Annotated in this window: 47 protein-coding genes, 1 pseudogene and 1 riboswitch (2 of these 49 only partly in view); of the genes and pseudogenes, 11 read left to right on the top strand and 37 right to left on the bottom strand. The window is 41.5% G+C overall.

Annotation, left to right across the window (positions count from 1 at the left end; translation table 11 throughout):
• The 3 genes from H8796_RS21480 to H8796_RS21490 all read left to right on the top strand — a co-directional run.
• Positions 1-47, top strand: the 3' portion of a protein-coding gene (locus tag H8796_RS21480; protein ID WP_117934948.1) for a phosphohydrolase. Its footprint begins 496 nt before the window's first position; only the last 47 of its 543 coding nucleotides appear in the window; its start codon lies off the left edge, out of view; its stop codon occupies positions 45-47.
• Positions 48-672: 625 nt separating this feature from the next.
• Positions 673-4,884, top strand: coding sequence for an acyl-CoA dehydratase activase (locus H8796_RS21485; protein ID WP_117934950.1), 4,212 nt, complete (start codon positions 673-675; stop codon positions 4,882-4,884).
• A 3-nt stretch (positions 4,885-4,887) separates the two neighbouring features.
• A complete protein-coding gene (locus H8796_RS21490) occupies positions 4,888-5,508 on the top strand; it encodes a TetR/AcrR family transcriptional regulator (protein WP_004304037.1) in 621 nt (206 codons plus the stop codon).
• 82 nt (positions 5,509-5,590) lie between these two features.
• Here the strand turns inward: H8796_RS21490 and H8796_RS21495 are convergent, their stop codons facing one another.
• From H8796_RS21495 to H8796_RS21540, 10 genes are all read right to left on the bottom strand, one after another.
• Positions 5,591-6,013, bottom strand: a complete 423-nt coding sequence (locus H8796_RS21495) for a pyridoxamine 5'-phosphate oxidase family protein (protein ID WP_187343871.1) — start codon at positions 6,011-6,013, stop codon at positions 5,591-5,593.
• Between the two features lie 93 nt (positions 6,014-6,106).
• Positions 6,107-6,985, bottom strand: a complete 879-nt coding sequence (locus H8796_RS21500) for an AraC family transcriptional regulator (RefSeq protein WP_117934954.1) — start codon at positions 6,983-6,985, stop codon at positions 6,107-6,109.
• A gap of 124 nt (positions 6,986-7,109) precedes the next feature.
• The gene (locus H8796_RS21505) at positions 7,110-7,658 is read right to left on the bottom strand and encodes a Crp/Fnr family transcriptional regulator (RefSeq protein WP_117934956.1); all 549 of its coding nucleotides are present in this window, start codon (positions 7,656-7,658) and stop codon (positions 7,110-7,112) included.
• Between the two features lie 40 nt (positions 7,659-7,698).
• Positions 7,699-9,063: an MATE family efflux transporter gene (locus H8796_RS21510; protein ID WP_008648610.1), complete on the bottom strand. Its 1,365-nt coding sequence runs from the start codon at positions 9,061-9,063 to the stop codon at positions 7,699-7,701.
• Positions 9,064-9,300: 237 nt separating this feature from the next.
• The gene (locus H8796_RS21515; protein WP_117935033.1) at positions 9,301-10,866 is read right to left on the bottom strand and encodes an STM4011 family radical SAM protein; all 1,566 of its coding nucleotides are present in this window, start codon (positions 10,864-10,866) and stop codon (positions 9,301-9,303) included.
• An 11-nt stretch (positions 10,867-10,877) separates the two neighbouring features.
• Positions 10,878-12,155 (bottom strand): STM4012 family radical SAM protein, encoded by a 1,278-nt coding sequence (locus tag H8796_RS21520; RefSeq protein ID WP_117934958.1) that lies wholly within the window; start codon positions 12,153-12,155, stop codon positions 10,878-10,880.
• The gene (locus H8796_RS21525; RefSeq protein ID WP_004297058.1) at positions 12,152-13,006 is read right to left on the bottom strand and encodes an STM4013/SEN3800 family hydrolase; all 855 of its coding nucleotides are present in this window, start codon (positions 13,004-13,006) and stop codon (positions 12,152-12,154) included. Before H8796_RS21525 ends, H8796_RS21520 begins: the two co-directional genes overlap by 4 nt.
• Complete coding sequence (locus H8796_RS21530) at positions 12,993-14,003, bottom strand: STM4014 family protein (protein ID WP_117934960.1); 1,011 nt, start codon at positions 14,001-14,003, stop codon at positions 12,993-12,995. Before H8796_RS21530 ends, H8796_RS21525 begins: the two co-directional genes overlap by 14 nt.
• Positions 14,004-14,006: 3 nt before the next feature.
• The gene (locus tag H8796_RS21535; protein ID WP_117935035.1) at positions 14,007-15,080 is read right to left on the bottom strand and encodes an STM4015 family protein; all 1,074 of its coding nucleotides are present in this window, start codon (positions 15,078-15,080) and stop codon (positions 14,007-14,009) included.
• Positions 15,081-15,281: 201 nt separating this feature from the next.
• The gene (locus H8796_RS21540; RefSeq protein WP_008774604.1) at positions 15,282-16,418 is read right to left on the bottom strand and encodes an OmpA family protein; all 1,137 of its coding nucleotides are present in this window, start codon (positions 16,416-16,418) and stop codon (positions 15,282-15,284) included.
• Between the two features lie 430 nt (positions 16,419-16,848).
• Positions 16,849-17,070: riboswitch (cobalamin riboswitch) on the top strand.
• A gap of 129 nt (positions 17,071-17,199) precedes the next feature.
• On the opposite strand from H8796_RS21540, the gene nrdD reads away from it, so the two are divergent.
• Together nrdD and nrdG are read left to right on the top strand one after the other, a co-directional pair.
• Complete coding sequence (gene nrdD / locus H8796_RS21545; protein WP_009000010.1) at positions 17,200-19,293, top strand: anaerobic ribonucleoside-triphosphate reductase; 2,094 nt, start codon at positions 17,200-17,202, stop codon at positions 19,291-19,293.
• A complete protein-coding gene (gene nrdG, locus H8796_RS21550) occupies positions 19,277-19,762 on the top strand; it encodes an anaerobic ribonucleoside-triphosphate reductase activating protein (protein WP_117934962.1) in 486 nt (161 codons plus the stop codon). Before nrdD ends, nrdG begins: the two co-directional genes overlap by 17 nt.
• 79 nt (positions 19,763-19,841) lie before the next feature.
• Here nrdG and H8796_RS21555 read toward each other — a convergent pair whose 3' ends face one another.
• From H8796_RS21555 to H8796_RS21600, 10 genes are all read right to left on the bottom strand, one after another.
• On the bottom strand, positions 19,842-21,002 hold the full coding sequence (locus H8796_RS21555) for a MalY/PatB family protein (RefSeq protein ID WP_117934964.1): 1,161 nt from the start codon (positions 21,000-21,002) through the stop codon (positions 19,842-19,844).
• A gap of 3 nt (positions 21,003-21,005) precedes the next feature.
• Positions 21,006-21,869, bottom strand: a complete 864-nt coding sequence (locus H8796_RS21560; RefSeq protein ID WP_117935037.1) for a DUF3737 family protein — start codon at positions 21,867-21,869, stop codon at positions 21,006-21,008.
• Between the two features lie 66 nt (positions 21,870-21,935).
• Entirely contained in the window at positions 21,936-22,967 is a 1,032-nt protein-coding gene (locus H8796_RS21565) for an alpha/beta hydrolase (protein ID WP_117934966.1), read from the bottom strand.
• Between the two features lie 215 nt (positions 22,968-23,182).
• Positions 23,183-23,878: a flavodoxin family protein gene (locus tag H8796_RS21570; RefSeq protein WP_074559825.1), complete on the bottom strand. Its 696-nt coding sequence runs from the start codon at positions 23,876-23,878 to the stop codon at positions 23,183-23,185.
• 207 nt (positions 23,879-24,085) lie between these two features.
• Positions 24,086-24,493: a hypothetical protein gene (locus H8796_RS21575; protein ID WP_117934968.1), complete on the bottom strand. Its 408-nt coding sequence runs from the start codon at positions 24,491-24,493 to the stop codon at positions 24,086-24,088.
• A 31-nt stretch (positions 24,494-24,524) separates the two neighbouring features.
• Positions 24,525-24,896 carry a hypothetical protein gene (locus H8796_RS21580; protein ID WP_117934970.1) on the bottom strand — a complete coding sequence of 124 codons (372 nt, stop codon included), beginning with the start codon at positions 24,894-24,896 and terminating at the stop codon, positions 24,525-24,527.
• 136 nt (positions 24,897-25,032) lie between these two features.
• Positions 25,033-26,430, bottom strand: coding sequence for a fimbrillin family protein (locus H8796_RS21585; RefSeq protein ID WP_117934971.1), 1,398 nt, complete (start codon positions 26,428-26,430; stop codon positions 25,033-25,035).
• A 26-nt stretch (positions 26,431-26,456) separates the two neighbouring features.
• Entirely contained in the window at positions 26,457-27,398 is a 942-nt protein-coding gene (locus H8796_RS21590) for a fimbrillin family protein (RefSeq protein WP_117934973.1), read from the bottom strand.
• A 38-nt stretch (positions 27,399-27,436) separates the two neighbouring features.
• Positions 27,437-28,312, bottom strand: a complete 876-nt coding sequence (locus tag H8796_RS21595; RefSeq protein WP_117934975.1) for a FimB/Mfa2 family fimbrial subunit — start codon at positions 28,310-28,312, stop codon at positions 27,437-27,439.
• Positions 28,313-28,318: 6 nt separating this feature from the next.
• Positions 28,319-29,578: an OmpA family protein gene (locus tag H8796_RS21600; RefSeq protein ID WP_117934977.1), complete on the bottom strand. Its 1,260-nt coding sequence runs from the start codon at positions 29,576-29,578 to the stop codon at positions 28,319-28,321.
• Positions 29,579-29,978: 400 nt separating this feature from the next.
• On the opposite strand from H8796_RS21600, the gene H8796_RS21605 reads away from it, so the two are divergent.
• Together H8796_RS21605 and H8796_RS21610 are read left to right on the top strand one after the other, a co-directional pair.
• The gene (locus H8796_RS21605; RefSeq protein WP_117934979.1) at positions 29,979-30,590 is read left to right on the top strand and encodes a recombinase family protein; all 612 of its coding nucleotides are present in this window, start codon (positions 29,979-29,981) and stop codon (positions 30,588-30,590) included.
• Positions 30,591-31,025: 435 nt separating this feature from the next.
• The gene (locus tag H8796_RS21610; protein ID WP_074560498.1) at positions 31,026-31,517 is read left to right on the top strand and encodes a hypothetical protein; all 492 of its coding nucleotides are present in this window, start codon (positions 31,026-31,028) and stop codon (positions 31,515-31,517) included.
• A gap of 160 nt (positions 31,518-31,677) precedes the next feature.
• On the opposite strand, the gene H8796_RS21615 is transcribed toward H8796_RS21610, so the two are convergent.
• The 3 genes from H8796_RS21615 to H8796_RS21625 form a co-directional block, all read right to left on the bottom strand.
• Positions 31,678-32,022, bottom strand: a complete 345-nt coding sequence (locus H8796_RS21615) for a HigA family addiction module antitoxin (RefSeq protein ID WP_074560500.1) — start codon at positions 32,020-32,022, stop codon at positions 31,678-31,680.
• 159 nt (positions 32,023-32,181) lie between these two features.
• Positions 32,182-32,715, bottom strand: coding sequence for a cyclophilin-like fold protein (locus H8796_RS21620; RefSeq protein WP_117934981.1), 534 nt, complete (start codon positions 32,713-32,715; stop codon positions 32,182-32,184).
• A 43-nt stretch (positions 32,716-32,758) separates the two neighbouring features.
• Positions 32,759-33,610 (bottom strand): aldo/keto reductase, encoded by an 852-nt coding sequence (locus H8796_RS21625; RefSeq protein WP_117935039.1) that lies wholly within the window; start codon positions 33,608-33,610, stop codon positions 32,759-32,761.
• Between the two features lie 312 nt (positions 33,611-33,922).
• On the opposite strand from H8796_RS21625, the gene H8796_RS21630 reads away from it, so the two are divergent.
• A complete protein-coding gene (locus tag H8796_RS21630) occupies positions 33,923-35,680 on the top strand; it encodes a 1-deoxy-D-xylulose-5-phosphate synthase (protein WP_117934983.1) in 1,758 nt (585 codons plus the stop codon).
• A gap of 67 nt (positions 35,681-35,747) precedes the next feature.
• Here the strand turns inward: H8796_RS21630 and H8796_RS21635 are convergent, their stop codons facing one another.
• Entirely contained in the window at positions 35,748-36,653 is a 906-nt protein-coding gene (locus H8796_RS21635) for an AraC family transcriptional regulator (protein WP_009000001.1), read from the bottom strand.
• 154 nt (positions 36,654-36,807) lie between these two features.
• Between H8796_RS21635 and H8796_RS21640 the strand changes: the two genes are divergently transcribed.
• Positions 36,808-37,479 (top strand): YitT family protein, encoded by a 672-nt coding sequence (locus H8796_RS21640; protein WP_009000000.1) that lies wholly within the window; start codon positions 36,808-36,810, stop codon positions 37,477-37,479.
• Between the two features lie 110 nt (positions 37,480-37,589).
• Here H8796_RS21640 and H8796_RS21645 read toward each other — a convergent pair whose 3' ends face one another.
• The 3 genes from H8796_RS21645 to H8796_RS21655 form a co-directional block, all read right to left on the bottom strand.
• A complete protein-coding gene (locus H8796_RS21645) occupies positions 37,590-40,841 on the bottom strand; it encodes a S41 family peptidase (RefSeq protein WP_117934985.1) in 3,252 nt (1,083 codons plus the stop codon).
• A 17-nt stretch (positions 40,842-40,858) separates the two neighbouring features.
• Positions 40,859-41,680, bottom strand: a complete 822-nt coding sequence (locus H8796_RS21650) for an MBL fold metallo-hydrolase (RefSeq protein WP_117934987.1) — start codon at positions 41,678-41,680, stop codon at positions 40,859-40,861.
• A gap of 148 nt (positions 41,681-41,828) precedes the next feature.
• The gene (locus H8796_RS21655) at positions 41,829-42,368 is read right to left on the bottom strand and encodes a flavodoxin family protein (protein WP_117934989.1); all 540 of its coding nucleotides are present in this window, start codon (positions 42,366-42,368) and stop codon (positions 41,829-41,831) included.
• 248 nt (positions 42,369-42,616) lie between these two features.
• Between H8796_RS21655 and H8796_RS21660 the strand changes: the two genes are divergently transcribed.
• The gene (locus H8796_RS21660; protein ID WP_074557955.1) at positions 42,617-43,306 is read left to right on the top strand and encodes a Crp/Fnr family transcriptional regulator; all 690 of its coding nucleotides are present in this window, start codon (positions 42,617-42,619) and stop codon (positions 43,304-43,306) included.
• Between the two features lie 234 nt (positions 43,307-43,540).
• On the opposite strand, the gene H8796_RS21665 is transcribed toward H8796_RS21660, so the two are convergent.
• The 8 genes and pseudogenes from H8796_RS21665 to H8796_RS21700 form a co-directional block, all read right to left on the bottom strand.
• Entirely contained in the window at positions 43,541-44,821 is a 1,281-nt protein-coding gene (locus H8796_RS21665) for an alginate export family protein (protein WP_008999995.1), read from the bottom strand.
• A gap of 29 nt (positions 44,822-44,850) precedes the next feature.
• Positions 44,851-45,642 carry a cytochrome c biogenesis protein gene (locus H8796_RS21670; protein WP_074557958.1) on the bottom strand — a complete coding sequence of 264 codons (792 nt, stop codon included), beginning with the start codon at positions 45,640-45,642 and terminating at the stop codon, positions 44,851-44,853.
• Positions 45,639-46,874 carry a cytochrome c biogenesis protein ResB gene (locus H8796_RS21675; protein ID WP_117934991.1) on the bottom strand — a complete coding sequence of 412 codons (1,236 nt, stop codon included), beginning with the start codon at positions 46,872-46,874 and terminating at the stop codon, positions 45,639-45,641. Before H8796_RS21675 ends, H8796_RS21670 begins: the two co-directional genes overlap by 4 nt.
• Positions 46,875-46,886: 12 nt before the next feature.
• Positions 46,887-48,368, bottom strand: coding sequence for an ammonia-forming cytochrome c nitrite reductase (gene nrfA / locus H8796_RS21680; RefSeq protein WP_117934993.1), 1,482 nt, complete (start codon positions 48,366-48,368; stop codon positions 46,887-46,889).
• 39 nt (positions 48,369-48,407) lie between these two features.
• Positions 48,408-49,007, bottom strand: a complete 600-nt coding sequence (gene nrfH / locus H8796_RS21685; RefSeq protein ID WP_004297093.1) for a cytochrome c nitrite reductase small subunit — start codon at positions 49,005-49,007, stop codon at positions 48,408-48,410.
• Between the two features lie 107 nt (positions 49,008-49,114).
• Positions 49,115-50,404, bottom strand: coding sequence for a TolC family protein (locus tag H8796_RS21690; protein WP_117934995.1), 1,290 nt, complete (start codon positions 50,402-50,404; stop codon positions 49,115-49,117).
• A 21-nt stretch (positions 50,405-50,425) separates the two neighbouring features.
• A pseudogene (locus tag H8796_RS21695) lies at positions 50,426-53,535 on the bottom strand (efflux RND transporter permease subunit).
• Positions 53,536-53,543: 8 nt separating this feature from the next.
• Positions 53,544-54,572, bottom strand: coding sequence for an efflux RND transporter periplasmic adaptor subunit (locus tag H8796_RS21700; RefSeq protein ID WP_117935041.1), 1,029 nt, complete (start codon positions 54,570-54,572; stop codon positions 53,544-53,546).
• 179 nt (positions 54,573-54,751) lie between these two features.
• Between H8796_RS21700 and H8796_RS21705 the strand changes: the two genes are divergently transcribed.
• Positions 54,752-55,699, top strand: a complete 948-nt coding sequence (locus tag H8796_RS21705) for an AraC family transcriptional regulator (RefSeq protein ID WP_117934997.1) — start codon at positions 54,752-54,754, stop codon at positions 55,697-55,699.
• A 102-nt stretch (positions 55,700-55,801) separates the two neighbouring features.
• Here H8796_RS21705 and H8796_RS21710 read toward each other — a convergent pair whose 3' ends face one another.
• The gene (locus H8796_RS21710) at positions 55,802-56,293 is read right to left on the bottom strand and encodes a DUF4625 domain-containing protein (protein WP_004309723.1); all 492 of its coding nucleotides are present in this window, start codon (positions 56,291-56,293) and stop codon (positions 55,802-55,804) included.
• Positions 56,290-57,671 carry the 3' portion of a TonB-dependent receptor gene (locus H8796_RS21715; protein ID WP_117934999.1) on the bottom strand. The gene runs 778 nt beyond the window's last position, so the window shows 1,382 of its 2,160 coding nt (coding positions 779-2,160); its start codon lies beyond the right edge, outside the window; its stop codon occupies positions 56,290-56,292. Before H8796_RS21715 ends, H8796_RS21710 begins: the two co-directional genes overlap by 4 nt.

The following is a 57,671-nucleotide window of genomic DNA, read 5'->3' on the forward strand; positions in this document are numbered from 1 at the left end:
ATGAATTTATAAGTTTATCTGCAGAGATTGGTACCCCCACAAGCTAAATGGCATGCGAACTCTGTTTTTAAAACCGATAAGATACTTTTATCTTCAGACTCTTGACAAAGGACTTTTTATGTTGTATCTTTGAGAGAAGAAAAAGTATAAACAGCATGAAAATAGTAAGAAATAATCATACATAAATCATAAATAACCTGGTATTTTACAATACCACTCCTATACGATATGGGGCAATAGTCGAATGATTATTGCCCCATTTTGTTTATAATTCAGCTTAAAATCTCTCATCTGATTCTAAAACTGTTCTACAATAGTTTATAATAAACTCGAATACCGTTTTACTAAAACTATCAAGAAGTTTATTATAAACAGCATCCGGGTTTATTAAAAACCACGTTTCCTTTTGTCAAAAATAGAGTAAACAAGATTTCTAGGATTCACCATAAAAAGATCTGCTACAACCTTACAAGTAATATAAACATACAATTTTTCATTTACTTCTTTATTTACACAATCGTTTTCCTCCCTCACATTTCATCTCTCTATTTTTCCAATTCGTTAATTAAATCAAAAACTTCAATTACAATTTGCTATATCTACCATATTTTTACATACATTTACGTCTGACACATGTGTCAAACACGAGATCTAATTTAAGATATTTGGTATATGAATGCATATAAAGTGGGGTTAGATATAGGCTCTACTACCGCTAAAATGGTAGTATTGGACAAAGATGGAACTACAGTCTTGTTTTCCGGATACAAAAGGCATCAGGCAAAAATACAAGAATGTTTACTCGGATTTCTTTATCAAATAAAGGAACAGTTGGGTGATATTCCTTTATCTTTCCATATTACGGGCTCTGTTGGAATGGGAATTTCAGAGAAATGCTCTCTGCCGTTTGTGCAAGAGGTTGTAGCTGCAACAAACTATGTGCGCCGGGAGCATCCGCACACAGCCACTATGATCGATATTGGAGGAGAAGATGCGAAAGTTGTTTTCTTTCAGGACGGACAAGCTACAGACCTGCGCATGAATGGAAATTGCGCTGGCGGAACCGGGGCTTTCATTGACCAGATGGCTATTCTGCTTGGAGTCTCCATCGACGAATTGAATGAACTGGCACTTCGTTCCAATCAGGTATACTCTATCGCTTCACGCTGCGGAGTATTCTGCAAAACGGACATACAGAATCTGATAGCCAAAAATATATCCAAAGAAAATATAGCAGCTTCCATTTTCCATGCAGTAGCCGTACAGACCACTGTCACACTTGCACGCGGTTGCAATATCGTAGCTCCGGTATTACTCTGCGGTGGCCCATTGACTTTTATTCCGGCCCTTCGGAAAGCATTTGCCAACTATCTGAATCTGTCACAAGATACAGATTTCATATTACCGGAAAAAGGAAATCTGATCCCTACCTGGGGAGCAGCATTGGCAGAGAGCAATGAAGAAAGTATCCATCTCTCCAACCTGATACAGGTAATAGAAAACAAACTAAGTGTTACCTCGCCTTTCCAGAGTGAGCTTTCTCCTATATTCGACAGTGAGGAAGAATATAGGTCATGGAAAAAGGAAAAAGACCAGTATAAAATTCAATATGCCAGTCTGCGTCCCGGATTGCAGGAAGCAACCATCGGCATAGACTCCGGCTCTACTACCACCAAAATCGTAGTACTCGACAACGATCATCGTATCCTTTACTCCTATTATCACGACAACAACGGAAACCCTATAAAAACAGTAGAGAACGGCCTGCAGAAACTACATGAAGAATGCCGGAGACGGGGAACCACCCTGCGCATAAAAGGAGGATGTTCTACCGGTTATGGAGAAGATCTGATAAAAGCGGCTTTCCACATGGATGCGGGAATCATTGAAACCATCGCTCATTATGCTGCTGCCAAACATATCAGCAAAGAAGTTTCTTTTATCCTGGATATTGGAGGGCAGGATATGAAAGCTATCTTTGTGAACGACGGAGTAATCAACAGAATCGAAATCAATGAAGCCTGTTCCTCCGGTTGCGGTTCTTTTATCAGCACATTTGCGCAATCGCTGGATTACAGTGTGGAGGACTTCGCCAAAGCAGCTTGTTTTTCGCAAGCACCATGTGATCTGGGTACACGTTGCACAGTCTTCATGAACTCCAAAGTAAAACAGGTACTTCGGGAAGGAGCGTCCGTAGCGGATATAGCTGCCGGATTATCTTATTCCGTTGTTAAAAACTGCCTGTATAAGGTTCTGCAATTAAAAGACACGGAGATACTTGGCGACCATATTGTCGTGCAGGGAGGAACCATGCGTAATGATTCCATCGTACGAAGTCTGGAAAAGCTGACCGGGAAACAAACCTTCCGCAGTAACTGTCCTGAATTGATGGGTGCTCTTGGCTGTGCCCTATATGCCAAGCAAATCGAAAATGCCCGGGTGACGGAGCTGAACGAGATGCTCCAATGGGCACAATATACTTCCAAGCAACTTCAATGCCGGGGGTGCGAGAACCAGTGTGCCATCATGCGATATACGTTCAACAGTGAAAACCATTACTTTTCCGGCAACCGATGTGAGAAGGTGTTTTCCAATAAAGGAAGCCATGCGGACAAAGGCATCAATACGTATGATAAAAAGCTGGAATTATTATTCGACCGGAGCGCAGACATTCCACAACCCTTATTCACCATAGGCATTCCACGTATTCTGAATATGTATGAGGAATACCCTTTCTGGCATACCTTATTTACTGCTTGCGGCATTCAGGTACAGTTGTCGGAACCCTCTACATTCAGCAAATACGAGACTGCTGCCGGCATGGTGATGTCTGATAACATCTGCTTCCCTGCCAAACTTGTGCACAGTCATATCCGTAACCTGACGCAACAAAACGTCAACCGGATATTTATGCCGTTCGTCGTTTTCGAGAAAAAGGATAAGCAACAGCAAAACAGCTATAATTGCCCCATCGTTTCCGGTTATTCGGAAGTCATCAAAAGTGTACAGGAAGAGAATATACCGATAGATGCTCCGACTATCACCTTCAAAGATGAAGCGTTGCTGTATAAACAATGCAATGAATATCTGAAATCTTTGGGTATCAGGGATGAGGTATGCAAAAATGCCTTCTCACGCGCATTACAGGAACAATATGCCTTCGAAGAAAAAATTGCAGCCTATAATCAGGAAGTTCTGAACGAGGGACGGGAAAAACACAAACTGATTATCTTACTCGCCGGACGCCCTTACCATAGCGATCCACTGATACAGCACAAAGTTTCGGACATGATTGCTGCGATGGGAGTTTATGTGATAACTGATGATATTGTCCGTCAGCAGGAGATTTCATTGGAAAAAACTCATTACCTCTCTCAATGGGCATTTACCAACCGTATTCTGAAAGCAACCAAGTGGGCGGCAATGCAAGAGGGTGACATACAATATATGCAGATGACTTCTTTTGGCTGCGGTCCGGATGCTTTTCTTATAGATGAGGTGCGTAACTTGCTGAAACGATACGGCAAGAATCTTACTTTGCTCAAGATAGACGATGTTAATAATATCGGCTCCATCAAATTACGAGTCCGCTCGTTGGTGGAAAGCTTGAATTTCAGTTTGAAACATTCTCAAGCGAAAGATCCCGAGCCATTTGTTTCAACTGCTCCTTTCACCAAGAAAGACAAAAAGAAGAAAATCCTCGCTCCATTCTTTACGCCTTTCATTTCACCACTCATTCCATCCATCATGAAAGTGGCCGGATATGAAATGGAGACTTTACCGTTGAGCGACACCGCATCTTGCGACTGGGGATTGAAATACTCCAATAATGAGGTATGTTATCCGGCAACATTGATTGTCGGAGACATAGTAAAAGCCTTTAAAAGCGGACGTTATGATCCTGCCAACACGTGCGTTGCCATCACACAAACCGGTGGACAATGTCGTGCCAGCAACTATATTTCACTGATAAAAAAGGCATTGATTGAGAATGGGTACACCAATACACCGGTGGTATCACTTGCTTTCGGCAGTGGTATCGAAAATGAGCAATCCGGTTTTAAAGTGAACTGGCTCAAGGTTTTGCCAATCATACTTGCGTCTGTGTTATACAGTGATTGTATCGCTAAATTCTATTATGCAGCCGTCGTTCGTGAGAAAGAACGGGGACAGGCCGCCCGTCTGCGCGATCTTTATCTGGATACAGCACAGCCCATCATCCAGAAAAATAAACCGGAGGACTTGTTGAGTTACTTATATCTCGCTGCCAGAGACTTCAACAAAATCTGTGAACAGAGATCCTGTCACAAAGTAGGTATTGTTGGAGAAATATTCCTGAAGTTCAATCCTTTTGCTCAAAAGGACGTCACCTCATGGCTCATCAACCAGAAGATCGAAGTGATTCCGCCACTGATAAGTGATTTCTTCATGCAGGGGTTTGTCAACCTGAAAGTGAGACAGAACCAACACTTGCAGCGAAAACTCACTCCCGACTTTGTTATCGACTGGTTATACAAGAAAGTCCAGAAGCAGATTAATAAAGTGAATGAAATCGGCAAAAGTTTCAATTACTTCACGCCGTTCGAATCAATCTTTGAAAAGGCAGAAAAAGCTAAACAAGTCATCTCCCTGGGCACCCAGTTTGGAGAAGGTTGGCTGATATCCGGTGAAATACTATCCTTTGCTTCCCAAGGAGTCAATCATGTCATTAGCTTGCAACCTTTCGGGTGCATTGCCAATCACATTGTAGAAAAAGGAATAGAAAAACGTATAAAATCGCTGTGCCCTCAAATGAATATACTATCTTTAGACTTTGACAGTAGCGTCAGCGATGTGAACATAACAAACAGATTATTACTTTTTATTGACAACATAAACAACTAAATTATGGCTACAACGGAACATAGCGATTTAGAGCAGCAAATAATAAAAACTGCCCAACAGCTTTTTATAGAAAAAGGATTTGTGGAGACCAGCATGAGTGATATTGCTGCAACGGTAGGAATCAACCGACCCACTTTACATTATTATTTCAGAACCAAAGATAAGATGTTCAAAGCCGTATTCGGCTCGATAGTCATGTCTTTAATGCCGAAAATACAGGATATAGTAAAACAGGATATCCCATTTATGGAGCGACTGAGCATGATTCTGGATGAGTATATTGAGCTTTTCACAAGTAATCCCTGTCTTCCCAGATTCATTTGTGGGGAAATACAGCGTGATGTAAACCACTTGCTTGCCACTGCAAAAGAACTTCAGTTCGGAGATGCTTTATCCCAAGTGAAAGACAGTATACTGACAGCAATGGAAGACGGTAAACTTAAAAAGGTTCCGATACATATTGTATTTCTGACTGTCTACAGCCTATTGAGCTATCCATTTCTTGCCAAGAACCTGATAGTATCTTTATTCTTGGAAGATGAAGCCGCTTTTGCTGATTTCCTGCAAGAATGGAAACAAAACATCATCAACCAATTGCAGAACTTATTGTGTTATGAGGAATAGTATAGACACTATAAAAACAAAAAGAGACTGAATATTCAGTCTCTTTTTGTTTATTACCATTCCAATCATCCCATCTTACACACTATCCGACCACAAAATCTTCCGATTTAAAATTACTATAGAAACGTCCTGAAACAGCAGTAAACTTCAATACACAGTAATCAGGGTCCGTCACTCCCTCCGGATAATACATGGTATCTCCCTCCTGCCAGATCATCTCTTTACTGGCACTATCCGTCAAGACCTCCATCATACCGCGTAACATGACCCCTCTAAAGAATCTCGTATCGCAGAAGTAGATACATGCATGGTTGTTCTCCCGGTATTGTGCCACACGCATGGACGAAGTATTTGTTGTCAGATAAATCGTTTTTATCCCCTCTCTTTTTCTGGGTTGCAGCATCGCTTTGATGGTAGGAAATCCTTCACCGTCTATCGAACCGATAAAAGCTGTTTTCAGCTTATCAATCATGTTGCCTACTGTTTTTTCCGCGTCTCTCATCATTTTACTTTTTTATTATTGGTTTATTATCTGATGCGAAAGTAGAGAAATGCCAGGAAAGCAATGCAATAAAAAGAAAGGTAGAAATAGCACTTTTTACGGTTTGTGCGCTTTACGATACAATAATGGAGTTTCTCCCGTATGCTGCCGGAAGCTACGGATAAAATAAGAAACCGTTGAAAAACAGAGTTCAAATGCAATATCAGCTATAGGAAAGTCCGTATAAACAAGCAGCCTCTTAGCCTCTTCCATCACCTTGCCCTGAATATATTGTTTGGCGCTGAACCCCATGGTCGAGGTTATCATCTCATTCAGATAATTAGGAGTAATGCAGAGCTTATCCGCATAATATTGAACCGAATGTTGCTCTTTTGCATGTGTCGCAACCAAATTCATGAATTTACTTACATGATTATTGAAAACTTCCCTACTTCTGCCCTCCTCCATCGAAGTCATTTTAAGATAAGCACGATCCAACAACATCAGGACTTCATAAAGCAATGCTCTCAAAACGTGTACATCGCCCTGTTGATACGAATCAATCTCCATCTTTATATCATGCAAGGTTTCAAGTATGCGTGTATAAAGCTCATCAGACAAATGCAGTCGCGATGAAAAACTTTCTATCTGAAAAAACGAAAGATGCCGTACAAACAAAGAATCTTTAAAGAGGGAAGACAAAAACTCTTCTTCGAAAATCAGAGCATACCCATTGATGATATGATGAGTATCCCAGTTCCGGATTTCCCCCGGTTTAGAGAAAAGGACGTCACATGGAATTGCTTCATAGGTTTGGTTATCGACTGCAAAAGCTCCCTTACCTTCTGTTATGAAAGTAATATCATAATAGTTGAGAGTGTGGACAGTACTTTTAGCCAGGAACTTCTTCACATACTCCAGTTCTACTACATCGACCAAAAGTTCACTCCCATACTTATGCTTATAAAAAGTATATCGAGGTATTGAGTTTTTCATTCAGAATACAAAAATAGTATTCCTTACCAAATAATCCAAAGACTTTTCAAAATCGATTCGATCGAATAAGCCATGAACCATCTGATAAGGAATACATAGAAAAAATATGTCTAGGTTATATTTCCTATTTAGAACTTCCGGCCAGATACCCCAAACTGGTTACATCTGCCCCCAAGTAATGATTAATGTGCTTCAATGGCACCCTGTACAGAATATCCGGGATTTCCGCCAATAAAGAGAGATACCTTTCCCTTACTGTCAGTTTGCGGGCACTCATATCCTCTTCCTCTTTAAAGTAAAACTGATACTCCATCAGTTGACGGACCAGATTCGCAAATGAAATTGAAGATGCACACAACTCTTCAATCTCCTCTTCACTGATGTAATAAGCAGCACATTTCGTCAGTGTCTTGATAGAATACTGACTTGAATTATAGCATAACACAGCATCACCCGCAGAGAAAAACCGGTTGGTTCTCTCCTCTCCTTCATGAGTGGTATATGTATGCAAAATACCGGAAACAATAATGTACAAGCTCTGCTCTGGCATTGTGGCAGAAGCAATCGTTTCTCCTTTATCCAGATACACCATTTCCATTCGAGCCAACAGCTCTTTCACTTCTCTTTCATCCACCTGATACTCAAAACAGAGTTTCTTCAAATAAGCTTCCATACAAAATAGATTTTAGTTAATATATGTCACTTAAAAACACCTAATTCGACATAGCAGGCATCATTGTGCCTCTCAAATATAATTTCCTTTGGGTATATCGTAAATACCAGATACAAATCAATAATGAAACGACCGTTGAAATGGGTGGAGCAAATCCCATGATAAACAGCGACGAGCTATCTATCTGGCTGAACCAGTATGACAACGGTATACGGAACAGGAAAGTGGCTATCAGACTGTGAATCATCGGGAATAACGAGTTTCCTTGTCCGCTGAAATAAGAATTAATGCAGAACACGAAACTAACCACGATGCAGTCGATGCTATACCCTCGCAAATAATCTGCCGCCATTGCCACCACAGCAGCATCTTTCGTAAAGAAAGCAGTAAGAGTCTCCGGCAGGAATTGCGAATACACGCAAACTGACACACCGAAAACAAGAGCAATCCCAATCCCCGAAGCAAGACATTTATTCATTCTCTTGATAAGTCCCGCTCCATAATTCTGTGCAGTCATGGTTGCCACAGCCGATGATATAGCCATTGGAGGCAGCATAGCAAACACGATGATTTTCTCAACAACACCCAGGGAAGCAGATGCAATGACTCCCATCTGATTGACAATGACAGTGATAATCAGAAAAGAAACATTGATTAAAGCATCCTGCAAAGCAATAGGTGCTCCCAACACCAAGATCTTTTTAGACAGGTTCCGGTTCAATCGAATATCTTTCCGTGAAAAGTCAAAATGGAATCCGTGCCGATATAAGAACCAGAGCGCTATTCCAAAGCTGACTCCTTGTGCAGTTACAGTAGCGATAGCCGCTCCCGTAGCCCCCCAATGGAAATAACCGACCAATATAAAATCGAGCACTATATTTATCACACATGCCAGCCCAACAAAATAAAGTGGTGTTTTAGAATCACCCAGTCCACGCAAAATACCACATACAACATTATATCCCACTATAAACAGAATACCCAGAGAGCATACCAAAATATAGCTTTTCGTATCTGCCATAGCTTCTACGGGAGTATGCATCAGTTCTGCTATCCGACCATGAAAAAGTACCATGACCAAAGTTAGCACTACGCCGGTTATTGAAAACAACCATACGGAAGACCCGATAGTAAAAGCTACTTTCCGATTGTCTTTGGCTCCGGTAGCAATAGCAATCAGCACTGTTGTCCCGGTAGTAATACCCAGAATAATACCTGTTATTGTCTGCATCACCTGACTACCAATAGCTACGGCTGCCACACTTGCCGAATCATCATATTGTCCGACAACGAAAAGGTCAGCCCCGCCATAAAGTGCCTGAAGTACATTAGCAATTAAAAAAGGTACTGCAAACTGCAACAATACCTTCGGTACGCTTCCTTGTGTCAAATCTAACTCTTTCATAGTTTCTTCGATACTTTTCCTCTTTATCTTATTTTGTTACAACATAAAAAAAGTGCCGGACAAGCGAATGATTTGCACCATTCATCTTATCCAGCACTATAATTATTATTATAGCACCCTCCGATGAGGATTTTTATGCCTGTCCCTATTTCAGGGCTGCAAATATGGGCTTTGTTTTCATAATTACCAAATTTTAACCGGTTTTTATTTTCTTATGGAGATGTAACTAGCTATATATCAACTATTATCAGACGAGGTTTGATCTATAGGATCTCCGTTAGAAAAACGAAAGAAAGCTGCCAACCGATCCGGATTCAGCGTATAACGTGCGCGTTCTTTTAATAAGGGTTCCGCATTCATTACGGCACAAGAATGAAAAACCACGGACATCATCGGCCAATCCTTTAACGAATTTCCTACAACTAAGGTGTGTTCAAAAGATAAAGTCAAAGCCTTACATAACTGAATCACCCCCTCTTTTTTACTTGCTTCAGGATGAATGACTGTTATCAGCGGAGCTTTATGAAAGACCTGGCAGGGATTCTCTTTCAACCGGGTAAGAACAGCTTCTCTCTGTTCTTTATCACGTACCAATATACTATACTTGTAAACCACTCCTTCATAACTATGAATAGTGACTTTTGCAGATTCTCCATATACCTCCGGATATACTTTCACCGGCAAACACCTGATCTGACCCGAATAAGATAATAAACCTCCATCTGCAAACACTCCTCCGCTGAATAAATCGAAAAGAGCCTTTCCCAGCTTTTTCTTCGCCTGCTCCACCGACAGAGAAGTGGCAAGATATAAGGAAACGGACTGTGCCATATATCGCAAAGCGTTAGCATAACTTTCAGGAACTTTTCCCTGTGAATCAGTCAGTGTTCCATCCACATCGAAGAAAACAGTCGTAATAAGTGGCTTGTCAGGTATTCGCCAGAACGCCCCTTCTCCCATGATTCGATGTAAAGGGTGATTGTTCAGGTTACTAAACGCAATATAACAATCACAAACCTTCCTCTCGCAAGATAGCGGCACAACAGCTCCATCACCTTGATAAAAATTACCAATCTTCACCCGGCTTCGGGGACAAGCATACATATCCCCTTTCCAATCGATAAAACAATTATTCCTTCCTCCTGCGCAAACTTCCCATTGTGCCGGAGCATTCTTCAAGTCATACTCAAAAAGATTATCCAGTTGACTGAAAAACTGAATATCTTCCTGACTTAATGGTGCCCTTAACCCCTGCATAGCATTAATGAATAAATAAATATCCGGCAAAAGAGTATTCCGTAAATCATTGAGTACGGCCTTTGCAGAGGGATTTCCTACCGCTCCGGCACATACCTGTATTCCCGCATGATGGAGTATATGAATCTGATGCGCAAATTTCTCTACCGAAGTCATCTCTGGATGAAAACTAGCCCAGAGTCTTATCTTACTTATCACAGTGGGAGTCACACGAATCTCATCAAGCCAGTGTTTAGCCGGAAAAGAAAGGTTAGTCTGACAGGAAATTCCAGCCACCTGTGGCAATGCTGCCAAATGCATCATTCCTTTTCGATAATAACGATGGATCAATGCTTCACCGTAAGGAATAATAAATAACTGCAACGGCTCCCCTTTCCATTGTTCAATAGCTGCTATAAAACGATTCCATGCCTGTTCATCCTGGGTCGTATCTGCCAGATGCGACTTCTTGCCGAAAGGGCAATAAGAACAGGTATAGTTGCAGCTATTCAATTTGCCGCGATAATATATACGCTTGAAGGAAAGTAAAGAGCTTTCGTTTTCCATTTCTATTTCGTTCAATAAGAATAAGTTTCCATCAGTTCTCTTATTTCAGGAGTAATGAACAACTGACCAATATAATCGGAGTATGCCATTCCTTCGGAAGTCAGACAAACACGACCGTTATCCGTATCTTCTATCCATTGCCGTTCAGCTAACTGTCGGAACAACGTCACATTATCCGGTGATTCTCCAAAGCGACGCTTATATTCGGTCTTGTCAAGCCCCATATAATACATCAGATTCTTAATGATAAAACGTTGCCGCCGTTCTTCCTGCGAAAGAATAAATCCATTACGAGCCACTGTAAAATCAGTAGTGCCCATATAATCATCTATCTCTCCGGCAATACAACGCTGGCAAACAGTATACCGGGTGGCATAATGCAAATTACCCAGGTAACTGCGTCCCCCGGAGCCACACGACAGCATCACTTCATCCCCACATGAGATTTCCGCATCAGTAGACGGATGATGAATAAAACGTCGCATCGAAGTTTGTAGAAAACCTCTGTCTTTCAACAAATCACAAGCAGCACAATACATCTGAAAACAGACATCGTCGGATTCCCGCTCCGTGATAGCCGTTCCCGGTCGTACATATAGCGGATAGATAAAGAGTTCGTTAGGCTGAAACAGAAGAGCCTGTTCCAATGAATAAAGAAAACTGGCTACAGTTTGTCCTTTGATTCCGTAAATCAAATCAATATTAAAAATTGGGAATTGCCTCTTCCGGATAGCCTCCAGCGCCTGATTAATCATGTCTTGCCGGGGACGTCTTTTCAAAGCTGTTAATTCTTCGTCAAGGAAACTCTGTACGCCAATACTCACACGAGCCACTCCTGCTTGCTTCAACAAGTCCAAACGGGCAGGATCGGCATATTCCGGCGATGTTTCTACGGAAGTAAAGGTATGTGAAGGATGCACTCCGAATAAGGCAGCCGTATCCAGTAAGTATTCCAGTTGAGGAACAGTGAGGAGCAACGGTGTGCCTCCTCCAATGGCGAAACTATCAAATGCCAGTCCGGCGGTGAGTGGAGATAACTGTTGCGCCTGCTTGTGAAGAGTTTCCAAATAAGTTGCGATATAATCCGCACGATTTGTTTGCAGAGAAAACAGGTTGCAATATCCACATTTATGACTACAAAAAGGAATATGGAAATAAAGCGATGCTTTCTGTCCTTCCACCTGTTTCAGGTAAGGAACCAGCGAAACCGGGGAGGGAAAAGAACGATAAGCAGTTTTATGTGGATAACTATACATATAGTCTACATATCGTGGTAGCGGTTGATTCATTTTTTCGTTAAAATAAAGTGTTTGTAAGGGACTGTATAAACCGTTTCGTGGGATATGCAATGATATTCATATCCATCCTCTCCATAGCAAGTGCCATGATCGGAAAGAGCAATCACCAGCGTATTTCCCCGCTTCTGAAAGGCCTGAAATAAACGGGGTAGCTGACTGTCGACATATTGCAGCGCGGCAGCGTGTGATTCCTTATCATCCTTCATTTTGCCTTCCACATAATGGCAGTTCGGATAATGAATAGCAGAAAAATTGATATACATAAAAATCCGTTTGTCCTCCGGATAGTTTTCGAGTTTCTTCAATGCAAAATCAATTTGTTTTTCAGTACTATCGGGTGCCGTGCATCCAAAGGTCGGCAGCCAATAACTTTTAGTAAAGTAACCGGGAAACACACGCCCCAGTTCATTACGCTTGCTGAAGAAGTTCACCCCTCCTATACAAATCGTTTCATAACCTACATTGGCAAGGCTTTGCACAAAAGTTGCTTCCGTAAACGGATAACTTCCCGCAGGCGGAATACGTCCCGTACCAGCTTGCACAGGGAAAAACAACCACTTACGGCTGCGTAGCGAATGAGGTTCCGCCGGAGAAGGCAGAAATCCTGCAAAGATGGCAAAATGAGACGGGTAAGTAAAATTTCCCGGCGCATGTCTTTTTTCCCATTCTCCTCCGTGACTGTTCAGTACCGGTGTTCTTCCTGCCGCTTCTTCCTCCTTGCTAACATCATAACGCAAGGTATCAAAGCAAAGCATCAATATATCATGAGTACCCACCACCTGATTCATATCCAGATCCGGATTTTGGGTCTGTTCGCCAGCCGGCAGTTCATCTATTTGCATGGTTATATCTCTTTTTTATGTTTTTTATCTGTTGAATATAAATAGAATTATGAGCAAACATATCCTGATACACATGATCTCCCTGTCCGTTGACTTCTATTATATAAGGAATATCTGTTCCTCTCTCCATCAGGACATCCACTCCGGCATACTGCAAATCCAAAGATTGGACCGCTTCCTGACACTGATAATAGATTTGTTGCCGCACTACTTCCGGCAAAGACAACTCGTTCCACCAATGTGCCTTATTGTTCAGATGCAGATTGGTTATGCTTCCTTTACTACATCTCACAACGATATAATCAATTTCAGATTCCCGGCACACTACCCGGAGATCATAATTCTCTCCCTGCAACTGCTCTTTAGGAATCCATTCTTCTAAAATAGCTTCTGTTTGCATCACCGCTTCCGCCAACGGGATCATCTCTTTTTCCGTACTCAAACGGTGGATACGTTTGGTGTTATGAATGACTCCGTCCACTTGTTGCAAGGTAGTATAGACTACCCATTTATTCCGGCTGGGTTGATAGCGAACAGCCATAATGCCTCCCGCCCCCGAACCGTAACGGGGTTTCAAAAAGCATCCTCTACCGCAACCGGCAAGAAGCTCTCTCAACTCATCAAAAGAATGGGGAGAAGGTAACATCGGAGTCACTCTCAAACCTCTATCCACCAGCACTTGTTTAGTATCCTTTTTATCAAGAGCACGTAACAAAGCATGGGGAGTATTCAAAAAGCACACGTCATCAGATAGCCTCATCTCGCCCAAACGTTGCAGTGTTTCCTTATATGCCTGATTCAACAGCGCATATTTCTGGAAATCCGTTTCATCGCTTACACAAGGTTCCAGTTTGATAACTGCCTGCCGTAATTGCGGCAAGCAGTTAAAAAGTTCCCCGTAAGTCATAAAACGAACTTCCGTCTGCAAGTGTTTGCCTGCTTCAATAAAGTATTCTATACGTTTGGACAGAGAGTTGCTGACAACGATTATCTGCATCTCCTATTCTGTAATCATCGGGTAATACCACAATTCACCATCATATTCATCCACCTCTTCAGTTTCAGCAATATCTATTTTCATAGGAAGATTCTGCAGCTGTTTCTTCATATCCTTGCTCAAATAATTGTAGCGCATATTGATAAACTTCAAATGAGCGATCTTATCCATATTATCCAGCAATAATTGGGCACCTTCATCTTTGAGAGTACCGGCCGAAACATCCATTGTTTCAAGTTGGGGAAGAATATCCGACTCCAGGAACATTTCTACAATCTTGTCCTGTTCTTCAGAATTGACGATCCCCAGATAAGTCAGCTTCGGGAAACGTTCTTTGGAGAACAACGGACGGAATATCTCAATATCAGCTTCAAATCCATAATCTTCCACACCAACATATAGAATCAGTTTTTCCAGATTGGGGAAATCAGAACCAAGAATATCTTCTACCACTTCAGTAGGCAGGCCACCACTGATAATTTCCAGTGACCGCAACTCCGGCCGTGAAGTCTTTCCCAAACGCAGATTATTGGTTCCTTTGATTTTCAGATCCTTCAATTTAGGCATGGCATCGAGCAGCGGACTAATATCAGCTTGTTCAATCCATGAAATCTCCTGTTCTTCCTGCTCAATATCTCCCCAGAACAAGCCTTCTATTTGTGCGAACTTCTCCTTATTTTCAATCATTCCCTGTAATAAGGCAGAACAGTCGCCACCCTCATAATCCCAACAACCGATTGTTATTTGTTTATATTCAGAGAGATGTTTATCTTTCAATATCTTATCCAGAAGATTCACATTATTTTCATACTCATCGTAACTCAAAGTATATTTCTTGGCTTCCACTTTCATTTCACGTGCAGTTTCTTCAGCAGTTTCCACATACCCTTTTTTGGTCTTTTCCGCAATCAGTTTGCCGGCTGCTTTTTCAGCCTCTTCAGTCGTTGCGTAGTTTTTCACTTGTGTTTGTCCATCGGTCCCCAACTTACCATAGTTTACAGTAACATCTGTTCCGACTACATCTATACTCCAGAATTTCTGCGATTTAAAATCTTGAAAAACGAATACTCTCTTCATAATACAGTTTTTAATGGTTGATATTTGCACACTCAACACAGAACGCGCATGAACAATACCTGCAAAAATAACCATTTTATGTAATGTACAAAGAAATCTGTTTACTAAACTTTCAGAGTATTCAAAAATACAACCCAAGATATGCAACAAAGGCTGCCTTTTGGGGCAGCCTTCATTATTCTATTTCTGTAATATATCAGTTTAATCTTCAATAGTACATATACTTACACGGTTCCAATCCGGTTCAGTAAACATATCGCCTACACCCTGACCTTCGGCAGTGATACGAGATGCACTGATTTTATACTTGTTGACCAGGATCGTTTTTACAGCTTCTGCACGTGCTGCGGCAATTCTGGCATTCACTTCAACACTACCTTCCGGAGAAGCGTATCCCTTAATAACCACTTTAGAATCAGCATATTTCTTCAGGTAAGAAGCTACACGTTCCACATTAGGAAGTTGTGAAGCATCAACTGACGATTTACCTTGTCTGAAAGTAATGATAGATTCGGGTACACGGGCGGTTTTCACTACAGTCTCCACCGGAACCACTTTTGTGCGGCATGCTTCAAGTTCTTCCTGCAATCCGTTGATACGTTGGTTTGCATTGCTGATCTCACCATCTTTGTTGTTTACATCTGCACGAAGTGCATTGATTGAAGAGTTCAGTCCGTCAATTTCAGCTTGATTATATACTCTCACTTTGGCAAAATGATGTGTTCCGTTACTTGTCTTAAAGTGGTATGTCAATCCGGCTGTCAACTCAAAACCTGCGTTATTAGCATTGAAACGGCTCTTTGTTTCAGGGTAAGTACCTTGCATATCATACACAATGGCAGGTTTGATTCCCAATGTCCATGCTTTACTTTCACCCAAGTTGAAATTAAAATTCAATCCCAAACGAGTAGACCAAGAGTTCTGATCGCCATCGCCATTCACATAATAATGTAACCAACCCATTCCGGCCACAGCTTCCACTTCAAACAAACGAGGTTCGCCCGTGTAACTTGCAAATAGATTCATCAAATTGACTTTACCCAATACACTGACATCCGAAGCATCGAAAGCCGTTTTACTGGAAGTGGTATTGATATATCCCATTCCTTGGAATCCCAAACCGAAGATAGGAGTTAATTGCTTTGAGACTCCCACTCCAAAAGTGGGACGCATACCTTTAAAGAAAGCACTGTGAGTAAGGGGAGTGACTCCACCGGCATTTACTCCGACAGACCAATTATCTGTAAGTTTGGTACCTTCTACAACTGATTGGGCATTTGCTACTGTAAAGCCACCCAATATAAAAGCTAATAAAATAATAGATTTTCTCATATTCATAAGTTTTAAATGTAATGTTTTATCTGCTAAATCATTAGAAATGTATTGTTTGTTCATGTCTAACTTTCTAGTTCATTTTTTAATTCGTTATTCACTTTAAACAACATATCGTATCAAATATTAGTTCGCAAGCCATAAGCCCTATTAACATCTATTATGCTTTCGAAAAATCTAAAATATGGAAACATCAATGCAAACGCCTCATTCCCTGAAGAGAAAGGGATCCCAACATCGCTAACCATTATGCATATTGTTTCATTATTCTACACTTTCATTCATCCATCAGGCAGGAAATACATAAACCGGACTCTACTAAAATACGAAGAATAGAACATAAACGGAAAACTATCAGGTTGTTAATGCCATATATCGTTCTGATAAAGAGCGAATATTTTTCTTCCTTTTCAATTGGAATCTTGATTTAATTTCTAACTTTGCCGCCAACATCGGTTTCCGAAATGGCATTATCACCAGACGGAATTAAAAGGGAATCCAGTGAAAATCCGGAACTATCCCCGTAGCTGTAAGTTTTATCTCTCTCATAAAAAAGAGAAATGTTATGGCATTCATTTGCCACTGATTCATGAAACGGATCGGGAAGGCGCCACAACAAAAACAAGTCAGAAGACCTGCCGATAAAATTTCCGTTATTCCAGGCTTTCGGGTGAAAGGCAATAGAACGAATCGTACAGGTCCATTTTATTACAAGTCTCCAGAAATTGTCGTGCATGAATAACTATGTAGGCACTAAATCTATTTTGTTAATTCTTAAAATATAGGTATGATTAGTTCGGAGATATTCATTATCAAAAGAGACGGGAAAAAAGAAGCTTTTTCCCTCGACAAAATCAAAAATGCCATATCCAAGGCATTTTTATCAGTAGGTAGTTTTGCTACGCAAGATGTGATAACCAATGTGTTAAGCCGTGTCAGTATCAGTGACGGAACAAACGTAGAGGAAATCCAAAACCAGGTGGAAGTCGCCTTGATGGCAGAACATTATTACAGCGTGGCCAAAGCGTATATGCTGTATCGTCAAAAGCATTTGGAAGACCGTGAAGTCAGAGACAAACTTAAATTCCTCATGGATTATTGCGATGCTTCCAACCCTGCCAGCGGTAGTAAGTACGATGCCAACGCCAATGTGGAAAATAAGAATATCGCCACACTGATAGGAGAACTGCCCAAATCCAATTTCATCCGCCTCAACCGCCGCCTGCTGACAGACCGTTTGAGAGATATGTATGGTAAAGAGGCTTCCGACCGTTATTTGGAACTCCTGAATCATCACTTCATCTACAAAAATGATGAAACCAATCTGGCGAACTACTGTGCCAGTATTACCATGTATCCTTGGCTGATAGCAGGAACAACAGCAGTAGGAGGCAATTCTACCGCCCCGACCAATCTGAAATCCTTCTGCGGAGGATTTATCAACATGGTATTTATCGTATCCAGTATGCTAAGCGGCGCATGTGCCACTCCTGAATTCCTGATGTACATGAACTATTTCATCGGTTTGGAATACGGGCAGGATTATTATAAACATCCGGATAAACTGGCAGACTTGTCTCTGAAACAAAGATCGATCGATAAAATCATCACAGACTGTTTCGAGCAAATCGTATATTCCATCAACCAGCCTACGGGTGCCCGCAATTTCCAAGCAGTTTTCTGGAATGTGGCTTATTATGACAAGTATTATTTCAATAGCCTTTTCGAGCACTTTGTTTTCCCCGACGGAAGCAAACCCGACTGGGATTCGCTTAGCTGGTTGCAGAAGCGTTTTATGAAATGGTTTAATAAGGAGCGTACACGCACCGTTCTGACATTCCCTGTAGAGACAATGGCACTCCTGACCAAAGACGGCGATGTACTGGATAAGGAATATGGCGACTTCACCGCTGAAATGTATGCCGAAGGACATTCATTCTTCACCTATATGAGTGACAATGCCGACTCTTTGAGTAGCTGCTGCCGTCTGCGTAATGAAATACAGGACAATGGCTTTAGCTATACATTGGGAGCCGGAGGAGTCTCTACCGGTTCGAAGAGCGTGTTGACCATCAATCTGAACCGTTGTATACAGCATGCTGTAAAATCAGGTATTCTCTACCCTTTCTTCTTAGAAGAAGTAGTAGACTTGGTTCACAAAGTACAGCTTGCCTATAATGAGAACCTGAAATTATTGCAGGCAAAGGGTATGTTGCCTTTGTTTGATGCAGGCTATATCAATATGAGCCGCCAATATCTGACTATCGGTGTGAACGGACTGGTGGAAGCAGCCCAATTTATGGGAATCGACATCAACGACAATCCGAAATACGAGGCTTTTGTGCAGGAGATTCTCGGCATGATTGAGAAATACAACAAAAAGTATCGTACCAAAGAAGTGCTTTTCAACTGCGAAATGATTCCTGCCGAAAACGTGGGTGTGAAACACGCGAAATGGGACAAGGAAGCCGGATTCCAGACTTACCGCGAATGTTACAACAGCTATTTCTATATTGTAGAAGACAAATCGCTGAACATTGTCGATAAATTCCGCCTGCACGGGCATCGTTATATCGAGCATCTGACGGGTGGTTCGGCTTTGCACATGAATCTGGAAGAGCATCTTAGCAAAGAGCAATACCGGCAGTTGCTTCGTGTTGCCGCTACCGAAGGTTGCAACTACTTCACATTCAATATTCCGAATACAGTATGTAACAAATGCCATCATATCGACAAACGTTATCTGCATGAATGTCCCGAATGTCACAGCGAGAATGTGGATTATCTGACCCGCGTCATCGGATATATGAAACGTATCAGCAATTTCTCCCAAGCACGGCAAAAGGAGGCCGATTTAAGATATTATGCTTCGGTACGCTGATTATGATATTGTTTTTCAGGAGATACCGGATGAGGTGACATTAGCCATCAACCTCTCCAACTGCCCCAACCATTGTAAAGGGTGCCACAGTGCATATCTGATGGAGGACGTAGGAGAACCATTGACGGAAGAAAGTCTCTCTACCCTGCTCGGTAAATATGGAAAAGCAATCACCTGTGTCTGTTTCATGGGTGGTGATGCTTCACCCGCAGAAGTGGAACAACTAGCCGCTTTCTTACACAAGCAGACCATCACTCCGGTAAAAGTCGGATGGTACTCCGGGAAGAGCAAACTGCCGGATCACTTTGATGTATCTCATTTCCAATATATAAAGTTGGGACCTTACATCGAATCTCTGGGAGGATTAAAATCTGAAACGACCAATCAGCGGTTGTACCACATAGAAAATGGAATAATGGAGGATATAACTTATCGTTTTCTCCCCCATCATTCCAAAAAGATTTCTTAATAAGAAAAACGCTCAAACGGAGTATGTTATATTTACCGTTTGAGCGTTCTTTTTTCTAACTACTTCTTTTCATTCGTATTTATGATTTCAGTACCCGCTTCAATCTGTTTAATCCTTCTATCAACCGCTGTCGCGGACACGCAATATTGATACGGATAAACCCTTCACCAGTCTCTCCATACAGACTGCCTTCGTTCACCCAAAGTTTTTCTTTCTTCAACAAGTCTTTTACTATTTCTGCTGACGTTTGATTCAAGACCGAGCAATCCACCCAAACCAGATATGTACCTTCCAACATCATTACGGGAAATTCCGGAAGATATTCATCAAAATAACCTTTTAAATAGATGTAATTCGCAAACAAATAGACTTTAAGCTCCTCCAGCCATTCTTCGCCCTCATTGTATGCAGCCATCAACGCCTCCACTCCAAAAGGATTCACATCACATACTTCATTTATATTAATCGCTTTATCTATCCTCACCCGTACATTTGCATCTGCAGAAATAATATTGGCTATCTGAAGCCCTGCCAGATTGAAAGCCTTGCTAGGTGAAACAAAGGTTACCGAATTCATGAGAAACTCTTCTGATATAGAAGCGAAAGGAGTATATTCATGTCCCAGAAAAACCAATTCACAATGAATTTCATCAGCAATCACAAACACATTATTCCGAATACAAATCTCACCTATCTGCCTTAATTCCTGCTTACTCCATACTCTTCCGACAGGATTATGCGGATTACATAACAACATGAGTTTTACCTTCGGATCGGAAGCTTTTCTCTCCAAATCATCAAAGTCAATCTGATACCCTCTGTTTCTATACACTAAAGGATTGGCAATCATCTCGCACCCGTTATTACGGATAGAGGAGAAAAAACAGTTATATACAGGCGTCTGTACCATGACTTTATCGCCGGGTACCGTCAGTGCTTTAATTGCAGCAGATATTGCCGGCACAACTCCGGTAGTATAAATAATCCATTCTTTTTCTATCCGCCAGGCATGTCGTCGTACAAACCAGTTGGTTATCGCCTCGTAGTATGCGTCAGGTACGCGTACATATCCGAAAATCCCATGTTCCACCCGCTTCTTCAGTGCCTCCACGACAGAGGGAGCCGTACGGAAATCCATATCAGCCACCCACATCGGCAGGACATCCGCATCTGCGGACGAATCCCATTTATAAGAATTCGTACCTCTGCGTGAAATAATTTCATCGAAATTATACTTCATATCTCAATCAAAACAGGTTAGGTTGTCCCAAAGCTTCAATTCACAATTTCCCGGTGCTTTCAGATTTTCATCCAAGATAATAGCTCCGAAACTTTCGGCTACAATACTCCCCGTACGAGGATTTTTCACACTATGAACCGAGCTTTTAATCGTTGCTTTTACGCTACTGTTCTCAAAAGCAAGGTCAGCATCCTCCGCCATCGTACAATTTTCCATCACCAGATCATGTGCGTAACAAAGAGGTTGAGTGCCCGAAATCTTACAATTTACCAAACGCAGGTTTTTAGAATGCCATCCCAGATATTCTCCGTTCAGTTCCGAATCATAGACAGTTACATTTTCCGTATTCCAAAAAGCATCTTTGGAGTTGATAACTGCATTACGGATTTCTACATTCTTGCAATATTGAAACGAATAGTTTCCATTTTGAGCGTAATTTTGTATATGAATATTCTCGCTGTGTATAAAAAGATAATCTGCTTTATCAGTCTGTACATTCTTCAGTTCTATATTACGACAATACCAAAACGTTTCCAAGGCATTGGACAACTGCACATTTTCGAGTTTTATCCCATCCATTTCACGGAACATCTTCGGTGCTTCCACTAAGGTATCTGCCATTTGCAGACTTTGAGAATACCATAGGGCAGCACGAGCTCCTTCTGTAAAAAGACAATTCTTCACAGTGAATCCATTGGTGTGCCAAAAAGGATATTTCCCTTCAAAACGGCAATTTATTGCTATGATATTACTACATTCTTTCAGTGCAGATTCACCGGTGTGAATCGTAACGTCTTCCAACTGAAGGTCATGGGTTGCAAATAGAGGGCGTTCGCCTCCATATTCTTTATTCCTTATTTGTTGCATCATTTTATTTTTCAATCTGTTATTTCAAAAATTACACATAGTATATCCTATTTATGGTATTGAAATTTATTTCTTCAGATACTCCTTAAAGAAAGCTTCCAGCTTATTAAACGGGATAAGGCTCACACGGTCGTAAAGATCTACGTGTCCGGTACCGGGTACTATATACAGCTCTTTAGGTTCAGCAGCCAATCGATAGGCATCTTCACTAAATTCACGTGAATGGGCATTCTCTCCGGTGATGAAAAGCATGGGGCGGGGTGAAATAGTTTCAATATCTTCGAAAGGATAGAAATTCATAAATTTCACATTGCTTGAGAGCGTAGGGTGTGTAGTGGTCATAGGAGTTGCTCCGTCTGGAGTAAATTCTCCTCTCTGCGTACGGTAGAATTCATAAAACTCCCGTTCGATCGGATTGGACGTTTCTGTCAACTGATGTACAGTACCACTGGTATATTTTGTTTCCCCACCCAAAAATTCTGTATAACGCTGTTCCGCTGCTTCAGCCATTATTTGCTTTCTCTGTTCTAACGTTAATGAGTGATTTAATCCATTACGGTTGGCTGCTCCCATATTATACATACTGATTGTTGCAATGGCCTTGAGACGAGGGTCTATTTTCGCTGCACTGATAGCAAAGCTTCCGCTCCCACAAATTCCAATTACCCCAATAAGATTCCGGTCGACGAACGGACGCGTACCTAAAAAATCAACCGCAGCGCTAAAGTCCTCCGAATAAACCTCCGGCAAAACAGCATTACGCGGCTCGCCTTCACTCTCACCCCAGAAAGATAAATCGATGGATAGTGTAACAAATCCTCTTTCTGCCATTTTCGTTGCATATAGATTCGCACTCTGCTCCTTAACAGCCCCCATCGGATGTCCTACAATGATTGCAGGATATTTTTCCCCTTCTTTCATACTCTTGGGCAGAAAAAGATTACCTACTACTTTCATCTTATATTGGTTAGAAAAAGAGACTTTTTCTACATTCACCCAATCACTTTTATAAAAATTATCAGCATCTGTCTGTGCAGAAGAAAAACTGGTTCCGAGCATTATCATAAATACAGTTGTTAATAATAAAATCCGTTTCATATCTCTTGTGTTTTAATAATTAATGAATTGATTATCTACTTTCTATGATGCAAAAATACGATGAAAGAAAGAGACCGTTTGTAGACGAATTACTGACATTATAACCCCAATTACAGATTATATTTTTTTATCACTCTGCTATAATATCAATGTTAACCTGTTTCCGGATAGGTGCCACACGAATCTACAGATAAACACTACTCCCATTTCGGTATTTATAATTCCAGTCCCATTTTATAAGCATTCTCCAGATGCTCACGATTAATCTGTCGCGCTAGTTTTTCGCATCCGGTACAGCCTCCAGCACAATAAACTCCCATCTCATTCCATCCCAGTGCTTGATTGAGAAGCCGGAAATATCGCTTAGGCTGTTCAAAAGTAACTTCATTATCATCACCAGCCGTCATTAATAATACCGAATCTTTCGGGGGATATTTGTCATCGGTAGAGATTGCGTAAAGCCTTTCAATAAAAGCTTTCAGACGCGATGTGATTGTCCAGAAATATAGAGGGGAAGCCATCACCACCGTATCACATTCTGCAAACAAAGGATATATATCCTGCATACCATCTTTAATAGCGCATTGGTGTGCAAAACGCTGACACACACCGCATCCTCTACACCCCTCTATCCGCATACTACCCAGATAGACTTTTGTTACAGAATGTCCCCGCTCCACCAACCCTTTGATATAGGCATCAGTGAGCCGATCCGTATTACCGAGCTTTGTCCCTGCGCTCATTATGACGAGTACTTTTTTCATATTTCCATGATGTATTTTATCTATAGCCAAAGGCAGTGGGTCGTCTGTCGTTTCTTTACTATTCAAGTACCGATAGATAGCTGCACCACCCATTAATAAACCTCCGGTTGTCAGTAATGCACTTTTCAGAAAATGTTTTCTATCCATATTCTTTATTTTATTAAATTCCTCTGCTACATTAAGTTTTATTTGACATGGCAAAGGTCGGAAGAATAAGAGGAAAGTATTGTAGATGGATTACGGATATGATAACCCCAATTACAGATTGCAGAATATTAAGAAATAATGTAATTGGATAAATATAAATCTAAAAGGTGGAAATATAATATTGAGATGCACGCTTGTATCCCGTCTTTACCCTCTGGTAATATTACGTATGCCGTCAATAATACTTTTCAAGGTTTCCCTCTCTTCAGGGATAGTTGTATTCTGATAAGTCGCAACAACCAGTCGGCACAGTATTCGGTATTGTGTTTCTGTTTGAGTACGATAACAATGATACATTTCTTCCCAATCGGCAAAAAACAATTCTGCTTGGTTATCTGATTGCATCTTTTGAAACATTTTACAGGATAGCTCCACAAAACCTTTGTACTTACAATAAAGATCCAGTGGCAGAAATGACATCCCCTCTTTAGCAGCACTAGAGACAAGTTCTAACACAGCACGGTGATATTGGCAGAACTTCTCATCATTCAAATCTTCACAGACGAGTGTTTCAATCATCTGTTTTACTTCTATCTGTTGTTTTTCATGGCTCATGTTTGGGCTGATTAAGTTTTACGAATGTTTGCTACTCTACATATTTTCGGGTTATGTGTCGCCGACATGCTTTTCTTGTTCTATCCACCAACTTATTCAATCGGGAAATAAAATCGGTTATCTCTTGCGATGGTTGAAGAATGCTGAACGCATCTACCGTAGCAGTGATGTCTTCATATTGGTCGTCCATTTTGGTACGGATGGCAATGCAGCCATTCTCGGACAGAGGGCTTGCTGCGCATGACATCTTGGCGATATTGGCTTTGTAACTGGTTACCACACTTTCAGCTACATGCAGGGCTTTGGCAGAGGAGATTAAGCTGGCTACTTGCTGTGCAAAGCAGAGGTATTCTGCATTGCCTAACTGATTGAGATCTAAATGGTGGATTTTAGTTTTTGCCATCGCTGTTTGAGTTTGGAATGTCTGCGGAATATAATTCCATGTAGCAGAACGACCTTGCCTGCGTTGCGAGGTCGTTCTGCTTTGGGTTGCCGGACAGGTTTCACCTCTTGCCCGACAAAGAGGGATTGAATTTCAATTAGAATGCCAAGATAGCACGAACTCTAAGAACTGCAGAAGCAGTCGTTTTTGCTTGATCCTGACCTTTCGCACCAGTCGGTCCTGCAACGAAAGCTTTGTTTGTAGCATCGGTGGCAGATTCTGTTGATGTCCACCAATAGCCTGCTATTGCATTCTTTCCAAGAGCTTTAATAACCTCATTTATGGCTGTGATGTTTGGAATAATAGCTTCCACTTCCTTCTGTGACGGGAGATACCAATTCTTGCCATCGACAGCAGAACGGTTTGCACACCACTCAAATGCCGGATATTTAGTTTCCCATTCTTCAATGGTTTGTATCTTAGCCATATTTTCAGCACCATCATCACTGGTACCAATTTCTCCTGTTGGCCCCCAAGCAAGATTGGTCGTTTCTTCAAACCCAACTACTTTACCCGATTTGCCATTTACTGCAAAGACTACACCTACAGGATTTGTATCATCCGGATAAAGGTCACCAATTTTATATCCTTCTTCTTTTTCGGTAGCTTCGCCGCTTCCTATGTCTTCGTTATCCCGTTCTACCACCGATACACTTCTGACACTTGCACCAACTTTACCTATTTTCAAGTTGAAAGCATAAGCCTTTCCGGCTTCAAGTCCCGTTGTAACTAAAGTCTCTGGAACTACTACTTTCAAATTTTGACCTGTAGAACTTCCGGCAGGAGTAACTTCCATATTAATAAAAGTTGCTCCACTGGTATAAGTACCCGGTAAAATAATACCTGTATAGGATGGTCTGCCATTCTGTGCACTTTCAAATGGATAAATAAATTTATATCCCGTTGGTAATGTAGCACCCGTAGAAGTCTGATTACTTGGCATCATGAAATAGACATTGGTGATTGTAGGAGCTTGGTCACCAAATTCAGAACCATATTCTGTTACATTGACAATCACTTTGGTTAGCTTGTGGCTAAATTGCAAATCGAGTTGTTTGTTTTCTGGTTTACTTATGCCAGTAGCAGAAGCAGTCATCCAGTCAGCACTGCTTATTCCAGTCTTTTGGTCAACCGGTAGATTGAAAACTGTGTAGGTTGCCGTTGACGGATACCATGCGGTAAAATCGTTTGTTCCTATACTATTCCAGGTCAGATAATCACTTCCTATTGTCCATGTATTACCGTCATAAGTGTAAGTAGCAGTTTTCTTTGTAGCTCCACCTTTTACACTGAAAGCATCTCCGTTGTCCCATTTATCAACTGATTCAGATTCAGTAGATACACGTGTTTGAGTTCTTACACCGATACTGGCATTGACAATAACTGCATTGGAATCATTGTCATAAGCAGAACCAAAGTCGTCATTATTTTGACAGGCAGCAGCGAACAATGTTAATACTGCCAGTGATACGCTTTTATATAAATTCTTTTTCATACTTGTAATTTATTATATTTCTATGGTTACTTATTTTCTGTTGTTTCCAGATTTCCACCCTCTACAGGTTTTCCCCACGGGTTGATGTCGAATGTTCCAGTCTGTACGCCATCACGTCCTACTGCCAAAGCCAGTGTATATTGGGTTTTAGTTGCAAATTCTTGCAAATCGGCTGTGTAGCTGAATGTCTTCTCTTCGGTGTCTACCGTTGCCGCAATTGTCACTGTAATAGCGACAGTTTGCGGCACGAGGATAGCTTCGGCTGTTTTTACTATTGGGGCTGTTCCGTCTTGCAGATACATCACAATATCTACGGCATCGCCACTCAATCCGCCAGTCACCAATGCACCTGTGGATAAGTTGAATTTGTGTGTAGTCTGCATACCGCTTACGGTCACATTTTTGATAACAACAGTTTTTCCGTTTAACTCTGAACCATGAGTAAACGAAATCAGTAATTTAGAGAAGATGTGTTCCATTGGCAAAGAGATACCATCGGTTGATGGAGTTACTGCATCCTTTTTATAATAAAGAAAATCGGATGTGGCTACCGCTAAGCCGTCTGTGGTGCTTTGGTTAGCTTGTACGCTGACGGACAGTTCTGCTTTGTCTGTAAGTTCGTCGTTCTTTGTACCGTTGTACGGAGTGTAGGCTACAACACTTACAGTCTGCGTTGCATTTTGCCACATCATAGTTCCATCGGTTGTAGTCCACTGATTATTGGCATAAGTCATTTTGTAGTTCTTATACGTGTAAGCAGGATTGCTGGGATTAGTGATGTATAAACCTATCACCGTAGGCAAATTGTCATCGGCATATCCGGCACGGGTCGTCAGGTCATTTACTCCGGCATTGATTACAATCGGGGTATCTTTCAACGTATCCACTACGGGATCGTTGTCGTTGTTGCTACAAGCTGACAATGCCATTGTAGCCAGTGCGGTACAAATAAAAATGTTCTTCTTCATACTTTTTGTTTTTTAAAAGATTTTATAATGTCGTTTTGTTATTCCACAGCTTCTCCGCTACCCATAGAATCGTCTACCCAATCGGGAATACTTGTAATATCTACGATGACTTTATCTTTCAAGGTATCATATTCCACTTCGGGGGCATACGATCCACCGTTCTGCATAATAGGAACTATGACTTCTACTTCTGTTGATTTGCCATCATTAAAAGTAAAAATGAAGCGTATGTGCGTTTTTGTTTCTTCCACAGCACGCATAGAGGTAGGTTCTACAACGGGCATCACACGCAGCAAGGGGAAATTCACATCGCCATTCACAGGTACTTGTTTCCCCATATCCACTTGTGCCGTTTCTTCGGTCAGTCTGCCCGTTGCCGGATAGAAGCCCTTGGCGCAGTTCAACACTTCGGCTTCAACTGATACTACTTCGGTAGGTACGTTGCGGATAGAAAATTGCAGTTCGGCAAGCGCACGGTTCATCTTGACCACTGCCTGTGTAATGCCATTTTCTTTTATATTAACCGCTTGAATGCCATAATGCGCATGGGAGGGTGAAGCCTTTGCATCGGTGAGTAATACCAAAAGCTCATCCATTTTGGTAGTACCGATTGTAGTTGAATAACTAAACGGGGCGGTGAAGTTGGTTCCTGTCACTACCGTATGTTTTCCTACCACCAATGGCAATAGATTTCTTGCCATTGCAGCAGCTGACTCGAAACTGTATTCATTTTCCAGTACATCGTTGGAGTTGAATATCCACAATTGTATATCGTCGATGGCATCATCATTGGGCATTACGAATGAAACGGCTAATCCCTGTCTTTCTCCATGACTATCTTTACTGCAAGATACCAGAGCTAGGATAGCTATACATGTCAGCCAAAGTGCTGTCTTACTTGTTATCTGTTTCATAGTTCTTTAATTTTCGATGATTAATAATCTGATTTCTGCACGGCGTGCCTTATTATCATCGGCAGCTTGTGTGTCCACTCCTTTACTCTCGGTAGAGATACGTTCTGCCGCTATACCTTTATTAATAAGGTAGCGTTTCACGGTTTCGGCACGACGAGCAGAAATGGTTTCATTCCGTGCTTCTATTCCCGTTTTGTCCGCCCAACCTACAAGAGTGATTTGTGTTTCGGGGTGTTCGGCAAGGGCTTTGAGCAGTTCTACGGTTGTTTTGTATTCACTTTCTTCGATGTATTCGCATTGATTACGAGAGAAATAGATGGCGGTTTCGTAAACCACCTTTTCCGTCGGCTGATTGGCTACCTGTTTGGGCTGTGGTACTTCAATCTTTGCTTCTGTTTTCGGTTGTGGAGCTTCATCATAAACGGCAGGTTGTTCGGATTGGGCTACTTCCGTAGGCTGGAGAGCTACAGTTATAACTGCTACAGATTTTTGCTTCTTGTTCTTACCACTTCTGCCCAAAGCGAAAGTTACTTTCACGCCTGTGTCCCAAGTGTAATTGATCTTGTGATCTACCTGCGGCATTGCGTCAATGCCTTTACCCGTTAGGTAAGTCATTCCGGTATAAAGACGCAAGTTTACCCGTGGGCTAACTTGATAACCTACCCCCAAATCACCACCTACACCGAAGTGTGTTTGTGCGTCGCCTTTCAACACTTCATTCTCACCTTCGGTAGCCTTGACGGTAGCTTTCGAGGCAACACCATATACGGCAGGCGATAGCAAGAACGACCATCGGCTTTCGGAATGGAACATCTTCACAAAGTCGATATTCAGGCGCAAATCAAGTTCGTAGAGATTGACTGTTGAGAAAATGTCGCCATAGCGGTAATTTTTCACTCCGGTAAGGGGAGCATAGTAACGGTTGCCATCGGCAAAGTAGAGGTCTTTACAGCAATCGTAAGCACCAAGCCCCAGATGAGAGTAATGCAAATCGGCTTCTGTAGATAAAAAGCTATTGATGCGGTAGCCGCTTAACAAGCCGAAACCATACCCTACACGAGTTTTATCTGTACCAAAAGAACAAAATGTGCCACGTCCGAAAGAGATTCCGGCATCAGCACCGATGTACCATTTAGAAGATGGAAAAAGTTGATTACTACTTATTTGAGCAGATATTGGCACTGATAATGCCATACAAAAGAGCGAAAGAAGGAATGTAAATCCTAATTGGATTTGTCTGCCTAGTAAAACTGTTCTTTTTATCATTATATATAAATGTTAGTTTGTTGATTGTGTGCTATTTATCAAAAAATAATTCGCTAATTAAGGGATGCCTTAATATGTGATATTTTTGGCATCAAAAACGAAAAAATCCCCCCTGTTTCGTTAATAAGTCAAAGTAATCCATTATATTTGCAAATCAAGAGAATAAAACGTTTTTGTTAATTTTGAGGGGGAAATTTATTAACAGGTGTAAAAACACATATTAAGGCATCCCTTAATTAGCAACAAGCGTAATTCCCTCAAAATCCCAGTTTTATCTTCTCTTTCCTCTCTTCTTCACATTAAGTAAATTCTTAAACATTTAACTGCAAACAGATGAGCTTTTTAATTCACTTTTCGGTTTTAATTAATCAACTATTTATCAATTAAAACCAGTAAAATTATGATTATTGCTTATTTGAGGGTTAGTACAGGTCGTCAGCACCTCGAAAATCAGGAAAGAGAAATCAAACATTATGCAAAGTCCAAGAATCTGATTATTGATCGTTGGGTGACAGAAATTGTCAGCGGCAAAACAGAGCGAAAAAATCGCTTGTTAGGTTCTACTGTGCGTAAACTTAAAAAAGGAGATATACTGATTGTTACAGAACTATCCCGCCTCTCGCGCTCACTACACGAGATTATGGAAATTATGAAATTGTGTATTGATTCAAGCGTCACAGTACATAGCACGAAAGATGGCTATGTTTTTGATGACAGCATTAACAGTAAGGTATTGAGCTTTGCTTTTGGACTTGCCGCCGAGATTGAGCATAAGCTAAACTCGCAACGTACCCGTGAGGCAATGGCACTTCGTAAAGCTCAAGGCAAGCACATGGGGCGTAAAAAAGGCAGCAGTCCGAAAATGGAATATCTAAAAGCCCACAAACTGGAGATTTCAGAAAAATTAAAAGCAGGGGTAAGTATCAAACATATCTATCAAGAATATGGAATTGCCCATGAGACATTCAGGCAATTCAGAAAGAAATATTTGTCAGATACTGATAAAGCATAAAACAACAAACTCGCACAATAAAACAAGCATCACCATGGACTTATCAGGCTATTTAAACAACTTCATTAATAAATATAGTTAAATATTTTCCGCTAATATCCACCCAATATTTATTACACGCTATTTATATCTATACGCGCAAAACTAGAATGTAAGCAAAAAGTTATTTTTGATTACATATCCATATCATGAGCTAAATATATCACTTTGAAATTTTCGAATATTAAGCATAGCTTTGCCACGTGGATTTTAAGGAACGGCCCGTTGGTTTTAAACCAAAATCAGCGGATATAACCAAATGAATTTCAACTTCTTACAAAATCGTATTTCCGTCCCCGCAAACCATGGGATTTTATTCAACAAGCGAGACGGAAAATGCTGTTAAAGGCAGCATTCGGTATATCATAAATTTAAACATTAAAAAAAGACATTTCCATGGTTACAGTTACGTTTGCCATTAAGCCTTATTTGGCTAGGTACATGTATGTTCAGTACGGACAAAGTTTAGAAATTCAATCTCAAAGTAATTCATCTTCAAAACTCCCTATCCCGATTCATCTCACCCACTTCACACTCATCTACCACTTCTTACAACAGTTATCAACCCCTCATCCGCAAGGTGTCTCTTGGAGGGAAAGTGGAAATATCTGCTTCGTTCTCCCCCAACCCAGAAACGGAAAGAACCCAGAAGTATATAACTACTTTGGGCAGGACAGCATCTATATTATAGAAAAGGAGATCGAAGTGGAAATGAGAGTGGCGCTCTATTCGTTTTTGCTGGAAAATAAATTCAAGAATGGGATTATGTATAAAAGATCGATGGAGTTATTCGTTATACATTATAATATGGTGGAGTTGGTAGAAGAGGAAAGCTTGATGAGAGCATTTCAGAGATGGAGGAAAATTACGAAAGAGAATACTAAGTAAGATTTCTCGTTTTTCTCAATAAGAAAAGTCAATGCTTAAAATTCTGATGGTGCCTCAAAACTGATGCACCATCAGATTCTATTTATTCCATTAATAATTTCCTGCTATGCGTTTGACCAAGTTTTAGTATATAATTCCCAATTATTTTCCTAAAAACCTATCACAATATCGCTGCTATTTTTCGTACTTTGTTAAGCTTTTCCATAAACTTGTTATCCCGCTTTGCCATCTGCAAATTATAGCATGTTTGCATCCGAAGCAATGGTTCAGCATCTAAATCTAATACGGCCTCTATGAGCATAGCATACTCTGTACTTAACGGACGCTTTGCATTCAATATCTCATTTAATACTGTATAAGATACTCCCATTTCTTTAGCCAGTTTCTTTTGAGAGATTCCTCTAAATTCTATTTCATCCTTTAGTATTTCTCCTGGATGCGTTGGCTCAAAAGGGGTTAAGTTATTAGCTATCATTTTAGGGTCTATGCCATCTATTTTAATCATAACTTATTATTTATAATGGTTAGACAATTCAATTATATTACAATGGTAGTTACAATATCACCTTGTATTTCTGTTACTGTAAAGATAATATTTTCGCCTCAATACATACTCACATATTTGCGAATATTTTCTTTGCAATAAAAATAGCATAGCTTTTCTCTATTCCCTTTCAAACTTCACCGTCAGATCTCCCAGCACACTCAAAGCCTTGATACCATCGCCATCAATGCTACCAATCAGAATCAAGTCACTGCTTTGCGACCATTTTTTATAAAAAATGGCCACATTTCCCCAAGGCGCATAAATCGTAATATCCCCGGGAGCAGGCGCACATCCCCGTTTCACTCCCTGTATTGACAGTTTAGGTGATGGATAAAATATTTTCTCGGTATTATTATAATCGTTGAGTGTCACTTCCAACGGCAAACGGGAAACAAAATCCTGTGCTGCCGCATTGTCAGCCATGGTTGCAGTTATGACACGCTGCCCTACTGTTATTTTTATTTTCATACTTTCTGTATTAGGTTCTTCATCTCCATTATTTATCTCTGTTCTTCCTGTTTCCAGATACTCTGCATTATCAGGATGCTCGCTACATGCTATCCAAACGGAAGCCAGCAAAATGACAAAAGAATATATCAAAAATCGTTTCAGGCTGATTATTGGTAGCCAAATCTTTCTATTTACATTCATACTCTTATCTATTTACTTGATTATACAACTATTACTCTGAAGTTTAAAAGTCATATTTCCGTGTACACAAATCATACACAAAATCCGGGTCATCAAAGTCACCGACAACAGGTTTTCCAGTATCACAAGCAGCGAGTAACTCCATATCTTCATCCGACAATCTAAAATCCAACGAATTGAAATTTTCTTCTATTCGATTTTTATGTACTGATTTAGGAATAACGATAATCCCTCGTTGTGTCAACCAGCGTAACTCAACTTGAGCAACAGTCTTATTATATTTTCCAGCCAATGCAGTCAGCACTTCATTCCTGAAAAAGTCATGTTGCCCCTCGGCAAAAGGTGACCACGCTTCTATCTTGATCCCTGTCCGGTCTGCATAATCTTTCATAGCTTTCTGCTGATGGAATAAATGCGTTTCCACCTGATTAATGACCGGAACGATTTCATGATGGACGATCAAGTCTGCCAAATGGGGAATATGAAAGTTACAAACTCCAATAGCACGTATGCGCCCCTCATGATACAATTCCTCCATCGCCTTCCATGCACCAAAGACATCACCAAAAGGCATGTGAATAAGATAAATATCCAGATAGTCCATATTCAGGCGAGCCAAAGAACGCTCAAAAGCCGACTTAGTCTGTTCGTAGCCCATATCTTTAATCCAGACTTTTGTAGTAATGAAGAAGTCTTTGCGGGGGACTCCACTCTTTTTTACAGCTCTCCCCACCGCTTCTTCATTAAGATAAACAGCTGCCGTATCAATCAAACGATAGCCAGTAGCTATCGCTTCCGATACACACTGTTCACATTCAGCAGGGTTTTCTACCTGAAAAACACCAAATCCCAGAAAAGGTATTCTTACTCCATTGTTTAACGTTGCATATTCCATAAAATAATTCATTTATTTATATACTGCAAAGTTCTGGAAAAAGGAGAAGAATCCCTGTAGACAAATTACGGGTATGACACCCCCAATTACTGATTATTTTATTGCAGACTATTCAAAAAGCGTGCCGGTGTTGCACGCCCAATGAATACAGAAGTCAGGCTTTAGCTTAAAGATTAGTCCCCTTATTGAAGGGGAACTGTAATATGGGTAAATTAATCCGTAATTCATATACAAACAGATTTCAAATCCTGCAGTATCTTTGCAGTGTCATAAAGAAATAAGTAAAAACATTATTTAGAAAAACTGTTTAATATGTATTTAGAAAATATTTATTCTCCTGCAGATGTTAAGAAACTGTCGGAAAAAGAGCTAAACAAGTTAGGTGAAGAAATCCGTGCAGCACTCCTGCAAAAATTAGGTGAACATGGCGGGCATTTCGGACCTAATTTCGGAATGGTGGAAGCAACGATTGCTTTACATTATGTATTCAATTCGCCCAAAGACAAAATTGTATTTGACGTATCGCACCAGAGTTATGTACACAAAATGCTGACCGGCCGTAAAGATGCGTTCCTTCATCCGGAAAAATATGACAACGTATCAGGTTATACCGAACCGCAAGAAAGTGAACATGACTTCTTCATCATCGGACATACTTCTACTTCTGTCAGTCTGGCCAGCGGATTGGCAAAAGGACGTGACCTCACAGGCGGCAATGAAAATATCATAGCCGTCATAGGTGATGGTTCTTTAAGCGGAGGTGAAGCCTTCGAAGGATTGGATTATGTAGCAGAGCTTGGTACTAACATGATTATTATCGTTAATGATAACCAAATGTCTATTGCCGAGAACCACGGAGGGTTGTACAAGAATCTGAAAGAGTTACGTGACAGTAACGGCCAGTGCGAATGTAACTTCTTCAAAGCGATGGGACTGGATTATATGTATGTAAATAATGGTAATAACGTACAGGCATTGATTGAAGCTTTCTCTAAAGTGAAAGATATTCAGCATCCGATAGTAGTACACATCAATACATTAAAAGGTAAGGGTTATGCACGTGCCGAGCAAGATAAAGAGACTTACCACTGGCGTACTCCATTCAATGTAGAAACCGGAGAAGCAAAAGTGAGTTATGAAGAAGAAGATTACAGCGAGGTAACCGCCCAATACCTGCTGAAAAAGATGAAGGAGGACCCACGTGTGGTAACAATCACTTCTGGTACTCCCACCGTTCTGGGATTTACTCCGGACCGCCGTCAGGAAGCAGGCAAGCAATTCGTAGATGTAGGCATTGCCGAGGAACACGCAGTAGCTCTTGCTTCGGGCATCGCAGCCAATGGTGGGAAACCCGTTTACGGAGTATATAGTACATTCATCCAACGCTCCTACGATCAACTTTCACAAGACCTTTGTATCAATAACAATCCGGCTGTTTTGTTGGTCTTCTGGGGTACGTTATCCGGAATGAATGATGTGACTCATCTCTGTTTCTTCGATATTCCGCTTATCAGCAATATTCCTAATATGGTTTATCTGGCTCCGACTTGTAAGGAAGAATATATTGCCATGCTGGAATGGAGTATCCGCCAGAATGAACACCCGGTTGCTATCCGTGTGCCGGCAACAGATGTAATCAGTAGCGGAGAACCGGTAGATTCCGATTACAGCATTCTCAATCGTTACAAAGTTACTCATCGCGGTTCGAAAGTGGCCATTGTGGCTTTGGGTTCATTCTATGGATTAGGACAGTCGGTTGCATCACTTCTGAAAGAAAAAGCCAATATCGACGCAACCCTCATCAACCCGCGTTACATCACCGGTGTAGACAATGAACTGATGGATGAACTGAAAGCAGATCACGAGTTAGTGATAACATTGGAAGACGGTGTATTGGATGGCGGTTTTGGTGAAAAAATTGCCCGCTACTATGGTGCTACAGACATGAAAGTCCTGAACTATGGAGCTAAAAAGGAATTTGTAGATCGTTTTGATTTACAGGAGTTTCTCCGTGCCAATCACTTGACAGATGAGCAGATTGTAGAAGATATCACAGCACTTATCGGTTAAAATCAAACCCATTCACTATATATTCAACAGGTTGATGTGTATTGTCGGTTAAGACAATTGCATCAACCTATTTCATTTCGATATGAAGTAACAATCCTTTCCGATAATTCAACGGAGTTTGTCCTGCATTCCTTTTGAAGAACTTACAAAAAGCTGCCGCATCACTAAACCCTAACTTAGAAGCAATCTCACCAACCGTAGATTTTGTAGAACTCAACAAGGTACGCGCTTCCATAACCAACAGTTCGTTTATAATACTATTGATAGTCTTACCTGTTCCAGCACGTACAATACGGGCCAGGTACTGCTCACTGATAGCCAGTTTATCCGCATAAAAGCTCACAAAATGTTCTTCCCTGAAATTCCGGGTAACCAATGCATGAAACTCCTGTAAAACGTGGTCTTTACGGCTGACCTCTTTTTTAATAATTGTCTTTCGGGAAAGAAAATCAGCTATATCAAGAAATAAAGCATTGCACGCTGCCTGTATGCGCCGGAAAAGAAAATGATGTTCAATATTCAGCAGGCGCATCAACACTTCCAGTTCCTTACGGATGATTTGGGCTTCGTACTCTGTCAACTGTATCGTATATTGTTTATTCTGCCTCATTGTCGCCAATAAGATGGCCGTTATTTGTGTCAAATAAGAATCGTCTGTCCGCATGGATTCGGAAAGGGCAAGAGTAATAAACTGAATATCACGGCTTGAGTAAAGATGCTCCGTGAGATAATTTGCTCCATGAATAAGCAGCATATTCGGCTCTATCGCAATAAACTCTCCATTCAACAGAATCTCCGAACGGCCTTCAAGAACGAATATCATATAAAGTTCCCGATTGAAATAACATTCATTTGCCGGATAACTTCTGTCTTTATATTCACTCCTAAAACAGACTACCTCCTCTTTATAATGAGGAAGTTCCGGATGCTCCTTCAACAGCTGCGTATTATCAAATATACGAGATTTTACCATTTACATCTTCTTTTTATGACGTAAAAATACGATTTGTTTCGGATATGACAAAAAGTGTACGGAATTAGATAATCTATTTCAGAGTAAAAAACGGGACCTTTGCATATCCTTTTCAATGCATGAAAGGAAAATAAATAAAGGAGGTCAAAAAGGTATGGAAATGAAAGATGTTTTCAAGAGGTATTTAGTATTTGTTATCGGACTCTATTTTTTAGCGGCAGGCATTGTATTGATTATACGCTCGGCACTAGGAACTACTCCCATATCGAGCATCAATTATGTATTAAGTTTGAATAGTCCTTTGTCATTGGGTACTTGCACCTTTATCATCAATATGGTTCTTATCCTGGGGCAATTCTGGTTAATCCGAAAGAACAGAACCCGGCAGGATATTATTGAAATTCTTCTTCAAATGCCGTTCTCTTTTATCTTTTCGGCATTCATTGATTTTAATATGATGCTGACAAGTGAACTGCATCCCGCCAATTATGGCATGTCAATCGCTTTATTACTTACAGGATGCATGGTGCAATCTATCGGAGTAGTTCTCGAACTTAAACCGAGAGTAGCCATGATGAGTGCAGAAGCATTCGTGAAATATGCGTCCCGCCATTATAACAAGGAGTTTGGAAAGTTCAAAGTCTATTTTGATATTACGTTGGTTACGTTGGCCGTAATTCTCTCTCTCTTACTGACACAAGGTATTCAAGGAGTACGTGAGGGGTCACTCATTGCAGCCTGCATAACCGGATATATCGTGAGTTTCCTGAATCAAAAGATTATGACGAGAAAGACCCTCCACAAATTATTACCAGTCTGGAAGTAAATCCTGCGTCAATTTTAAATAAACACCTTATAAAAAAGTCGCTTCTTTGAAAGATTCAAAATCTTTTCAAAGAAGCGACTTTTTATTTCAGATATAATTATACTTTGTATTTACTTCTTCTGCTTATCTATTTCTTTCAGAAGTTCATCGACAGCCACCTTTAATTGGGTATCCTCTCCCTTAACGACCGTCTCCGGATCATTAGCAACCTTCACATCCGGTTCCAACTGGGTGTTTTCCAAATAACTGCCATCAGGCAAACGATAGCCAACGATAGGAATACCAAAGACGAGTGAAGGATCTTGTAAAGTTTCCCAAGACACGCTCGTCATTGTACCCGGAACAGGCATACCGACAAGTTTTCCTATATTTTGATGTTTATATACCCATGGAGTTCCATGTGCATTCGAATAGTTGGCTTCACATTGCAGCATAATAGACGGCTTGTTCCAACGACGGCTTGGCATGTCACACGCTTCACGTCCGCGGACTACTTGAGTGAAATATTTCTGACCGCTGAACAGTATTTCAATATCTTCGTGCAAACGACCACCACCGTTGAACCGGGTATCAATCACAATTCCATCACAGTTGTTATATTTTCCCAGAATATCCGAGTAAACGGTACGGAAACTATCATCTCCCATGGATTGAATATGAACATATCCCAAACGTCCTTTCGACCATTTCTCAACATCTGCCGCCCGCTGTTTCACCCAACGTTTGTATAACAACCCATTCAGCTGGCCGCTCGTAACCGGCATCACTACTTCTTCCCAACGTTCTTTATTTTGCGGATTGTAGATTGAAATCAAGGTCTTCTTCCCTGCTTTATTATTCAACAGACAAGTGATGTCATGATCGGGAGTTATTTCCTCACCGTTAATCTTTTCAATGATACATCCCGCTTTTACTTTGGTACGCGAATGGTCGAACGGACCTTTCTCGATGATTTCGGCAATCTGCATCCCTTTTCCCTGATAATCCCAGTCGAACAGAAGTCCCAGATTGGAAGTAACATCACCTTTACCTTTGGGAGAATAGCGTCCTCCGGTATGTGAAACATTCAACTCGCCCAACCATTCACTCAACAGTTCTGCAAAATCATAATTGTTATCAATGTGAGGCAGGAACTTGCGATAAGCATTAGTCATGGCATCCCAGTTTACCCCGTGCATATTGACATTATAAAAACGTTTCTGATGTTGTTTGTACACATGGTCAAACATCGCTTCACGTTCAGCTGCCAAATCCATTTTCATTTCAGCCTGATAACTGATTGATTTCAAAGCATCCGACTTGGCATCCATCTTTTGCATATTGCGGCTTCCCAACAAGAAAATATCTCCTTTTTTATCCAACATCAGCGATACCCATCCGGTATTGAGTTTATGCAGACGCTTTGTCTCTTTCTCACGGAGATTCATTTTCCAAAGGTCATATCCATCTTCGAAAGCAGAGAAATAGTAGAGATCCTCTCCATCTTTGGATAGTATGGCACTGCCTAAGTCAGAAGAGTTGGGAGTCAGACGTACGATACGGTCTTCAATGCCGTTAAGCTCGACTACTATATCTTTCTGGTCTACTTTTTCCTCATCCGCCTTCTCCTTATCACCGTCTTTCTTCTTGTTATCATCTTTCTCCTTTGCTTTCTTTTGTTCCTTTTCAAGTTCCTTGAGCAATTCGAAATCTTCCTTGCTCAAACGGTAACGATCATAAGCATCCTGATTGAGGAATACCAACATAACATCCTGTTGCGATCCCCAGGAAGCATGTGCACGCATACCATAACGTTCGGTCTGGAAAAGAATGGCATTTCCATCGAGTACCCAACGCGGAGAACCGCTAATATATCCGCTATTAGTCAGATTGGTTATCGCTCCTCCCTGTGCACTGACAATACCTATATCCGAATAAGGATCGTGACGGTTGCCGATAAATTCAAGAGTAAACCATTTGCCATCCGGTGACCATTCGTAGTCAAATCCACCTCCGGTGTTATACCATGTAGAACCGTCCGTCACCTGACGTACTTTCTTCGTTTTCAAATCGAGTACCATCAAACGGTTGCGGTCTTCGATAAAAGCCAGTTCTTTACCATCCGGCGAATATTGCGGATAGGCGCGTTCTACCGTTTTGGACGGTAATAAAACTTCCTCCTCAATAAGAGTGGCATTAGGGAAATTAGGATCTTCCTTACGGCTTATTTTTGCAGTGTAAAGTTGCCAATTACCGGTGCGTTCACTGGCATAAACCAGCGTCCGGTTGTCCGGAGCAAAAGAGACGGAAGCTTCTTTTGCAGGAGTATTTGTGATTTGCTTGGTTGTAGCATAGTCAGTTGAAGTTACAAAAACGTCACCACGCACAATAAAAGCAACCTGTTTGCCATCCGGAGATACGGAAGCGGAAGTGGCTCCCTGTGAGAATTTAAGTGCAGCAACCTGCTCTTCATCGTCACGGACAAGTTCTACTTTTACTTTTTCCGGACGGGCACCGGGTTTCTGGGTATAAAGCTCACCGTCATAGGTATAACACAAAGTTCCTTTATCGCTGACAGACAAGAAACGTACCGGATGAGTCTTAAAAGTAGTGACAGCCTTTACTTCTTGTGGAGTATTCAATGGGAAAGTATACACATTAAAAGAACCTCCATTACGTTCACTCAAAAAATAGACTGTATTACCATCAGGTGCATATACAGGATTACGGTCCTCCCCTCCCCGGTTTGTCAGGTTCGTATGTTTTCCGGTTTGGGTATTGTATAACCAAATATCTCTCGTAATGGATGAAGTGTGATGTTTTCTCCATTCATCCTCAAAACCTTTGCGGTCCTGATAAAGAAAGTTCTTTCCTGCTTTATCAAAACAAACGAGTTCGGCGGGAGTTGCCAATACTTGTTCGGTGCGTCCTCCGTCTACAGAAACTTTGTATAATTCTGTCATTGCTCCCGTAGGAAACAAAGCGCTGTTTGCAGGATCTTGTATGGAAGCGGAGAAAAGGACATACTTTCCATCCGGTGTAAAAGCCGAGGGAATTTCCGATGCGGAATGGTAAGTCAGTCTCCAGGCGACTCCTCCGTCGGCAGGCATGATGAACAGGTCGAAATTTCCATTCCGGTCACTGGCAAATGCGATTTGTTTTCCGTCGGGAGACCAGACGGGATTGGCTTCATAAGAGGCTTGTGTGGTAAGTTGAACGGCAGTTCCTCCTTGTGCGGGAACTTTATAAATATCTCCTTTATAACAGAAGACAATCTCGGTTCCATCCGGTGAAATACGTGCATCACGCATCCACAAAGGAGTAATTGCATAGCTGGATAATGCTGATAATACCAGTGCTAACGAAGTTATTAGTTTCTTCATATCAATTTATTATATATTTATTCCGAAAAATCAGTTTGAATTAGTTTTCCCGTGTAACTATAGAATGCTCTGTCACCAAAATCTTTGAAAAAGAAAGCGTATTTATCCACTCCCGTACAATGACAAACGCCAATTTGCCGGGGAAGGTATTCCTGCAAATAATCTGCAATGATCTGATATTTTTGTTTTTCCGCATTATGAATGTGAAAACCTCCGAGAAGTAACTTGCAGGGAGATTCAGGAAATGCAGCCCGAACGGTACGCAAGATATTGGTGATCCCCCGGTGAGAACAGGCGCTCAACACAGAAACTCCTTCCGGTTCCACTAACACCATTGCCAATTCATCCTGAAAGGTATCCGGTATTTTGCAACCATCTTCTTGCTGAACCCAGAAGCGTTCAAAATGGGTATCCTCCTGATTGATTATATCAATAGATGGAAAAAGAAAAACTCCGGGAAGCAGTTCGGTCTGCTCTGTGATAAAGCGGAAACGGGAAAGATCAAGATTTTGCGTATGCTTCATTCCATTCTCGCGTTCATCCTTGAATTTAGGAGAAAAGATTTCACGTTTACAGACAACGGTTGCCTGTGTATTCAATTCCAGAAAATAACGCAGTCCCCCCGTATGGTCACTGTGACCGTGGGATAATATTAAATAATCAACTTTTTGTAAATCAATGTGCAACAGACGGGCATTACGGATAAACAAGTCAGATGCTCCCGTATCGAAAAGAATTCTATTCCCTTGGATCTCAATATAGAGAGAAAGACCATGCTCTGCCTGCAATTTACGTCCATAGACACAATTCTCCACAAGAGTCGTTATTTTATAGCTCATGACGTTTAGTTATCAAACAAATAATGTAAAATAAAAAGTTCTGCCACAAAATTATAATAATTCTGTGGCAGAACAAGCAATCTAATCAATTAAAATTCTTGACTTTTCAATCTTTCTGATTGAATCCTTATTTTTATCCTTCAAAAGGTTATACCATTTTTCCCATCTTGTAAGCTTCCTGCATATAGGGAGTATCTTTAATTTCCCCTACCTTCCATGCACCAATTCCATAAACCGTTCCCTTTTCCTGCGGTCCTTCCAGGCAATCGAGGAAGCCACGGAAACCATCAATAGTACGTTCCATCATTGCTTTATTGTTTTCCGCAGCCGCAATAATGAAATAAAATTCCTTATTGGTTATTTCCGTATAGCGTGCACAGCAGCGGTCGATCATAATCTTCATCTGTCCGCACATGGTATAAAAATAGACCGGAGTTGCCATCACAATCACATCTGCAGCAATCATCTTCTCTACAATTTCCGCTGCATCATCTTTCTGCGGACAAGGTTTGCCGTACATACTGCAAACACTGCACCCCATACAAGGATGAACTGTTTTGTCTTTCAGAAAAATCATCTCCACTTCATTACCTGCTTCGAGAGCACCTTTCATAAATTCATCACATAATAAATCAGAATTACCACCTTTACGTGGACTGGATGAAATAATCAAAACCTTTTTAGCCATAACTTTACTTTATTACTTTTTATTTTCAGAATTCTTTCTATCAACGATTCACTTTGCAAAAGTAGAGAAATAAAAGTATATCGAATGTAGATAAATTACAGAGAAAGATACCTAAATTACAGTTTCCATATTTTACTGGTACTTTTTCTCTGTCTCTTGTATATATTTATTCAATAAATAGATCTGAAAGTTTTTTTCACTAATATATAATTCATATCTTTGTTCAGGATACGAACAATATAATACTAATGAAGAAAATACTACTGACCGACTCACATAAAGAAAAGCTGTTTCAAATCCCTCTCTTCCGGGACTTACCTCTGAACATCAAACTTTCTTTGCTTGAAAAGCTGGAATTTGTAGTCTATGCAGCAGAAAAAAAAGAGATCGTTGTAACACAAGGTACTCCATGCAATAAACTATATGTATTATTGGAAGGCAAACTACGCACAGACATTATAGATGGACTTGGAAACGAGGTGATGATTGAATATATTATTGCTCCGCGCACCTTTGCCACTCCGCATCTCTTCAGTTCAAACAATACATTGCCCGCCACTTTTACCGCTCTCGAAAATAGTGTGGTATTGATGGCAACTAAGGAATCGACCTTTAAGGTTATCAGTCAGGATCCACAGGTTCTTCATAATTTTCTTTGCATCGCCGGTAATTGTAATATCTGCACAGTGTCCCGTCTGAAACCTCTTTCACGTAAAACAGTGCGGGAAAGATTCATTGTTTATCTATATGAACATAAGAAAAAAGATTCATTGGTGGTAGATATCATGCATACTCAATCCCAACTCGCCGAATACTTAAATGTATCACGTCCCGCTCTATCTAAGGAAATCAATAAGATGATTAAAGAAGGACTTGTCACTATGGAAGGAAAACGAATAGAGATTTTAGATCAAATAACTTTAGAGAAATATCTGTAATAATCTATTCCATAACAATAAAGCTAATAAAGAGAGTGTGTCAAAACGCAGATTAACGCAAATTATCGCAGATTATTTCAATTATATTGATATATTAATCAACGACTTATAAATTATTTCTGCGATAATTTGCGTTAATCTGCGTTTTATTATTCATTATGACACACTTTCTTTTACAAACTCAAAACTTTTCAAAAATTCTCTCTCTATTTAATTCTTATTATTTCCTTGGAGTTACCATTTTACAAACAATATTTTCGGATTGATATTCAATGATACCCAACCCCAGTCCTGCCAGCTTTTATGATTGCCCGTTTTCACAGCATCCATTGTCTTCGTGCCACGCATAAAAGAATATCCGGCAGAGAGTTTCACATCTTTCATGATTGACCAGTTAATCTGATAATCAACTTCCGAACCTAATGATTTCTTTAAATCCTGAACTTTAACTGCTGTACTAAAGTAATGGTAATTAAGTTCCATATCTACCTTGTCAGATAGACGGAAACGACCTCCGATACGAGCATCCATCAATCCCGGTGCATAACCGTTTGCAAATGTAGAAGCATAAAAATAATCCATTGCTCCATAGAATTTATGATGGGTTCCATAAAGAGGATCAAAAGCCTTATACTTACCGCCATTTCCTTTATCACCGCTTAAATAATCAAAACTAGCCACGGCTCCCCATGTCTGATTAAACGTATAGGCGGCTTGTATGCTTCCCATCAAAGCTGAAACTTTCTCTGCAGCTTTATTCTTACCCATCTGATAGTAGAAAGCACCATCCAGATTCCAGTTACTATTCTTATAAGTGAGGTAAGTACCCATTGTTTGTAAATAGCGGGTATGAGAATCATCCGTGGCTTTATCACCCGTTTCCAATCCCAGATTCATAAACAATAAAGAAGCTCCGAACGGAACATTGTCCGCTTTATAATGATACCAGACGGTTTGCATATTCTTATAAGGCTGTCCGGTAGAAGAATCATAGTAAGTACCTCCACTTGTTCGATTGTCATTATTCTGGTTAAAAGCAAGAATCAGATGGACTTCATTATTTTTGTTGGCATATCCCAGCTTCAATGCATCGTGGTAACGGCCCGCTACATTCCAATCCAGTCCTCCCAAAATACGTTCATCATCATAAATCAATGACTGACGTCCTAGTTGAGCAAAGAACCCTTCACCAAAGTTCAGTTTCGCCCAAGCCTCATTCAACATAAAACGCCCATTCTTCTCAATCTGCGGGTCTTGTCCCCAAACACCGACATGCTGTGCCGACATCTTTAGTTCCAGATCCGAACGTTTATAATCCATCGAGAGGCGTGCACGGTTATTGATGAAAGATGTGGGAGCTACCCCTTCATCCCGTGGAGTCAGTGCACCATTCCGATACTCCGCACGAGGTCTGATTTGCATAGACATCGTAAATTCATTCTCTTTCTCCGTGTTTTGTGTATATGCCATGCTTGGCAATAGCATAAGCAAGAATGACCAATAAAGTGTTTTCATTGATATTGAAGTTTAAGTGATTCGATATTTCAATTTAAATTATAAGTATGCACACTGACTCCCTGTGCAGCCGGAAGGTAATTGATTCCATACCAGCACATTTGCAACAGAACAAATGATACTAACAGAATAATCAATGCAGGACGTGCCTTCAATGGCTTGCCTAATCTGAAATGGATATACACCAAATAAGCGAACCAGGTAGCTGCCGCCCAAGTCTCTTTCGGGTCCCAAGCCCAGTAATGCCCCCAGGCTTCTTTTGCCCAGATAGCTCCGGTAAGCATACCTAATGTCATAAATGCCAGACCTACATAGGTGAGGTTGTCACACAAATCCATTTCTTTCCGTTCAATCTCCTTCTTTTTGAACCAAAGCAGATAGACGGCCATCACCGTCGCCGCTCCCAACATAGCATAAGCAAACATATACACAATGACATGAGGGGCAAACCACGGACTTTGCAAAGCAGGCATCAACGTCTTATTATGAATCTCCGGTTTGAAGATATTGATACAAATAAAGACCAATGAAAGGATGCAACTGAAACTTAAAATCCATTTATACTTCCAGCGTGCATAGGTTATCAATCCCGCCAACGGAAGGAAGAAAGAATACCACAGCCGTGTCTCTCCCATTGTCCGCATCGGAGGACGTTCTAATGAAATCCACATTCCGATAATGAAACTGAAGAAAATAGCCAGACCTAAGAAAGTAAATCCATAAGCCCATCCCGGTTTTGTACCTTTCCAGGCAGCAAAAGCTCCCAAAGCCCAACAAACCAGTGCGGCTATTGCAAATAGTATAAAGTATTCCCAACTCATGCTTTGTCCTCCTCTTTCCTCTTTTGTGCGCTGACAAACAGACAGATGGCTCCTGCCATCATCATTATTATTCCTGTGTAAACAACCGGCAACCACGGATCGCGAACCAACTCGAAGACACTGATATCGCTCCATCGTCCCTTTGTTTCATCGTAACTAAGTTGATAAATTTTCCAACCTTCTATCTCCATCGGACGGTTCACTTCAATGGTTCCTTCCGTGATCGTTCCTTCTTGTGTGTAAATCTTCACTTCCGATGCAAATCGCTGCGGTTCCCGTTCCGGCATTACAATACTGGTTAAAGAATCCAGCCGGATTGCCTTATAGGGAAAAAGAAAACTACCGCAACTTACCCATCCCTCTTTGGTTGTTTGATTCTTCTGATTGACTGCTTTCAGATAGACAGCATAAGTCGCTCCCATCGAATGAAATTCAGTAAACTTCAAAGTATCTTCGGTAGCCACAGAAGCAGCCATCGGAATAGATTGCTCAATAGTTAGCTGCCAGTCCTGCAAGCTGCCATTTGTCACTCCCTCTTCCAACAATACATGTACAGGAGATTTTTCGGGAAGCGTACGGCCGGTTTCATTATCAATCAACATCAGTTTCGGAGGATATTCGTCGATAGTGAAATCCTTCAGTTCGATAGCCAGCGGAAGTTCAATCAGTTGACCTTTATCATCCGTAGCCCGCCATTCGGCACTTCCCATCCGGGTTGTCATTTTCAACCTTTGCATATCGGCATTTCCCAAAGTGGCTGTTATCAGTGCAATAAACAATCCGATATGATTCAGAAGGAAAGAAATCCTGCTGATCTTCAAAGAGAAACCGGTGCGAAGGATTGTCAGCCCCAAGGCGGTGACCATCCAAAAGTAGAGCAGGACAAAAGGCCAGGAAGAAATCATCTGCGAAAATCCCATCAGATCAGCCGGAGCATGACCGGAAGGAGCCTGCCGGATCAGTCCCATCACTACCGTCATGCCGACCACCCACAATAGAGACGAGACAGCAGCAGAATAATGACTCAACCATCCGAATAAATAGACACGTTTGCGAAGAAGGTGCATGGCTACCAAAGCAATGATATAAACCACTAACACAATCACATTGACCGGACAGGCAAACAGGTCCCAATGTATGGCTCCCACTGTCATTTGCAGCAATAGCCCTATCACCAGTAATCCTGCGCCAATCACCAGCCCTTCTTTATAACTCCATGGTTTGCTCCACATATATAAATTCTCTTATTTCTGTGCCAGACGGCCGTTTTCTTTCGCTTTCTCCAACCATGCCGGAACAGTTGTTTTCAGGAATTTCTCCTTAGCCGCTCTTTCAGCATCCATATCCAAGCCGATATATTCCTGTGCTTTTGCCTTTGTTGAAATGTCCGGCATCGGAACATCTCCCGTATATCCATTCTTCGCCAATACTTTAGATACAGCCAGACGGGCTTGCATGGCACGATCCAATCCATGAGAAAGAATTCTCTGAATTTCCTGCGGTGCATGGAATGAACCTCCGTGTGAAGCTACTCCGAAGTCCCAACGCCATTGTGCCTGACGAATCAGTGCGAGCACATCTTTCATCTGTGTTTCTGTAGCACCCTTGTCCCAGGCAAATTTAGCTTCGATATGTGCTTTTGCCAATTCCTGTTCCAGACGGTTACGGATTTCATTCGCTTTACGTTGGCGTTCGTACACATTATTACGTAAAGTCTCTTCACTTTCGCGGTGACAAACCTGACAGGTGCGGTCAATCATAGCCAACGGGCTTTGGATATGGTGATCGCTGAATTTCACACCACCTTCACTCTTATACGGCATGTGGCAATCGGCACAAGAGACACCTCTCTGTCCGTGGATACCCATCTGACAAATCTCATAGTCAGGATGCTGCGCTTTCAGAATCGGAGTACGGCTCAATTTATGAATATAATCATAGAAACTGGCCTCATCATAATAAGCCTCCATATCTTCTACCGTAAAACCTTTGTCCCAGGGGAAAGTCAGGTATTTACCATCCCCTTTGAAAAAATATTCCACATGACATTGTGCACATACCAATGAACGCATCTCCTGCGGAGTAGCTTTAGTGATGTCTTTGCCTTGACGTTGGAAAGCCTCTATCAAAGCGGGACGACTGATATGAAGATTCATTGTTTCGGGATCATGGCAATCGGAGCATCCGATAGGATTCACAATTTCAGCGCCCATAGCCCCCCATTTATTGTTATAGAAAGAATCGACACCCAATGCCTCCATCATACGGGGAACATCCGGACTCTTACAAGTCCAACAGGTAGACGGTTGAGGACCTTCAGTCGGGCTCATGGGCGAACCGGTACGCAAAGATGCCGTAATATCCTCAATGGCATGCATGTGTCCCCGTGGAGTGGAATAATCTTTTGAGAAAGCATATCCCGCCCATAGAATCACCATTTCAGGACGTTTTTCCAAAGCATCTACAGCAATATTTCCATTAAATTCACTCTCAAAGTCAGTCTTTGCAGTCTCCGTCCAAGTCTGGTATTCACGGGGAAAGTCATCCTTAAACAGTTCATTTCGTGCTTCAATCCCCTTGATAACGTTTTTACGGTTATTAAAAATGCTGGCAACTTCCGCCCTCCGTTCCATCAACGCAGAAACGCATAATCCCAAAACAAATACAACGACCATTGAACCTCCGAACAACAGCCATCCTTGCCATGATTTTAATTTCTTTTCCATTGTATATCGGTTTTATTATTTTATTACGTATTTCATTTCTTATTTATCTTTCTGATTCACCATCTTCCGGAGCCATTCGGGAACAGGCGATTCCGGAAGAGGAACAATCGCTCCCGGAGTACCGGACAGGGAATTCTTTCCACCATGAGGAACATCACGATGGCAATCCCAGCAAGCCTTCCCCTCTCCTACCTGTGACATCATATAATCGATCTTCCCCGTCTTCACAAATTCCGTATTGAGTTGTGTATGACAGCGGATACAATTATTCATAATCACTTCGGAACTGGCTTCATGAGCCTGAATGACCTGCGGCTCGCTTTTGGTAAGAAATGCAGCCACGTGTTTCATACCGTCCATACCTTTAAAGGTCCATTTCTTCACAGCATTTTCATGCGGCACATGACAATCATTGCAGGTGGCATTCCGGGCATGTGAACTATGGAACCAAGTTGCATAGTAAGGAGTCATGATGTGACAATTCACGCATGCAGCCGGGTCATCTCCAAGATAGGTATGCGCCCGGAGCATATACATAAACAGTGCTCCTCCACCCACAATAACACCGCCAATGATGACAGCCGCTACCTTCCATTTATAAGAAGGAAAGAGTCGATTTATTATTGGAAACTTCATCATACGAAAAAGTATTTTTCACAAAAGTAAAGGATTGAAAACAAAAAAGGTGTAATATCTATTACACCTTTCGAAAGAAAAAATACTCATTATGTAAAAAAACAGTATATCTATCGTCCCGTAGCCAGCAGATATTCCAGTTTCTTTATCTGATATTGAGAATAGGCATCTACATAAGTATCCCTACTTTGTTGAAACATAGACTGTGCATCCAATAAATCACTCATACTTGTGGTGCCTGCCTTGTAATAATCTTCATTCAATTTCAGATTCTCCGTTGCCTGTTCAATGGACTTCCGGGCAATCAGAATTTGTTTGTAAGCATCATCGACATCATTCCATGCTTTCTGCATCTTAATCATCAACAATTCTCCCGTATCATCCCGTTCATATTCCGCATACTTTAATTGTAACTTCTGCTTTTTAATGGCATGAGAACCACCCCACCAGTTAGATATGGGAATAGAAACGGTGGCAAAAGCAATACCAAAAGGATGAGATTTATCCATCAGGTCATCATACATATATCCTGCGCCAATGGCAATCGTAGGCAGATTCTTTCCAATTGCCAGATTTTTCTGCAGCCGGTTAGCTTCCACATTTTTCTCTAACAGATGATATTCAGGAGTCAGCACTAATGAAGCATGATGGTCCCTGCGAAGTTGTTCGGGAAAAACCGGAATGTCTTCCACCGGAATATCCGTCTCTATTTCAAAGCCGTCTCCTGTTTCACCGATATATTGTGCCAATACCATTTTGCTAAGAGACAACGCATTCTCTAACTTTATCCGGTTGCTGGCTACTTCATTCCTTTTCAGTTCCACCTGAAGCAGTTCGTTTCTTGTGGTCATTCCGGCTTTGACCGCCACTTCTACATCCTGATACAGGCGGTCCAGCATTTTCTGCACCGTAGTGAGCGTGGTCAACTTCTCCTGCAAAGTGACTATCTGCCAGTAATATTGTTCCGTGGTATAACTCACTTCATTTTCCGACTGACGCAACTGCCATTTACTCACTTCCACGCTCACTTTCGCCAGTTTGTTGCTATTCACAATCTGTCCGCCCGTAAACAAAGGTTGCGTAGCCGTAATGCTGCCCACAATTCCATTCTTCAACATAGACATTCCCATCCCTGGAGCCAATTCCATTTCAAGCAAACCTTTATTTGCATTAAATCCGGCTCCCGTAGCTCCCACCGTAGGGAAATAACCGGTAAATGCTTCTTTCTTTGTCTGCTCCGCAGCCTTCAAGTCTGTGTGAGCTTTCTTCATTTTTATATTGTGTGCCAATGCCATAGAGCGGCATTGCTCAAGCGTATAAGTCTTTTGCGCACACAAAGGAAACATCATGAATCCGCACAAAGCGAAAATCACTACTTTTTTATATTTATCCTGTCTCATTGTCTTTTGTTCTTCATTTAATTATTCCAATTCCAGTTTGGCAGACCGACTGCGTTTCCGCGTTGTTCCGCTCATCATCAACCAGTAACATACCGGCATCACAGTCAGAATAAACACCATTGTAATCAGTGTGCCATAGAAAATAACGGTTCCCATCGGCATCCACAGTCCACTGCCTCCCAATATCATCGGAATGACTCCCATAGAAGCAGCTGCCGATGTCAGGAAGATAGGGCGCATACGCCGTTGTGCCGAATGATAAATAGCCTGATGCGCTGTCATTCTTTCATTATTCCGAAGCTCTTCGGCATAGTCGATCATAATGATGCCGTTACGTACCAGGATTCCCATCAGGCTGACAATTCCCAAGACGCAAGTCACACCAAAGTCGACACCCTGTATCAGAATACCGACAGCCGTACCGAATAGGCAAAGCGTCAGGCACATCAACATCATAACTGCCGTACTGATACGTTTAAAGTGCCAAAGAAGAATGAAGAAGATAATCACAACAGCAATACAGAGTCCTGCCATGATATTAGGCATCTGCTCTTCATTTTCTTCCAGCTCACCGCCATAAGTCAATGTCACTCCCTCCGGCAAAGACAAACCGGACAACTTCTCCTGCACTTTGGCGGTTGCATTCATCACGTTTATTTCACGGCCTACTTCCGCCATTACAGTAATGGTCCTGATTCCGTTGCGGCGTACAATCTGTCCATCGTTCCATACAGGAACAATCTTTGCAATCTGGCGTAAAGGTACAGTTGCCAGTCCGCCGGATGCGGCAATCCGCTCGTCTCCGAGGTCCTGATAGCGGGCAGAGTCTGCCTTGGTGCTTTTCAGCACAATATTGATATCATAATCGCCTTCCCAGGCAGTGGCAACGGGGAAACCACTTCCGTAGCGCATAGCAAGTGCCGTTTCCAATGAAGCGTTCGTTATTCCCAGCCGGATGGATTCATCTTCATCCAGTTCAATCCGGGTAGCTGCCAACGGTTCATTGAAGTTAGTCCGCACCAGTTCCAGTTCCGGCATTGTACGCAGGATCTCCACAATTCTGTCGGCCTCATCCTTCAATACGGAAAGGCTGTCGCCACTGATACGCACTTCCACAGGATTGACCGCCTCACTATATCCTAATTGTTTGAAACGCACTACGGCTTCCGGGAAATAACCCGAATATCGGGGAGTATATTCATCCAGAAGTTCCAGTGTGGCATCTACTCCGGTCGTATTCACGATAAATTGGGCAAAGTTGCTTCCTCCCATTTGTGGTGCATACGAGTTTTGGAAACGGGGTGAAGAAGTTCCTTTAAAAGAAGCTACCGATAACACCCGGGAATCCTGACGGAGAATATGCTCCAGGCTATCTGCTACCTGTGTCGTTTTCTCTACTGCCGTGCCGGTTGGCATATAAATCTCTACGGCAAACTAATCCCGTTCTGCGGTAGGCATCAGCTTTTGCGGCAAACTTCCCACCAGCACGATGCCTACAACAACAGAAAGTACCCCTAAACCAATCGTTATCCGTGGATAAGCGAAACATTTATCCAAGAGCCAGTTGTATCCAGTCTGCAAGCTGTCCAAAAAAGAAAATTTCTTCTTTCCGCCCTCTGGGAACTCACTTTTAACAGGCTTCCGGATAAAGTAAAACTGCAGAAAAGGAACCAACAGTTCGGCAACCAGCAATGAAATCATCAGTATCAAGGTAGTAGCCCACGGAAAGCTCATCAGGAAGTCATGTGTCATGCCCGTCATTGTAAACAGGAACGGGAAGAAAGTAATACTGATAGCCAAAGTTGCCGAAAATATAGATTTGAAGAAATGAGTGGCACTCTCAATAGAGGCATGCCAACGGGACATTCCTTCCGATATTTTTTCCAGATAGCTATCGATTATCACAATAGAGTTATCCACAATCATTCCCAATGTAACGATCAGTGCTGCCAATGTTACCGTATTCAATTCAATACCAAAAGCGTAGAATAAGCCCAGAGAAATAAATATAGTGACGGGGATGGTGGATGCCGCTACCATCGCCACTCTGAAGGGCATCAACAGCATTACTACAATAATCACAGCAATAACGGCAATCAACAGTTCTTTCAGGAAAGTGATTACACTGTCGTTCACTACCTTACTCTGGTCGGTAATCTTAAACAGTTGCACGTCCGACGGTAAGGTTTTCTCATATTCCACCAGCACTTCTTTCACCTCATTGCCCATACGGACAATATTCTTATCCTTCTTCATTTCCACACTAAGAAGCAGGCATTTTTTACCATTGTTCGTAATTACCGATTCCGGTACAGGGTATTCTTTTACAACTCTTGCTATATCTTTCAGGCGAACCGTATTTCCCATCGGATCGGAATAAACAATCATCTCCTGCACATCCCGCAGTGTATTCAGAGATTTAGCAATATAAACGGGAGAGATGTAGTCGTCAGTTTTTATCCGTCCGGCAGTGGTCGTAAACCCTTTTGTAAACAGGGTTATTGCAAGGGTTTGGTCGTTAATTCCGTAATGAGACAGGCGGTCACTATCGAGATAGATCGAAATCTGTTCTTGCTGCATACCGTACGTGTTCAGCCGTCCTACACTTTCTATCCTTCTCAATCTGTCTTTCAGCCCGTCCATATAGGTGTTCAGTTCGCGATAGGTTTTATCCCCGCTCTCCATCGTAACCAGTAAAGCCGACGTATCGCCAAAATCATCCATCACCTGAACAGCCAACACTCCTTGCGGCAATTCACTCTTAAACTGCCCGACTCCATGTTTAAACTTGCTCCAAAACTCATCTTTATTATTCAAGTCATCATTCAACTGTACCTGAATAATCACCATGCCATCCTTACAGGTAGAATGAGTTTTTGCTTTCTTCACCTCTTTATAACTGAATATGTAGTTTTCCAAAGGCTTGGCCACCTGCTCTTCCATTTCCGCAGCAGTAGCTCCCGGATACACAGCGGCAACAACTCCCTGCCGGATCGTAAAATCGGGAAACTCATTCTTTTTCATCTCGGACAGTCCGTAGACTCCAAATGCCACAAACAGCAGGTAATCAATATAATAACCTGCCGGTAATGCATCGCCCACTCAACGACGCTACGCTTCTTTGTCTTCATTTCCTTTTTCATTTTTCCGTTGTAATCCGTGTCTGCACACTTACTTTCTGCTGTCCTTCAACAATCACTTCATCTCCGGAAACCAGTCCGTTTTTAATCACTACTCCCCGATCGGTCAGTTCTCCTGTCTGCACCATTCTTTTTTCTGCTCTCCCGCGTGTATTCACCCACACAAACGAACGGTTATTTTCATCCAGCTGAACAACCTGAACCGGCAGCACAAATACCTTCGCTTCTCCCTCCGATTTATTCATATACATCTGACAAATCATACCCGGCATCAATACCTGTTCCGGATTATCTACCAAAACTTTTACTTCATACGAACGGGACAAAGCATTTGCCGCTACTCCTTTCTCAATGATACTGCCTTCAAACACCCGATTATCCAACGCAGGAACCATAATCCGGGCAGTCTGTCCAATTCTGACTTGTGCTATTTCATTCTCGGGTACAGCCACTTTGACTTTAACCTGATGAATAGTGACCAGTTTTACAACCGGCATTCCCGGCATCACATTCTGTCCGGTTTCCACACTCTTTTCTGAAATAATACCGCTAAACGGTGCACACAACCGGCAATCGTCCAGGCTCTTTCTGGCAACCTGTTCGGAAGCAGCCGCCTGTTTCAATTTACTCTGTGCCTCCACCCACTGTATTTCAGGCAGACTGCCATTGTCGTGCAACTGTTTCAACCGCTGATAAGCATCTTCGGCTTGAGCAAGCAACGCGGCAGATGCATTATAAGTGTTCTGCAAAGTAGACTCGTCTACCGTAGCAATGATTGCTCCTTTCGCGACCCGCTGACCAACTGTTACCGCTATCTGCCCTATCGTTCCTCCCACCGGGAAACTCAAAGTAGAACCTGTCATTTCTTCGATAGTTCCCGAAAATCCCTGCGTGCCATTCAACGGGATTTTTTCCATCGTCACTACTTTTACCTTCACAGGTTCCATCTCTGTCGTCTCTCCTGTTTGTTTGCATCCCATCAATAGCATGCCGAACACTAATGTTACCCAATAATAGCTCTGTTTCATTTTAGTTTTCATTTTACTGATTACATCATTTTCTTTTTTCGCCTGCGAAGATGTAGATTTTTCGAACAGTTGCAGTGTTCTTTAAAAGCCAGCAAGTGTTCCATTTTTCAAGAAGATATGCCTAATAAGAAAAATAGAACACTATCTCCGCCAAATCGGACGCATCATCTTTGGAAATAATGACCATATTTGCAGAAATAATAAGTAAGAATGGAACAATGGAAATGAAAGAGAGCAATATTATCCATGAGATAAATATGGATAATATCAAAAATGAGGAAGCCTTGGTTGGTCTACTGAATTATATGGACGGAGACATTGCTATTGCAGATGATATCAGGGAACTGCCCTACAATGATAATTCTACCATACAACTGAATATGCTGATTATTATCATGTGTATCAAAGGTAAGTTGCAACTGGATGTCAACAGTAATACGTATGTGGTTCATTCGAACGATCTTTTGTTTTGCCGTCCCAATATTTTATGCAACAATTACATGCTTAGTCCGGATTTTGAAGGAAAAATAGTGGGATTCTCCGAACGCATTCTCCAACATTTCTTTTTCAACAGCAGGAATATCTGGAACAAAGCCTTATATATCAGCAAAAACCCCATAATACATCTGAATGAAGAAAAACAAAGCAGTTTTGAACATTACTATGAATTGATTAAACTGAAAGTCAACCAACCGCCACACATCTATCATAAAGAGATTATGCGTTCTCTCCTGCAAGCTGCCCTTTACGAATTGCTGGTGGATTTGGATAAGCTCATATCATCTGACGAAGACAATTTGATGAGACAGGGAGATATTCTGTTCAAGAACTTTATGAAATTACTGGAGCAGACTAAAGGAAAAGAACGTTCGGTAGCATACTATGCCAAAGAGCTTTGTGTCACTCCTAAATATTTATCTTATGCCTGTAAAGTTGCCAGTCAGAAAACAGCTTTGAAATGGATACATGACTACACGACGGAAAATATCAGGTATATGTTGAAACACTCCGAGAAATCGATCAAAGAGATTTCTGACGAACTGAATTTCCCCAATATTTCTTTCTTCGGAAAGTATGTGAGAGCCCATTTCGGGATGTCTCCAAGAGAAGTGCGGAAGACTTTTTGATATACGACGGTTTCCATATAAAGAATTCCCCTTTATTTCAACCTTTCCGACTTACAAGTCGGGCTAAAATAAAGGGGATTTCTCCGCGTTCAGCAAGTTGTCTTATTCATCATGGTGATGGTCTTCATCTTCCACCTCATTACTCAATTTGATATTGCGTGCGATATAAGATTCGTTACCTGCGGCATCCGTGCAATAAACCATCAAATGATAATCTCCTGCAGTAGCATTGGCCGGTATTACAATATCATGATGATGAATATGGGCGGTTTTCTGTCCGGACACATCGTAGGATCTGTTGAAACTAAAATCTACTGTTTCCTGTGCAGCCCTGCTATTACCTCCGTGTGAATGGTGGTCGAAATTACTATGAATTTCAATCTTATAGGATTTCAGCATGACATCATCCGACAAATCCATTTCAAAATGAACCCCATGTTCGTTTCCTATCTCCAAAGCCTGACCTTCTTCCGGTTCGTGAAGTTCAATCAGAGGTTTGGTCGTATCGCTGGAGTCATCATTATCACAAGAGGAAAACATGAAAGTAACTGTTGCCAAAAGGCTAATCATTGGGAGATAAAATTTATTTTTCATTTCAGTAATTTTTTAAATGGAACTTTGATTAATATCTGGAAGTTACGTCCCGGTTCGGGGATTTCAACTTTCCTGTAAAAACTAAGATGATTGTAATATCGGGTATCGAATATATTCCGGGCGGTCAGGGTTATTTCAATCTCATTGTTTCCACCTATCGGAATATTCAATGAACCACCCAGATGAAAGAGATTTGCTCCAGCTGTACGGTCTTCGTTACGGTCCACTCTATTTTGCCGGGCAATGCTCTGCCATTCTGCATATACCATATACCGATTCTTTTGCCAGGTTAATGTATTGCGCATAACAGGAGGTGGCGAGAAACTCAATGGAATATGTTCATCACAATTATAGGTGTAAACGTATTCAGCGGAAATCCGATAATTGAAGTTGCGCAGAAAATCAACATCTACGGTAGCTTCAGTTCCTGCAAATAGCGCTTCTGCTCCGGTATAACGATAGATTTGTCCGGCATGAGGCAATACAGACCACTCTCCGGTAGGACGCAGAAAGATGTAATTGCTGAACCAACTGACAAATGGAGAGACGGAGAAAGAAATTCTCCGGTACTTCAGATGATAAGAAGCATCCAGTTGCCAGCCTTGTTCGGACTTTAGATTTGCATCTCCCTGTTCATGGCGGAAAGTGCCGTGATGTACACCGTTGGCAGCCAACTCATTCGCACCGGGCAGGCGGAAACTACGCCCGATATTCACCTTTACCAGATGCTTGTCGGAGGGAGTCCATACCAATCCCAGAGAAAGAGAATAATCACCGTAGTGCTTATTCACAGAGTGACTGTTCCACTTGTAGAAGTCTATCTGTTCCGGATCATAGCCCTGTTTCCGAAGATAATCGGCAAGGTAAGTATCTTCATGCGAAGAGATATTCATATATCCGTAGTCATATCGCACTCCTCCGCTGACGGAAAACACATTGTTGGGTCTGTATGTCGTAAGCCAAAGCATTCCGGTAGTGGAACGGCGATATTCAGGCAGTAAAAACGAATAGCCGGAAATGTCGTTCCGTTGATGTTGTCCATCCCACCCCAATGTATGTTCCCACGAAGAAGAACCAATAAAACGAGCTTTCACCGAAGCACTGAAAGTGTTCAGATTAAAAGCAAGTTCCTTGTCGGGGTCTTTCTCCGGTGCGGGTTGCGAACCATAGTGAGTATGGAAAGCACTCCACTCTTCACGGTGATTGTTCTGGAAACCTAAATCGCCTGACAAGATCAGTTTCTCCCATGCATATTGCTGGTGGGTAGTCACTTTCAGGTGATTCACTTTACTGAATGGCAATTCAATATTACGGCTGTCTCCATCATCTTCCACACGTGACGCATCGGGTATGCCATGTGCCCCCGGGAAGAATCCCG

It is taken from the genome of Bacteroides sp. M10 (assembly GCF_014334015.1).
GTDB lineage: Bacteria > Bacteroidota > Bacteroidia > Bacteroidales > Bacteroidaceae > Bacteroides > Bacteroides intestinigallinarum.

Bases quoted from the DNA above. Each gene is read 5' to 3' on its own strand.
- H8796_RS21660 (WP_074557955.1), top strand. From the start codon at position 42,617: ATGAAGAAAATACTACTGACCGACTCACATAAAGAAAAGCTGTTTCAA.
- H8796_RS21520 (WP_117934958.1), bottom strand. From the start codon at position 12,155: ATGAATCAACCGCTACCACGATATGTAGACTATATGTATAGTTATCCA.
- H8796_RS21535 (WP_117935035.1), bottom strand. From the start codon at position 15,080: ATGAAGAGAGTATTCGTTTTTCAAGATTTTAAATCGCAGAAATTCTGG.
- H8796_RS21580 (WP_117934970.1), bottom strand. From the start codon at position 24,896: ATGGCAAAAACTAAAATCCACCATTTAGATCTCAATCAGTTAGGCAAT.
- H8796_RS21500 (WP_117934954.1), bottom strand. From the start codon at position 6,985: ATGAAAAACTCAATACCTCGATATACTTTTTATAAGCATAAGTATGGG.
- H8796_RS21600 (WP_117934977.1), bottom strand. From the start codon at position 29,578: ATGATAAAAAGAACAGTTTTACTAGGCAGACAAATCCAATTAGGATTT.
- H8796_RS21610 (WP_074560498.1), top strand. From the start codon at position 31,026: ATGGTTACAGTTACGTTTGCCATTAAGCCTTATTTGGCTAGGTACATG.
- H8796_RS21560 (WP_117935037.1), bottom strand. From the start codon at position 21,869: ATGCAACAAATAAGGAATAAAGAATATGGAGGCGAACGCCCTCTATTT.
- H8796_RS21515 (WP_117935033.1), bottom strand. From the start codon at position 10,866: ATGGAAAACGAAAGCTCTTTACTTTCCTTCAAGCGTATATATTATCGC.
- H8796_RS21525 (WP_004297058.1), bottom strand. From the start codon at position 13,006: ATGCAAATAGATGAACTGCCGGCTGGCGAACAGACCCAAAATCCGGAT.
- H8796_RS21705 (WP_117934997.1), top strand. From the start codon at position 54,752: ATGACCATATTTGCAGAAATAATAAGTAAGAATGGAACAATGGAAATG.
- nrfH (WP_004297093.1), bottom strand. From the start codon at position 49,007: ATGATGAAGTTTCCAATAATAAATCGACTCTTTCCTTCTTATAAATGG.
- H8796_RS21670 (WP_074557958.1), bottom strand. From the start codon at position 45,642: ATGAGTTGGGAATACTTTATACTATTTGCAATAGCCGCACTGGTTTGT.
- H8796_RS21575 (WP_117934968.1), bottom strand. From the start codon at position 24,493: ATGAGCCATGAAAAACAACAGATAGAAGTAAAACAGATGATTGAAACA.
- H8796_RS21490 (WP_004304037.1), top strand. From the start codon at position 4,888: ATGGCTACAACGGAACATAGCGATTTAGAGCAGCAAATAATAAAAACT.
- H8796_RS21615 (WP_074560500.1), bottom strand. From the start codon at position 32,022: ATGATTAAAATAGATGGCATAGACCCTAAAATGATAGCTAATAACTTA.
- H8796_RS21710 (WP_004309723.1), bottom strand. From the start codon at position 56,293: ATGAAAAATAAATTTTATCTCCCAATGATTAGCCTTTTGGCAACAGTT.
- H8796_RS21635 (WP_009000001.1), bottom strand. From the start codon at position 36,653: ATGGTAAAATCTCGTATATTTGATAATACGCAGCTGTTGAAGGAGCAT.
- nrdG (WP_117934962.1), top strand. From the start codon at position 19,277: ATGCTTCGGTACGCTGATTATGATATTGTTTTTCAGGAGATACCGGAT.
- H8796_RS21595 (WP_117934975.1), bottom strand. From the start codon at position 28,312: ATGAAACAGATAACAAGTAAGACAGCACTTTGGCTGACATGTATAGCT.
- nrdD (WP_009000010.1), top strand. From the start codon at position 17,200: ATGATTAGTTCGGAGATATTCATTATCAAAAGAGACGGGAAAAAAGAA.
- H8796_RS21655 (WP_117934989.1), bottom strand. From the start codon at position 42,368: ATGGCTAAAAAGGTTTTGATTATTTCATCCAGTCCACGTAAAGGTGGT.
- H8796_RS21650 (WP_117934987.1), bottom strand. From the start codon at position 41,680: ATGAGCTATAAAATAACGACTCTTGTGGAGAATTGTGTCTATGGACGT.
- H8796_RS21505 (WP_117934956.1), bottom strand. From the start codon at position 7,658: ATGGAAGCTTATTTGAAGAAACTCTGTTTTGAGTATCAGGTGGATGAA.
- H8796_RS21495 (WP_187343871.1), bottom strand. From the start codon at position 6,013: ATGATGAGAGACGCGGAAAAAACAGTAGGCAACATGATTGATAAGCTG.
- H8796_RS21590 (WP_117934973.1), bottom strand. From the start codon at position 27,398: ATGAAGAAGAACATTTTTATTTGTACCGCACTGGCTACAATGGCATTG.
- H8796_RS21675 (WP_117934991.1), bottom strand. From the start codon at position 46,874: ATGTGGAGCAAACCATGGAGTTATAAAGAAGGGCTGGTGATTGGCGCA.
- H8796_RS21585 (WP_117934971.1), bottom strand. From the start codon at position 26,430: ATGAAAAAGAATTTATATAAAAGCGTATCACTGGCAGTATTAACATTG.
- H8796_RS21565 (WP_117934966.1), bottom strand. From the start codon at position 22,967: ATGAAACGGATTTTATTATTAACAACTGTATTTATGATAATGCTCGGA.
- H8796_RS21570 (WP_074559825.1), bottom strand. From the start codon at position 23,878: ATGGATAGAAAACATTTTCTGAAAAGTGCATTACTGACAACCGGAGGT.
- H8796_RS21700 (WP_117935041.1), bottom strand. From the start codon at position 54,572: ATGAAACAGAGCTATTATTGGGTAACATTAGTGTTCGGCATGCTATTG.
- H8796_RS21665 (WP_008999995.1), bottom strand. From the start codon at position 44,821: ATGAAAACACTTTATTGGTCATTCTTGCTTATGCTATTGCCAAGCATG.
- H8796_RS21620 (WP_117934981.1), bottom strand. From the start codon at position 32,715: ATGAATGTAAATAGAAAGATTTGGCTACCAATAATCAGCCTGAAACGA.
- H8796_RS21485 (WP_117934950.1), top strand. From the start codon at position 673: ATGAATGCATATAAAGTGGGGTTAGATATAGGCTCTACTACCGCTAAA.
- H8796_RS21510 (WP_008648610.1), bottom strand. From the start codon at position 9,063: ATGAAAGAGTTAGATTTGACACAAGGAAGCGTACCGAAGGTATTGTTG.
- H8796_RS21630 (WP_117934983.1), top strand. From the start codon at position 33,923: ATGTATTTAGAAAATATTTATTCTCCTGCAGATGTTAAGAAACTGTCG.
- H8796_RS21690 (WP_117934995.1), bottom strand. From the start codon at position 50,404: ATGAGACAGGATAAATATAAAAAAGTAGTGATTTTCGCTTTGTGCGGA.
- H8796_RS21645 (WP_117934985.1), bottom strand. From the start codon at position 40,841: ATGAAGAAACTAATAACTTCGTTAGCACTGGTATTATCAGCATTATCC.
- nrfA (WP_117934993.1), bottom strand. From the start codon at position 48,368: ATGGAAAAGAAATTAAAATCATGGCAAGGATGGCTGTTGTTCGGAGGT.
- H8796_RS21605 (WP_117934979.1), top strand. From the start codon at position 29,979: ATGATTATTGCTTATTTGAGGGTTAGTACAGGTCGTCAGCACCTCGAA.
- H8796_RS21530 (WP_117934960.1), bottom strand. From the start codon at position 14,003: ATGCAGATAATCGTTGTCAGCAACTCTCTGTCCAAACGTATAGAATAC.
- H8796_RS21540 (WP_008774604.1), bottom strand. From the start codon at position 16,418: ATGAATATGAGAAAATCTATTATTTTATTAGCTTTTATATTGGGTGGC.
- H8796_RS21555 (WP_117934964.1), bottom strand. From the start codon at position 21,002: ATGAAGTATAATTTCGATGAAATTATTTCACGCAGAGGTACGAATTCT.
- H8796_RS21640 (WP_009000000.1), top strand. From the start codon at position 36,808: ATGGAAATGAAAGATGTTTTCAAGAGGTATTTAGTATTTGTTATCGGA.
- H8796_RS21625 (WP_117935039.1), bottom strand. From the start codon at position 33,610: ATGGAATATGCAACGTTAAACAATGGAGTAAGAATACCTTTTCTGGGA.